Here is a 55,008-nt window from a genome sequence, read left to right as displayed (position 1 = left end):
CCGCCGGGGTAACCCCAGACGTACTTGACGCCTTCGGCCTGCAGGGCCTTGACGAGGATTTCCGCGCCGCGGAGTTCTTGGGGGGCCTCGCCGGCTGTGGATGCGGCGGCGGCCGAGGCCAGTTCGGCCTTGGTGATGTCCATGATCAACCTTTCGAGAATTTCTCTGACGAAAAACCTTGGGTGCCCCTTGGCCCACCCTTGTGGGGCGGCTTCGGGACTTGAGACCAGTGGCCATGAGCGGAACGAATACCCGCCGGACCCTGATCCGTTTGCCTTGTGATGACGGAAGCCAGCGATTATGGCACCGCAGCAAAGAGGCGCTCGCGGCTTTTCGTCGGCCTTGACCGGAATGCGACAATCCCGGCCTTCCCGTCTCAGCCGATATGACCTCCGACGCCCCAGCCGCCGGCGCCGCCGCCCGCCCCGATCTCACCGCCCCCTCGCTGCGCCGGCGCATGGCCTGCTGGCTGTACGAAGGCATGCTCATGTTCGGCGTGGTGTTCATCGCCGGCTACCTGTTCTCCGCCCTCACGCAGCAGCGCCACGCGCTGGAGGGTCGCCACGCCCTGCAGGCCTTCCTGTTCGTGGTGTTCGGCATCTACTTCACCTGGTTCTGGCACAAGGGCCAGACCCTGGCGCAGAAGACCTGGCACATCCGCGTGGTAGACACGGCGGGCCAGCCGATCGGCCAGGCACGGGCCCTGGTGCGCTACGTGCTCTCGTGGCTGTGGCTGCTGCCGCCCCTGGCCCTGAGCTGGGCGCTGGGCGCCCAGGGGGGTGAAACCGCCGTACTGCTGATCGGCTGGGTGCTGGTCTACGCGCTGCTCTCGCGCCTGCACGCGCAGCGCCAGTTCGTGCACGACGCGCTGGCCGGCACCCGGCTGGTGCACCACGCGCCACCGCCCCAACCGAAAAAACCCCGCAAGCCGCGCCAGCCGTGAACACCCCCGAAGTGAACCCACAGAAACACCGACGCGGCCTCAGCCGCGTGTGGCACGCGCTGTTCTACTCGCTCGCCGGCCTGCGCGCCGGCTGGGGCGAGCCCGCCTTCCGCCAGGAGGCCCTCGCCGCGCTCGTGCTGGTGCCGCTGGCGTTCTGGGTGGGGCGGGGCTGGGTCGAGGTGGCGTTGCTCATCGGCACTGTGGTGCTGGTGATGGTGGTGGAACTTCTCAACACCGGCATCGAGACCGCCATCGACCGCATCGGCCCCGAATGGCACGCGCTGTCCAAGCGCGCCAAAGACATGGGCAGCGCCGCCGTGCTCCTGAGCCTGCTGCTGTGCGGCGGCACCTGGCTGGCGGCGCTGTGGGTGCACGCCAAGGATCTGCTGTGAACGAACCCGGTTTTTCTCTCTGCGTCTACTGCGGATCGCGCCCAGGCGCGAGCCCCGCCTTCATGGAGGCCGCCCGGCAGGTGGGCGAGTGGATCGGCGGCCACGGCGGCCAGCTGGTCTATGGCGGCGGCCGCAACGGACTGATGGGCGTGGTGGCCGACAGCACGCTCAAGGCCGGTGGCCGGGTGGTGGGCATCATCCCCAAGGCACTGGTGGAAAAGGAATGGGCCCACAACGGCTGCACCGAGCTTCACGTGGTGGACACCATGCACGAGCGCAAACGCCTCATGGCCGAGCACGCACACGCCTTTCTGGCCCTGCCCGGCGGCATCGGCACCTTCGAGGAGTTCTTCGAGGTCTGGACCTGGCGCCAACTGGGCTACCACGACAAACCCGTCGGCCTGCTCAACGTCGGGGGCTACTACGACGGCCTCACGGCCTTTCTGCGTACCGCCGTGCAGGCGCAGTTCATGGGCGACTGGCAGATGGAGCTGATCCGCGTGGACGCCGACATCGAGCGCCTGCTGCCGGCGCTGATTCAGGCCGCGGGCACCGCGCCGCAGCCCAGGCTCGACGAGATCTGAGCGCGCTCGCGTTCAGACTGCCGTTTCGTCTTCTTCGCCAGTGCGGATCCGCACCACGCGCTCGACCGAGGTGACGAAAATCTTGCCGTCACCGATCTTGCCGGTGCGCGCGGCGCGAACGATGGCCTCAACGCAGCGATCCACGTCGTCGTCCTTCACGACCACCTCGACCTTCACCTTGGGCAGGAAGTCGACCACGTACTCGGCGCCGCGGTAGAGCTCGGTGTGGCCCTTCTGCCGGCCGAAGCCCTTCACCTCCGTCACCGTCAGGCCGGTCACGCCTTGTTCGGCCAGCGCTTCGCGCACCTCTTCGAGCTTGAACGGCTTGATGACGGCGGTGATCTGTTTCATGAGCGGTGACCCTTGTTGATGACGTAGCGTGCCGAAAAATGTATCACGCCAACGTCATCGAAGCGTCCCTCGGACGCCGACGCCCGCTCACTGACAGGTGAATGCAATCCCCCAGGAGCCGGGCGTGGCCATATTGGTGATCGCCTCATTGCCCACCAGTCGGACCTCGATGGCATCGCCAGCACCGAAAGCCACCGCCCTGTCGCCGGTATCGCAATGGCGCGTCGCGCCATCGATCACGCAGCTCAATGCGGTGTCGGTGGTGGCGCCCAAGGCGAGGTCCGGCCCTGGCGTGTGCTGCACCGTGAAGGTGTAGACCCCGCTGGCGGAGGGCTGCCCCAAGGTCACGGCCCGCAGGCGCGCCACGGAGCACGCGCGCGGCAGCAGCACCGGGTTGCGCGCGTTGGCGTTGGGCCCCTGAGGCCAGAGGTAATAAGCGCCATTGCCGAACGTGCTGTTGGATGCAATGCTCCATTGGAGATCGACGCTGGCGGGGCCGGGCGGGCCGGCAGGCCCCTGAGGGCCCGGCGCCCCATCCTGGCCATCCTGGCCATTCGAGCCGGCCGGCCCCGGGAGGCCCACCAGCGACAGACCCACAGGCGGCCAGACGCCCGCCGCCTTGGGACCGTACAGAATGGATGCGCCGAGGTCCAGGTAGTAATCGCCGTCGCGCCCGGCGTCCGAGGGCGGAGCGCCGGTGCCGGCAAGGATGCGAGAACCATCGAGGCCATTCGAGCCATCCTGGCCGTCTTGCCCGTCTTGTCCGTCCTGCCCATCGGCGCCCGGCGCGCCGCCAAGGGCGCGGGGCGGCCGTGGCCATTGGCCTTGCGCGCGTGGTCCGTAGAGCAGCATGGCCTGCGCGTCCAGGTAGAACTGCCCGTCGCTGCCCATCGCGTCATCGGGCTCGCCCGTGCCGCTCAGGACAACGGCCTGCGATGGGTCCTCCACCACGCGCTCGACCACCCGGACGTCGTCGCCACCGCCGCAGGCAACCACGGCCCCGGCTGTCGCCAACAAGACCGCCAGCCAGCGGCCAGTCATCAGCACCGCCTTGCGCATCAGGACCTCGGGGGGTACACACCCACCAGCGCGATGATGTAGTTGAGGCCCAGCGCGGGGTTGCGGATGTTCAGGGGCTGACCCGCCCCCGTGGGCGACACGGTGACCTGCCCTTGCACAGGCAGGGGTGCGAGGCCGGCGTTGGCCTCAGCCGCCGGCGCGAATGCCGGCAGGGCCGCACCACCCTCGCCCACCGGGTTGGCGGGCACGGCACCGGTGGGGTCGGTCACGGAAGCGCCACCGCTGTACGCCACGGGGCGCACGCCACCGCTGGTGAAACTTGCGGCGTGGGTGTGCGCGGGCAGGTTGTTCTGAAGCACCGTGGCGTTTTCGTCCCCCAGGTATTGGGCCAGCTCGACCGGGCGAAAACCCGGACCCGTGCCAGCGCCGATGGCGGCGCGCCCACGCAGATCGGGCAAGGCAAACGTGGTGTGGCCATCGCCTCCGTAGGCCGCGCCGATCAGAGCAAACAGGGCCGCGTTCTGGCTGACGGACAGCAGCCTGCCATCGCACAGCGCCCAACCGACGGGGGCATAGGAAAACGCGACAAGGCTGATTTCACCGATGAAGGGATCGGACGCGGACAAGAGACTCTCCGTGGGGTTGAAAAGAAGCGGATCGCAGTCTAGGAATGCGAGCGGTCTTCACGCGCATCGACACCCCGCCCATCACGCAAACATCAGAGTCATCCGCACGCCGGGTGCGGCGTGCCATACTGGCCGCCCTTCGCGCGCTCTGTTTCCTACCGCTCATGAGCCTCCACTGGCCCCGACACGTGCCCATCGCCGTGAGCGTGCGCGCCGGTCACCCCGAGAACGTGCACCACGGCTCCTTCGCGGTGGTGGACCGCACGGGCCAGGTGCTCGCGACGGCGGGCGATGTGGACACGCCGGTGTTCACGCGCTCCTCGCTCAAGCCTTTCCAGGCCCTGCCCCTGGTCGCCCGCGCAGCCGATCGGCTGGCTCTGGACGATGCGGACCTTGCCCTGCTGTGCGCCAGCCACAACGGTGAGCCCGAACACGTGAGCCGGGCTGCCGCCCTGCTCGCGCGCATCGGCGCCGACGAATCCGCCCTGGCCTGCGGCGCGCACGAGCCCTACCTGTTTCGATTCAACGGCCTGACGCCACCACCCGGCGAGCGTTACGGCCCGCTGCACCACAACTGCTCGGGCAAGCACGCGGGCATGCTGCTGCTGGCCGACGCGCTCGGCGCGCCGCTGCAGGGCTACCTCGCCCCCGACCACCCGGTGCAGCGCGAGATCGCGCGCTGCGTGAGCCACTGGGCCGGCGTGCCCGAGGCCTCACTGGTGCGCGGCATCGACGGCTGCAGCGCGCCGAACTACGCCCTGCCGCTGCGCGCGCTGGCACACGCGTTCGCCCGCCTCACCGTCTCGGAGGCCGATCCGGTCTATGGTTTGGCGCCTCACCGCATCGCGCGGGCGATGAGCCAGCACCCCCACCTGGTCAGCGGCCGGGGCCGCAACGACCTGCACCTGATGCGCGCGGGCCGGGGCGACTGGGTCAGCAAGGTGGGCGCCGACGGCGTGCAGGCGATGGCCAGTTTCAGCCGCGGCATCGCGATCGCAGCCAAGTGCGGCGACGGCCAACTCGCACCGCTGATGGTGGCCCTGGTGGCGGCGCTGGAGCAGCTCGGCTGGACCGACGAGGGCATCGACCGCGACGAACTCGCCCGGCTGCTGCCCCCACCGATGAAGAACGCCGCCGGCGTGGAGGTCGGCGACATGCGCGCCGTGCTACACCTCTCGGCGGCTTGAGCCGCTACGCGCGGTATTTGCTCGTGATCGGGTAGCGCCAGTCCTTGCCGAAGCTGCGGTGTGTCACGCGGATGCCCACCGGCGCCTGGCGGCGCTTGTACTCGTTGATGCGGATCAGGCGCACCACCTTCTCGACGTCGGCGCGCGCGAAGCCCTCGGCGATGAGGGTCTCGGGGCTCTGGTCGTTCTCCATGTAGCGCTCGATGATGGCATCGAGCACGGCGTATGCGGGGAGGCTGTCCTGGTCGGTCTGGTCGGGGCGCAGCTCCGCGCTGGGCGGGCGCGTGATGATGCGCTCGGGGATGGGCTCGGCACCGGTGCCGTAGGGGTCGTGCGCGTTGCGCCAGCGCGCGAGCTTGAACACCGTGGTCTTGGGCACGTCCTTGATGACGGCGAAGCCGCCCGCCATGTCGCCGTAGAGCGTGCAGTAGCCGGTGGCCATCTCGCTCTTGTTGCCCGTGGTGAGCACGATGCTGCCGAACTTGTTGGACAGCGCCATGAGCAGCGTGCCGCGGATGCGCGCCTGCAGGTTTTCCTCGGTGGTGTCTTCGGCGCGTCCTTCGAACAGCGGCGCGAGCGAGGCCTTGAAGGCCTCGAACTCGGGCGCGATGGCCATCTCGTCGTAGCGCACGCCCAGTCGCGCGGCCATGTCGCGCGCGTCGATCCAGGAAATGTCGGCCGTGTAGGGAGAGGGCATCATCACCGCCCGCACGCGGTCCTTGCCCAGGGCGTCGACCGCAATGGCCAGCACCAGGGCCGAGTCGATGCCGCCCGACAGGCCGAGGATGGCCCCCGGGAAGCCGTTCTTGCCGATGTAGTCGCGCACGCCCAGCACCAGCGCGTGCCACAGGTCGGCCTCGGCGCTGTGCTCGCGGTCGATCGATGCCTCGATGCGCCAGGCGCCGCCCGCGCGTTCGAAGCGCGCATCGAATTCGGCCTCTTCGAAGCTGCGCGCCCGCCCCACCAGCTCGCCCGCCGAATCGAGCACGAAGCTGCGGCCTTCGAAGACGATCTCGTCCTGCCCGCCCACCAGGTGCGCGTACACCAGCGGCAGGCCGGTGGCGCGAACGCGCTCGCGCATGGTGGCTTCGCGTTCACCCCCCTTGCCGGCGTGAAAGGGCGAGGCGTTGATCACCGCGAGCACTTCGGCGCCGGCGGCGCGCGCATCGGCGGCCGGCGCGTCGAACCAGGCGTCCTCGCAGATGAGCAGGCCCACGCGCACCGGCTGGCCCTCGGCACCGGGCACGTCGAACACGCAGGCACCCTGGCCAGGCACGAAGTAGCGGCGCTCGTCGAACACCTGGTAGTTGGGCAGTTCGCGCTTGGCGTAAGTGGCGATCACGCGGCCTTCGCACAGCACGCTGGCCGCGTTGTGCAACGAGGCGACGGCCACGCTGCGCCCACGCGCGCCCTTGCCCGTGCGCGCCGGATGACCCACCACGATGTGAAGGCCTTTGAGGTGCGCGGTGGAGGCCGCCACCGACTTGAGGGCATCATCGCAGGCGTCGATGAACGCGGGCCTGAGGTACAGGTCCTCGGCGGCGTAGCCGCAGATCGCGAGTTCGGGCGTGAGCAACAGCCTCACGCCGCGCGAGTGGGCGGCGGTGGCGGCCTCGACGATGCGGCGGGCATTGCCCGCCATGTCGCCCACCACGAAGTCGAGCTGGGCAACCGATACGGAAAACGACATGGGATCTGGTGCGAAAACTGAGGCCGGGCGTGGCTGAAAACGATTATGTCACCCGGGTTCTGAGCGGCTGGGGCGCAGTGGACCCCGCGCAGTGGGCCGAGCTGCTGGCCCTGGAGGACGACGCCAGTCCCTTCATGCGGCACGATTACCTGCGGGCCATGAGCGAGACCGGCTGCGCCGCGCCCGACACCGGCTGGGGGCTGCGCATCCTCACGCTGTGGCGTGGCCGGCAACTGGAGGCCGCGTGCGCGGTCTACCTCAAGTCGCACTCCTACGGCGAATACGTCTTCGACTGGGCCTGGGCCAATGCCTATGCGCAGCACGGCCTGCCCTACTATCCCAAGGCCCTGGTGGCCGTGCCCTTCACGCCCGTGCCGGGTGCACGCTTGCTGGCCCGCGACGACGCGGCCCGCGCCGCGCTGGTGGACGCCCTGGTGAGCTGGTGCGAAGACCAGCGCCTGTCCTCCCTGCACCTGCTGTTCGTTCAAGCGCGCGACGTGGCCGCCTGCGCCGAGGCCGGGCTCATGCTGCGTCACACAGTCCAGTTCCACTGGGAGAACAGGCACTGGCCCGACTTCGACGCCTTCCTCGCCAGCCTGCAGCAGGAAAAGCGCAAGAAGATCCGCCAGGAGCGCCGCAAGGTGGCCGAGGCCGGCGTGGTGTTCCGCCACGCCGAGGGCCGCGCCATCACGAAGGCCGACTGGGACTTCTTCTACCGCTGCTACGAGCGCACCTACCTGGAACACGGCAACCCGCCCTACCTCAGCCGGGACTTCTTCGCCCGCCTGGCCGAGACCATGCCCGAGCACTGGCTGCTCTTCATCGCCGAGCACGGCGGCCGCCCCATCGCCAGCAGCCTCATCGCCATCGACCCCGAACGCCGCGTGGCCTACGGCCGCTACTGGGGCGCGCTGCAGCGCGTGGACTGTCTGCACTTCGAGGCCTGTTACTACCAGCCGCTGCAGTGGTGCATCGCTCACGGCTACCAGCGCTTCGAGGGCGGCGCCCAGGGGGAACACAAGATGGCGCGTGCCCTGCTCCCCGTGAAGACCACGAGCGCCCACTGGCTGGCCCACCCCGCCTTCGCCGAGGCGGTGGACCGCTTCCTCGAACGAGAGGGCGAAGGCGTGGCGCAGTACCTGGAGCACCTCGCCGCGAGAAACCCGCTCAAGGCCGAGCCGTCCTGATCAAACCCTTTCGCTACACTCGACCGCCATGGACGAGCAGGACGCGTTCTTCACCCACGGCATCGTGGGCGCCCCGTTCTCGGTGCTGCTCGGGCGGCGCATGGGCGCGGACGGCCTGAAGGCCCAGGGCCTGCAGCTCGATCCCGACGACGGCACCACCCGCCTGAGCCCGGCCTGGCAGCCCTGGGCACTCGAGCGCCTGGGCGAACAGCGGCCGGGCACGCCGCGCCGCCGCCCCAAGCCCTTGCGCCGCTGGCTGGAGCGCCACGCGCTGGCCATCGCCGCGCTGGGAATGGCTGCCCTGGCCACCGGCCTGGCCTTGACCGCCCATGCCGAGGGCTGGCTGGCCGCACTGATGCAGAGGCTTCCATGGTGAGCAAGGCCGCCCAGGACACCCTCACCATCGACCCCGTGGCCATGGACATCGTCAACCGCGTGGCCGCCGGCTGCGACCTCAGCGGCGACCTCAACTTCGAAGGCGGCCTGCTCGTGCAAGGCCAGCTCGAAGGGCACATCCGCGTCGACGGCCGCCTCATCATCTGGAGCGGCGCCAGCGTGCGCGGACGCATCCGGGTGATGGGCGACCTCTACCTCTTCGGCCAGCTTGGCTCACCCAACGGCGGCCCGCACGACACCAGCCTGGAGTGCGAGGGCATGGTCTACGTGAGCAAGTCCGGCGTCTCCACCGGCACCCTGTTCGCGCGGCGGCTGCAGATGTACGAAGGGGCCCAACTCAAGGGCCCCTTCCATACCTTGCAGGTCAATGACCGCCTGCCGGTGCTGCGCGACGTGCTGGTGCAGCCGCCGGACGCGGCCTGAAGCGATCCGCCTCGTTTCAGGCCTTCTTCTGCGACTTCTCGTAGTTGGCGATCCCGTCCAGGATCTCCTTGTGCGCGGCGGCCTTGTCGGCCCAGCCCAGCACCTTGACCCACTTGCCTTGCTCCAGGTCCTTGTAGTGCTCGAAGAAGTGCTGGATGGTCTTCAGGCGCATCGGGTTCAGGTCTTCGGGCTTCTGCCACTGGGTGTAGATCGACAGGATCTTGTCCACCGGCACGGCCAGCAGCTTGGCGTCCTCGCCGGCCTCGTCTTCCATGCGCAGCATGCCCAGGGCCCGGCAGGTCACCACCACGCCGGGGTGCAGCGGCACGGGCGTGATCACCAGCACGTCCACCGGGTCGCCATCGCCCGAGATGGTCTTGGGGATGTAGCCGTAGTTCGTCGGGTAGTGCATGGACGTGCTCATGAAGCGGTCCACGAAGATGGCGCCGGTTTCCTTGTCGACCTCGTACTTGATCGGGTCGGCGTTCATCGGGATTTCGATGATGACGTTGAACGCGTCGGGAACCTTGCTGCCAGGGGTGACGTTGTCGAGGGACATGGATTGCTCGGGGGGAGTTGAGGGAAAAGGGGTCACGGAGCGTCACGGGCTTGACACGCGCCAGGCCTGGGCGCAATGCCCTGCTCCGTATTTACCCTGATTTTACCGACGCCAGCCTGACAGCCCCGATGGCAAACGCGAGGAATCTGGCTACATTGCACCGGTTGGCCAATCGCCTGCGCCATGCTGCAAGTTCCGCAGCAGAGACGGCAGCGAGGAAGCAACGCAGCGGGGGCATCCCCGGAGGCGTTGCCCCCTCCAAGTCGAACTCATTGGCAGGAGAACTTCATGGTTGGTCAAAGTGCGCTGATCTTCGCGCTCGTCTGTGGCCTGATTGCCGTGGTCTACGGCTTCTGGTCGCGCAGCTGGATCCTCTCGCAGGACGCCGGCAACCCCCGCATGCAGGAAATCGCCGGCGCCATTCAAACCGGCGCCGCCGCGTACCTGGCGCGGCAGTACAAGACCATCGGCATGGTGGGCATCGTGCTCGCGGTGCTCATCGGCATCTTCCTCGACGGGCCCACCGCCATCGGCTTCGTGCTCGGCGCGGTGCTCTCGGGCGCCTGCGGCTTCATCGGCATGAACATCTCGGTGCGCGCCAACGTGCGCACCGCACAGGCCGCCACCAGGGGCATCGGCCCCGCGCTCGACGTCGCGTTCCGCGGAGGCGCCATCACCGGCATGCTGGTGGTGGGCCTGGGCCTGCTGGGCGTCACGGGCTTCTTCTGGTTCCTGGTGGGCAATGGCCAGTTGAACCCGGCGTCCAACCTGGCCGCCATGCTCAACCCGCTCATCGGCCTGGCCTTCGGCGCCTCGCTCATTTCCATCTTCGCGCGCCTGGGCGGCGGCATCTTCACCAAGGGCGCCGACGTGGGCGCCGACCTGGTGGGCAAGGTGGAGGCCGGCATCCCCGAGGACGACCCGCGCAACCCGGCCGTGATCGCCGACAACGTGGGCGACAACGTGGGCGACTGCGCCGGCATGGCGGCCGACCTGTTCGAGACCTACGCGGTCACGCTCATCGCCACCATGGTGCTGGGCGCGCTGATGGTGGCCGCCGCGCCGCTGCAGGCCGTGCTGTACCCGCTGGTGCTGGGCGGCGTGTCCATCATCGCGTCCATCATCGGCTGCTTCTTCGTCAAGGCCCGGCCCGACATGAAGAACGTGATGCCCGCGCTCTACCGGGGCCTGGCCATCGCGGGCGTGCTCTCGCTGATCGCCTTCTGGTTCGTCACCGCCTGGGTGATGCCCGACAACGCCATCACGCAGACCGGCAGCCAGATGCGCCTGTTCGGCGCCTGCACCGTGGGCCTGGTGCTCACCGGGGTGCTGGTGTGGGTCACCGAGTTCTACACGGGCACGCAGTACAGCCCGGTCAAGCACATCGCGCAGGCCTCCACCACCGGCCACGGCACCAACATCATCGCGGGCCTGGGCGTGTCCATGCGCTCCACGGCCTGGCCGGTGCTGTTCGTGTGCGCAGCCATCATCGCCTCGTACATGCTCGCGGGTCTGTACGGCATTGCTGTCGCGGCCACCTCCATGCTGAGCATGGCCGGCATCGTGGTGGCGATCGACGCCTACGGCCCCATCACCGACAACGCCGGCGGCATCGCCGAGATGGCCGAGCTGCCCAGCAGCGTGCGCGACATCACCGACCCGCTGGACGCCGTCGGCAACACCACCAAGGCCGTCACCAAGGGCTACGCCATCGGCTCGGCCGGCCTGGCCGCGCTGGTGCTGTTCGCCGACTACACGCACAAGCTGGAGACCTACGGCGCCAAGGTCAGCTTCGACCTGAGCGACCCGATGGTCATCATCGGCCTCTTCATCGGCGGCATGATCCCCTACCTGTTCGGCGCCATGGCCATGGAGGCGGTGGGCCGCGCGGCCGGCTCGGTGGTGGTGGAGGTGCGCCGCCAGTTCAAGGAGATCGCCGGCATCATGGAAGGCACGGCCAAGCCCGAGTACGGCAAGGCGGTGGACATGCTCACCACGGCCGCCATCAAGGAAATGATCATCCCCAGCCTGCTGCCGGTGATCGTGCCCATCCTGGTCGGCGTGTTCCTCGGGCCCAAGGCCCTGGGCGGCCTGCTGATGGGCACCATCGTCACCGGCCTGTTCGTCGCCATCTCCATGACCACGGGCGGCGGCGCCTGGGACAACGCCAAGAAGTACATCGAGGACGGCCACCACGGCGGCAAGGGCTCCGAGGCGCACAAGGCCGCCGTCACCGGCGACACCGTGGGCGACCCCTACAAGGACACGGCCGGCCCGGCGGTCAACCCGCTGATCAAGATCATCAACATCGTGGCTCTGTTGATCGTGCCGCTGCTGCCGCTGGCGTAGCAGGACACTCCCCCGCCGCGCTGCGCGCGACCCCCTCAAGGGGGCGGCATCAGCGGCCCGGCAAAGCCGGTTCCGCGATGCCTCTGGACAAGAAAAGCCCGCCACGCGGGCTTTTCTACTTCGTGCTCAGGCCTGCGCCAATCGGCGGACGATCTCGCTCGCTGCCGGCGTGAGCAAGGTGAGCCGCGCCTGCTCGCCGCGCTCGATGGCATCGAGCACGAGTTCGGTGATCGCGCCCACCGCCGCCAGGGCCATGGCCTCGCTCAGGGCGTGCGCGGCGTCGCGGTCGCGATTGACGGTGTCGCGCATGAAGTCGGCCAGGGTGCGCATCACTTCGCGGCGCACGGCAGCGCCCGCCGCGCCCAGGTGGTGGATCTCCACGAACAGCGTGCGCAGCAGTTGCGGGCCGCCCGCCAAATGCGCGAAGTAGGCGTGCAAGGCCGCCTCCAGCTGTGCCTGCCAGGGCCGTTCGGGCTGCACCGAGTCGCGCAGCGTGCGCAGGGCCGAGGCACTGGCCTGCCGGTAGAGCGTGAGGAAGCAGGCGTCCTTGTCGCTGAAGTGCTCGTAGAAGGTGCGCTTGGACACGCCGGCCTCGCGCACCACGTCGGACACGGAGGTGGCGGCCAGGCCCTTCTCGGCGGCGACGACGGCCAGGGCCTGCAGCAGGCGGGTGTGGTGCGGTTCGGTGGCGGCGGCCGTGGTGTCCTGGCGGGGCATCGCGCGATCTTAGGCGCTGGGCGCGCCACTGGCCCGCGCGCGCGCCGCCTTCGACCGCCCCTTTGTGGCCCTTGTGCCGACGCCTCAGCCCGCGCAGGCCTTGTCGCGCGCGCGCCCCATCACGCGCTCCAGCGCCTCGCGCGTGAGCGGCTTGATCAGGTAATCCTCGATGAGGGGCAAGGCCTCGGCGGTCTGGCGGTCGTCGCGCCAGGTGGACGAGGTGAGCACGCTCACGAACACCGAGCGGTCCTCGCCCACCAGCGCCTCGAGCTGGCGTGCGCAGTCGAAGCCGCTCATGCCAGGCAGGTTGATGTCCAGCAGCACCAGGGTGGGCGCACCTGCTTTGTCCTGGCGCAGGAATTGCATGAAATCCTCGGCCGACTCGAAGGCCCGGATCTCGCCCGCGAAGCCCGTCTTGCGGATGGTGATCTCGTGGAACAGGTTGTCGTTCTCGCTGTCGTCGACGAGCAGGATGCGTTCGGTATTCATGGCGGACGGGCCAGGGGTGGGCCCGGGAAAAGCGTGACCCTCCGGCCCTTGTGGAGCCAGGACGGACTGAACGGAACGGAAAACGAAAAAACCCGTGGGGCGCGCCGGTCGGGCGCGCTCGCGCGGTGTGGACGCCCAGGGGCGGCGATGTGGCGGTAGGCGTTCGCCCGACCCGGGTACCGCACCCAAAGGGTGCAAGCCGGAACTGGTGGCCTGGGGCAGGCCAGCGGGAAGGTCCCGCAAGGGTGCGAGAACACGCACCCTGGCGAACGAGTGCGCGGAATTTTGCACGAATGTGACCAAAAGAACTAGGGTAAACCCTTAGTTCTCTGCCGGGGAAGCCGGATTTCCGTCCGTCGGCAGGCGGATGGGGGCCTGCCTATGATGCGGCGCACCCCCACCCGCCCGCCCCCCATGAAAGTCGACGTCGCCAAGCTCAAGCTGTTCATCGAGGTGCTCGACGCCGGCTCCATCACGGCCGGCGCGGGGCGCTGCCACCTGTCGGTGGCGGCCGCCAGCAGCCGGCTGCAGGAACTGGAGTCGGCGCTGGGCGTGCGCCTGTTCGAACGCCACGCCGCAGGCGTTCGGCCCACGGACGCCGGCATCGAACTCGCGCGGCACGCGCGTTCGGTGCTGGTGGAACTGGACCGCTTGCAGCGCGAGATGGCGCCATTCGCGCGGGGCGGGCGCGGCCGTGTCAGCCTGCTGGCCACCACCGCCGCGCTCTCGGGCTACCTGCCCGAGCCGCTGTCGCGCTTTCTCAGCGAGCACCCCGAGATCGACGTCGACCTCCAGGAGATGTGGACGGGCGAGATCCTCGAGGCCCTGCACCGCCGCAAGGCCGACCTGGGGGTGATGTCCAACAACATGGACACCAGCGGGCTGCACACCGTGCCGCTGGCCGAGGACCAGCTCGTGGTCGTGGGCACGGCGCACCGCCTGGCCGCGCTCGGCGAGGCGCCGCGCTTCGACGAGTGCCTCGAACACCCCATGGTGGGCCTGCCGCCGGAAAGCGCGCTCTACACCTACCTGCAAGTCAAGGCCACCGACCTCGGCAAGGTCATTCGCTACCGCGTGAGCCTGCGCACCTTCGAGGGTGTGCTCAAGATGGTGGCGCTCGACATCGGTCTGTCCATCGTCTCCAGCCTGGCCACGCAGGATCTGGTGCGCCAGTACCCCGGCCTGCAATGGCGCCCCTTGCACGACCCCTGGGCCAGACGCCGGCTGATCCTGTGCACGCACCACGCGCACGACACGGCACCGGCCCCCGTGAAGGCGCTGATGGGCTTTCTGCGCACGCAATCGTCCCTTTCCTGAGTCCCGCGGTCTTCGGCTTCTTCGAACGCCCCCTCCACTTCTTTGCGATGGTGGCCCGCGCGCCGCGCCGACAGAATCGCGCCGCATGGAACTGCAGCAGTTGTGGGTCGTGGCCGCCGTGTTCGTGATCGCGGGCACGGTGAAGGGTGTCACCGGCCTGGGCCTGCCCACCGTGGCCATCGCCGGCCTGTCCCTGGTCTTGCCGCTGGCGCAGGCCGCGGCGCTGCTGGTGCTGCCCTCGCTGCTCACCAACGTGTGGCAGTACCTGCGCTGCGGGGCGGTGCTGGCCGTGTGGCGCCGCACGCGCGGGTTGTGTCTGGGCATCGTGGCGGGTGCATGCCTGTCGCCCCTGCCCGACGTGGCGTCCGCCGGCCCCTGGGCGCAAGTGCTCACCGGCGGCCTGCTCGCGTTCTATGGGCTGGCCGGTCTGTTCGGCCTGCGCCTGCCCGCGCCCGGGCGGCACGACACCTGGATCGGCCCCGCCATGGGCCTGGCCACCGGCGCGCTCACGGTGGCCAGCGGCGTGTTCGTCATGCCCAGCGTGCCCTACCTGCAATCGCTGAGCCTCAACAAGGAGACGCTGGTTGGCGCGCTGGGCCTCACCTTCACCGTGTGCACCGTGTGCCTGTGGATCAGCCTGGGCGCCGGTGGCGTGCGCACGGAAGCGCTCGCAGCCTCGGCCGGCATGCTGCTGCCCGCGCTGATCGGCCTGGGCCTGGGCGCCTTCGCGCGCCAGCGCCTCAGCGAGGCCGCCTTCAAACGCTGGTTCCAGATCGCCATCAGCGCGCTGGGGCTCTACATGGTGCTGCGCGCACTGTCGTCGATGGGGGTCACATGAACACCTTGCAAGACCTGTCCGCCCAACTGGAGGCACTGCACGCCTCGGCACTCGCGCTCTGTTCGCTGATGGAGGACCTGCCGCCACGCGCCGCACCGACCGAGCAGCGCTGGCTCGATGGCCTGCACCTTGCGCGCGAACTCGCCGACGCCAGCGATGAAGCGCGCGCGCACCTGGTGCGCTGCTCGAACGCGGGCCTCGCATACACTGCCGCGCCATGGCTTCCCGCGCGACACCCACCCCACGTCCCCGCCGCGGCGGCCGTGCCCAGGCCGCGAAGCGCGCGCTGATCTCCACCGAGCACTCGCCGTACTACCGCATCTGGGTGCTCACCAACGTCACGGGCAAGCCCTTCGGCTTGCGCTTCGGCGAACGCTTCGACCTCAACCTCACCGAATGGCGCGTGCTGCTCACCGTGGCCGACAAGCCGGGCATCACGGCGCAGACGCTGTCGGACTTCACCGGGCTGGACAAGATGAGTGTCTCGCGCGTGGTGCGCAAGCTCGAATCGCAAGGCCGCCTGGTGCGCGAGAACAGCGAAGCCGATCGCCGCAGCTTCCACCTCGAGCTCACCCCCGAGGGCTGGGCCGTCTATGGCGAGATCGCGCAGGCCGCGATCGAGCGCGAGGCCCACGTCTATGCCGGCCTGAGTGACAGGGAACTCGAGACCTTGCATAAGCTGCTGGGCAAGCTGCTGCTGCAGGCGCGCAACGACCCTGTCGCCGACGATCCGATCGAATGAACGCGGTGCGCGCCCACCGCGTCCCTCAGAAGCCGTAAGGCTCCCGCGCCGGATCGCCGCCCGCGTGCGCGGGTGCTTCAGCCCAGGCCAGCACCGAGCAGCCGAAGGTGGACGACACGTCCACGCGCGAGCCCGGCTCGATCACCACCACCGACGGCCCCGCCACGCGCGTGTCGCCGATGCGCAGATCCCCCGCCATCACGAACCAGTCGGTCAAGCCCTGGTGCTGCAGATCGGGCAGGTGCGCGCCGGGCCACAACTGCAGCATGCACAGGCGCCGGCTGTGGCCGGTGCCGGCGTAGTCGAACAGCGCACGGCGCGACACCCGCGCGAACGGCGAAGCCACGGGCACCACCTCGTCCACCACCACCGTGATGTCCGGCGGCGTGAACGGCGATTCGTTCACCACCGTGGTCTTCTTCGCGTGCGGGTGGATCGCCGCGCCATCGGGCTCGATGATCACCGGCGCCTCCAGGCGAGAGAACAGCGTGCAGCCGCCGTAGGTGACGGCGTCGTGCGTCGCGCCGGCGAGGTTGATGCCCACCGCGCCCGCGCGCGTGGTGCACTGGAAATCGACCAGCTCACCCGACAGGAAGTAGCTGCTGGCCGTGCCCCGGTGCTGGTGCACGCCCGAGCGGCTCATCGGGTCAAAGGCGATGAGGCCGAGAAACAGGCCCGCCGCGTCGTCGCGGCGCACCGCCTTCTCGCGCGCGGTGCCACGCGGCGTGGTGCGCCAGGGCAGGCTTTCCAGGTCGTAGGCGTACACGCCGGGCAGCACCTGGTGGCCGGGCATCCAGCCGGCGCTGCGGCCCTTTTGTGATTCGACGGCGGCGTTCATTCGGGCTCCTTAGGGAAAACGAGAGGGTTCGCGATTTGGTAACGATCGTTACTATATGGCCGAACCGAGGAAGTTGTCATGTCTTTTGTTTCGACCACCGACAACCCGCCCGACGCCGCGCCGGTGACCGTCGTCACGGGCGGCGCGAGCGGCATCGGCGCGGCCACCGCGGCCCTGCTCGCGCAACGCGGCCATCACGTGGTCACGCTCGACCGCGCCGCCGTGCCTGACGCCTCGCTCGCCAGAGCGGTGGCCGATGGCCGTCTCACACACATCGCCGCCGACCTGGCGCAGGAAGACGCGGTGTGCGCCGCTTTCGCCGCCATCGCGCAGCGCTTCGGCCGCGTCGACGGGCTGGTCAACAGCGCGGGTATCGAGTCGCGCCACCTGCTCGAGGACATGAACGCGCGCGACTGGGACCGCGTGCTCGACGTGAACCTGCGCGGCACCATGCTCTGCCTGCGCGAGGCCGCGCCCCTGATGCGCGACGGAGGCTCGGTGGTGAACGTGGCCTCCATCGCGGGCAAGCGCATGTCCTACTCGGGCGACGCGGCCTACACCGCCTCCAAGGGCGCGGTGCTCGCGTTCACGCGCCACATGGCCTTCGAGCTGTCGGGCCGGCGCATCCGCGTCAACGCCGTGTGCCCCGGCCCCACGCTCACGCCCATGATCCACCGCAGCCTCAGCGCCGAGCGCATCGCCGCGGTGGCCGAGACCGTGCCCCTGGGCCGCTGGGTCGAGGCCGCCGACGTGGCCGAGGCCATCGCCTTCCTGCTTTCCCCCGCCGCCGCCATGATCACCGGCAGCACCATCGACGTCGATGGCGGCATGCTGGTGTCCAACGGCACCCCCCACCGGGACTACGTGGCCGCCCGGCAGGCGAAGAGCCCCACGCCACCACCACAGGAGACAAAACCATGACACGCATCCGCCCCCTGCTGGCCGGGCTCGCGCTCGCCAGCCTCGCCTTCGCTGCAAGCGCGCAACCCGCGCTGCGCATGGCCTACGTCGCGCCGCCGCCGGTGTGGGGCCCCATCGCCGACCGCTACGCGAAAGAGGTGGCCGACCGCACGAATGGCGAGGTGAAGGTGCAGTCCTTCGGCGCCGGCCAGTTGGGCAGCCTGCCGCAGAACTACGCCGGCCTGCGCACGGGCCAGATCGACATGATGCTGGCCGATACCGGCACGCTGGCATTGGCCAAAGGCGGCAAGGACTTCAACGCGCTCTTCGCGCCCTACGTGTTCCGCGACCACGCGCACTTCAAGGCCTTCATGCAGTCCGACACCTTCCGCCAGATGCTCGCACCGGTGGAGCAGGAGGCCGGCTTCAAGTACGTGGGCTACGTGTCCGACCGCTCGCCGCGCCAGCTCACCACATCCAACCGCAAGGTGATGAAGCCCGACGACATGAAGGGCCTGAAGGTGCGTGTGCCCGAGACGCCCGCCATCCTGGAGGTGATGAAGGGCTGGGGCGCCGCGCCCACGCCCGTGCCCGCGGCCGAGCTCTACCTTGCCATGAAGCAGGGCCTGGTGGACGGGCAGGACAACGGCTTCGACGCCATCGCCGGCGCCAAGTACTACGAGGTCCAGAAGTACGCCATGCGCATCGACTACATCCAGTCGGGCCTGATGGTGCTGATGGCCGCGGACAAGTGGTCGCGGCTGTCGCCCGCCCACCAGAAGGCCATGACGGAGGCCGTGGCCGCCACCGAGAAGTGGGCCAGCCAGATGACCTGGGACGTGGCCACGAAGTCCATCGACACCCTCAAGGCCAATGGCATGGAGATCGTCGAGCCCGACCTGGCGGCCTTCAAGCAGGCGGCCGACAAGGTGACCACCGGCTTCGACGGCCAGCTCTGGGCCAAGGGCACGGTCGAGAAGATCCGGGCCGTCAAATGAGTGGTCTGCTCGGTTGGCTCGACCGCGCGGTCACCGCGCTGCTGGGACTGGCGCTGCTGGTCCTCGTGCTGGTGGGCGGTGGGCAGATCCTGCTGCGCGAACTCGCCGGCGTCCCCCTGCCCTGGGCCACCGAGTTCAGCGTGGTGCTGATGATCTGGGCCACCATGCTCACCGGCTACGTGGGCGTGCGCCGAGACAGCCACCTCTCGGCCGATTTCCTGGGCCTGAACATGTCGCAGCGCAAGCGCGCCCTGCTGCGCACGCTGGCGCTGCTGCTGTCGCTGGTCTTCGTGGTGGTCTACGGTTGGGAAAGCCGCCTCGTCATCGACGCGATGGAAGGCATTCCCTTCACCTCCATGCCGGCCACGCAGCCGCTGCTGTACTGGTCGCTGCCGGTGGGCGCAGGGCTGATGGCCCTGGCCCTGCTGCACAAGCTGTGGCAGCAGTGGGCCGGCGTTCGCGGAGCGGCCTGATGCAGCAGATCCTTCTCTTCGGCGTGCTGATGGCCGCCTTCATGGCCTTCGCGGTCATCGGTGTGCCGGTGTTTTTCGCCATGGGTCTGGCGGCCCTGGTCTTCATCGCCTTCAGCGGCGGGGCCGTGCCCGTCAACATCGTGGCCTCGTCCATGGTGCAGGGCATGGACTCGTTCGCCTTCCTCGCCATTCCCTTCTTCTTCCTCGCGGGCGAGCTCATGAACACCGGGGGCATCACGCGCCGCCTGCTCAACTTCGCCTCGGCCGCGGTGGGCCATATCCGCGGTGGCCTGTCGCACGTGGCCATCCTCGCGAGCATGGTGTTCTCGGGCGTGTCGGGCTCGGCCGTGGCCGACGCCTCGGCCATCGGCTCCTCCATGATCCCGGCCATGAAGGACAAAGGCTACCCCGGCGCCTACGCAGCCGCGGTGGTGGCCGCCGCCTCCACCATGGGGCCCATCATCCCGCCCTCCATCGCCTTCGTGGTTTACGCGCTGGTCAGCGACGTGTCGGTGGGGCAACTCTTCCTGGCCGGCGCCATTCCCGGCCTGCTGATGGGCGTGTACCTGCTGGCCGCGGCGAGCTGGGTGGCGCACCGGCGCAACCTCCCCTACTCCGAACGCACCTCGCTGCGCGCCGTGGGCCGCGCCGCGTGGGACGCGCTGCCCGCGCTGGCCATGCCGGTCATCATCATCGGCGGCATCGTGGGCGGCGTGGTCACGCCCACCGAGGCCGGCATCATCGCCGTGCTCTACGCCATCGCCATCAGCGTGCTGTTCTACCGCGAGCTGACGTGGCGCCAGACCTGGCACATCTTCCGCGAGTGCATGGTCAGCTCCGGCATCATCCTGCTCACCATCGCGGCCTCGGGCATCTTCTCCTGGCTGGTGGCCAACCTGGCCATCGGCGAGACGCTGGCCACCACGCTCAAGACGCTGACCGACAGCCCCTGGGTGATGCTCGCGCTTATCAACATCGTGCTGCTGCTGTGGGGCCTGGCGCTGGAGCCGGCCGTGGCGCTGGTGACGTTGGTGCCGGTGCTGGTGCCCATCGCCAACGCCTATGGCATCGACCTCGTGCACCTGGGCGTGATCGTGGTGCTCAACCTCATGATCGGCCAGCTCACGCCGCCCTCGGGCGTGATCACCTTCCTCACCGCGCAGATCGCGGGCTCGCCGCTGCACGCGGTGTTCAAGGAGGCGGTGCCGTTCACGCTGGCGCTGATCGCGGTGCTGCTGATCGTGACCTACGTGCCGCTGGTGTCGATGTGGCTGCCGGGGGTGTGGATCGGCGGCTGAGCGAGCGCCTCACGGGCGCACTGCACAAATGCACTGAAGCACCACGCACCCTCCTGCGACCATCACGCTGCCAACGACCAGCTGCAGCACACCGGCGGATGGCGCCGGGGGCTGCGCCACCTCCAGTTGCCTGCAGCGCCAATCGCTCACCCACAGCAGGGTCACCGACAGCAGAACGCACAGCACACCACCGGCGAGCAACGCGGCGCTCTCGAAAGCCACTGCGCTGCGGAACATCAACGCTGCGGTCACCACTGCCACGCCACCCGTCCGAGCCCAAGCGAGTCGCGTGCGTTCGGGTTGCAATCCCGGGTCACGGTCTTTCACGACAAAACCGTGGCGACCATTCCCGCCATGCCCAAGACCGTCGCGCAGGCAGCCAGCAAAGGAACGAGCCGGGATCGAGGCAGCGGTCCGGCATGTCGCATCGCTTTCTGGTATTGAAGCCACTGCCGATAGGAGCCGCCCACAAGCAGAACCGCCAGAACAGCCAAACTGCACGCAAACCCCATTGCGATCCATCGGGGCTCATTTCGCATCAGTTGCTGCATCACCATCGCTCCAGCCAGTATCGCCAGCGCCGTGCGCACCCATGCAAGAAAGGTTCGCTCGTTCGCCAACGTGAAGCGATAGTCTGGCTCGCTCTCCTGCTCCTGGCCCACGTCCGTCAGTCCAGGCGCAAATCCGCGAGCTTCACAACCTTGGTCCACTTGACGGACTCCGCGTTCACATAGGCGCCGAAGTCAGACGGAGTGCTGTAGGCAACCTCGTCACCCTGCGCCTCGAGCCCCGCAATCACCGATGGGTCCTTGAGCGCCGTGGCAAGCGCCTCATTGAGCGTTTGCACAATGCCGGCGGACGTACCCGCGGGCGCAAACAGACCCCACCAGGCATTCGCTTCGAAGCCCTTCATGCCGACCTCGTCCAATGTGGGCAGGTTCGGGAATGCAACCGACCGCGCCTTCCCGGTCGTCGCCAACGCACGAACCCGCCCGGCCTTGACCATGCCTTGCACGACCGGAATGTGGTTGATCGAGAAGGCGATATCGCCCGTGATCAGCGCGGTGAGCGCCGCAGGGCCACCACCGTACGGGATGTGGGCCGATGGCAGTCGATTGGCCTGTTTGAAGAGTTCCGCGGCCAAGTGTGGAAAGGTGCCGTTCCCATTGCTGCCGTAGAACGCCCGAACACCTTCGTCCTTGAGATAGGCCGTCAACTGCGCGACATCTCCCGCAGGAACCTTCGACCCCGTCACGAGCACGAGAGGGCCAGAGCTGATTTGCCCGATCGGCACAAAGTCCTTCTTCGCGTCGTATCTCAGGCTCTTGTACAACGCCGGCCCGAAGACCTGCGTCGCCGATCCGCCCAGGAGAATGGTGTACCCGTCAGGCTTGGCTCTTGCAACGTAGGCGGCACCAATCGTGCCTCCGGCGCCGGGTTTGTTCTCTATGACGACGGGCGTGCCGAGCGTGGCAGACATTTTCTGCCCCACCATGCGAGCAACCACGTCGACCACACCCCCGGCGGGGAACGGCACAACGATCGACACCGGACGGGAAGGGAATTTGTCCTGAGCCCAGACGGGCACTGCACAAGCGATGGCTGCGGCCAGGAACACCTGGCGACGAAGGATGTTCATGTATGTCTCCATTTATGGGGGGTCAGATAAGCATCGGCTGCTGCGGTTTCGGCGTAGGCGCCTGTCGACTCGAGATGGCACCTCGCAACTGCCACACCAGCACTTCGTGTACGAGCCGGTTCTTCAGCTCGACATGTTCCGGCGATGCCCAGAGGTTGTGCAGCTCACCGGGATCCTTCAACAGGTCGTACAGCTCTCCGTGCTCTTCGCCGAGGTAGTAGACGACCTTCCAGCGCTCGTCACGGCGCATGACCATGTACTCGGCGCCGGTCTGGATGTGATCTCGCGCGAGCTCGGACCAAGCTTCCGTTCGAATGGCGTTGGTGTCGCCATTGAGGATCGGCCACAGCGACTTCGCCTCGAAGGCCTTCGGCGGCTCAATACCCGCCGCTTCCAGGATCGTCGGCGCGATGTCCATCCATTGGACGAGTGAGTCGTTGCGACGTGGCATCACCCCGTCCTTCGACCAGACGATGAGCGGCACCTTCACTGCCCCCTCGTACATCGTCCACTTCTGGATGTGCCCGTGATCACCGAGCGCGTCACCATGGTCCGATGTGAAGATGACGATCGCGTTGTCCAGGTATCCCTTCTCGTCCAGCACCCGGATGATTTCACCGACCTTGTCGTCGATCATCGACACATTGGCCGCGTAGTGGCGACGGATCCGCAATAGCTCCTCACGACTCGGCCTGTCTTTCCATGACACCGAGTCGTAGTTGTTGCGGATCATGTTGTCGCGCAGCCTGGCCTGCGACGGGGGCTGCGCGGCGAGTTCCTCGTCGCTCGTTTCCGGCACGGGGATGTCCACGTCCTTGTACATGTCCAGGTAACGCGGCAGAGGGTCGTACGGCGGGTGCGGCCCAGGGAATCCGATCTGCAGAAACAGCGGCGCCTCGGACCTGCGCTCCTTCAGCCACCAAACCGCATGGTCCCCAATGAACATGTCGGAGTGCATGTCTTCGTCCAGGTGCCAGGGAAAGGCGCCAAGTGCGTCGCGGTACCCCTCGGGGTCCGCCCGGTGTCGCGTGTAGCGGCTGGGCTTCTCGATCTTGCGGGCGTGGAGCGCCTTGTCCCACTCGTCGTACAGCGCCCGCGGGTGTTCGTCGAGGAAGAGCGGCCGATCCTTGTTCTCGACGAAGAACCGCTGGTGGAAGCCACCCTTCGCGTCGTACGGATTGATGTGCATCTTGCCGATGTTCACGCAGTGATAGCCAGCGTCCGCCAGCCACTTCACCCACGTCGGCTCCCACGGGTGGAAGTTGGTGAATACACCCGTGGCGTGGGGATACATGCCGGTGAACAGGCTCGCGCGCGAACCCACGCACACGGGAGATGTCACGTAGCAGTTGGTGAAGGCGGCGCCTTCTCGCGCGAGTTTGTCGAGCATCGGCGTCTTCATCCAGGAAGCCCCCAGCGCGTTGATCGTGTCGTGGCGCTGCTGGTCCGTGATGATGAGGATGATGTTTGGCTTGTCTTTCATGTCTTTTGTCCTGCAGAAGACGTCGGGCTCGTCACCGTGCGCTCGAACGTGCGGTACGGGGCCAAGGAGGAAAACTCGGGCCGGGCGCCGAGGCCGGGGAGCGGCGGCAGCGTGATTGCACCGTCACTCACGGCCAGCGGTTCGCCTGCCAGCAGCTCCCGCAGCGGATTCGGGTTGGCATCGATCTCTGTGAAGCCCTCGCCCCCGATAGCCGCCTTCAAGTGCAGCGTGGCGAGCAAGCCGATGCCGCCGCCGAGCCAATGCGGGCACAGCCAGGTCGAAGCCCGGGCCGCGGCCTCTCCCAGCGGCAGGCAACCTGTGAAGCCGCCCCACTTGGCGACATCCGGCTGCAACACCGCCAGACAGCGTGCATCGAGGAATCGCGCAAAGTCGTCGGCGCGCAGGTTCTCGCCTGCCGCCAACGGGATTGGGGACCGCTGCGCCAGCGTCTGCCACGATTCAATGGGAGCGTCGGCGGCAATCGGCTCTTCGAGCCACCGCAGATTGAACGGCGCCATACGCTCGGCCATCCGCAGGGCCTCGTCAGCGGCCCAGGCCTGGTTCGCATCCACCATCATCGTGGCCGAGGCACCCACGGCGGCCCGCAGGTTCGCCAGGTTCTCCAAGTCGCGCTCCACACCAAAGCCGACCTTCAGCTTGAAGGCGGTGTAGCCCTGCGCCGCCTTCGCCGCCGCCAACCGCTCAGGCTGCGTCGGGTTCAATCCGGACGCATAGACGCTCACCCGGCCTGAATGGCCCCCGAGCAGGTGCCACAGCGGCACTTGCTCACGGCGCGCCGCCAGATCCCACATGGCAATGTCGACACCAGCCAGCACCTGAGCAAGTGGTCCAGGCTCGCCCGACTGAATGGCGAGGACGCGCACGGCAGCCACGAGTTCGTCATGGCATTGCGCGGGAGACGCCCACGTGTGGTCCAGGGCGAGCGGAGCCACCGTTTCGGCCAGCAGCCTCGCGCGATGCTCCGCGCCCACGGTGGGGAAGTTGCACCAGATCTCACCCCAGCCTTCGCAGCCACCCTCGTCCATGAGATGGACAACCACCGCAGCACGGTCACGAAGCAGGCCAAAGGACGTTTGCACCGGCGTTTCAATGGGCACCCGGTACACCGAGACGCCAACGGATCGCAGTCGAATCGGTTCCATCACACCCCCAGGTAGACGGAGTGCTCCGTCGTGTAGAACGCCGCGGCGCTGGGCCCCACGGAGTACGCGCCGACCCCCGACGCCTTGACGCCACCGAAGGGCATGTGACTGTCAGGCACCGTTCCATGGTTCACGTGCAACATCCCCGTCTGGCATTCGTCCATGAAACGGGCAATCGCCTTCGCGTCGTTCGAAAAGAAGGCTGCGGTCAGGCCGAACTCGACGCTATTGAGGATGTCGATGGCTTCGTCCAGAGTGTCGTACTCGAGAACGCTGACAACGGGACCGAAGATCTCCTCCCGGGCTGCGGCACTGTCGGCTCGGACCTTGTCGATCACCGTTGGCGCGAAGAAGTACCCACCCTCGCACCCGTCCACCTGAACCTCTTCACCGCCCACAAGCACCTCGGCACCGTCGTCGCGAGCTTGAAGCACNNCGCTGCACGCCGGGACAGCCCCGCTGCGACCTCGGCATGCAGTCCGCGACGCACTAGCACCCGGCTGACGGCCGTGCAGCGCTGGCCAGAGCACATGAGCGCCGCGTTGGCGACCTGGTCCAAACACCCCTCCAGATCAGTCACGTCATGAACCACCGCGGCGTTCTTTCCGCCGAGTTCAAGCGACACTTCCGCCAGATTCGCCGAGGTCGCCGCGACGATTCTTTTGCCCGTTGAAACGGAACCGGTGAACGTAACCCCCTGCACATCGGGATGCGACACCAGGGCATTGCCCACTTCCGCATGGCCGTGGACGATCTGCAGCAGCCCATCGGGCAAAACGCCCGATGCGATTTCGCCCAGTAGGCAAGCCGCCGACGGTGTGAATTCGGACGCTTTCACGATGACCGCATTGCCAAAACCCAGGGCGGGCGCGATCTTTCGCATCGGCGTCATCACGGGAAAGTTCCAGGGCGTGATGGCCACGATGACGCCTCTCGGCCGACGCAAGACCATGTTTCTCACCCCCGTACGCAGAGGAGGTACATGACGTGCCCCTTCACCCGACATCACGTGCTGAAGCATGAAGCGACTCTCCGCACAAGCCTTGGCCACCTCGCCACGGCTCTCCGCGATTGCCTTGCCCTGCTCGGCAGTGATCGCTTGCGCCAGGTCTTCTTTGCGCGCCTCCAGGCGGTCGATGAAGCGTGCCAGCGCCTCGCAGCGTTGCGCAGCCGGCAATCTGCCCCACTGCCGTTGAGCGGCCCCTGCGGCTGCGACCGCGTCGGATACAAGCGAGGCATCCGCAAGCGAATAGCGACCGACCAGCTGCGCGGGCCGCGCGGGATTGAACGTTTCGAATGTCGCCGACGTGTCGCGCCACGATCCGCCAACGAGATTTCCATAGGTGTAGGTCATGCAAGTGCCTCGGTGCGCGCCTGTTCTGCGCTGGAATGGGATTTCAGTACGAGTGCGGCACCCCTTTCTCCGATCATGATCGTGGGGGCATTGATGTTGGCGGACGTCATGCGCGGCATCACCGATGCATCGATCACGCGCAACCTGGAAACGCCATTCACCCTGAGTTGGGGGTCGACCACCGCCGTTGCGTCGCTACCCATCCGACAGGTGCCGCTCGGGTGGAACACTGTGCTGCCATGCCCGCACGCAAACCGCAACAGGTCTTCCTCCTTGGGATCCTCGGCTGGCGGAAGTACATGCGATTCGACCAATTCGCGAAAGGCGGGCTGACGATAGATGTCACGCAGCATGCGCAGCCCGTCCGCGAGAGTCTTTCGATCCAACTCCATCGCGAGGTAGTTCGCCTGTATACGGGGCGCCATGAAGGGATCCGAGGACACGATGCCAACGGTGCCGCGCGATTCGGGGCGGCACTGACATGCGGTCGCGGTGAACCCCGCGAACTGATGGAGCGGCTCGCCGGGCTTGTCGACCGACAAGGGCATGACCGCAAACTGAATGTCGGCGCGGTCATCCTGCGCGTAGCGCGTCCGGGCAAATCCGCCAACCTGGCCAGCGCCGACGGTTAGCGGTCCCTTGTTGAACAACATCCACTGGAGACCCATGGACGCCAGCTTGAGAGGATTTCGCACGTCATTGTTCAGCGAGTGCGGTTTGCGCAGCCTGATGATCGTCCGCGCCTGGTAGTGGTCTTGCAGGTTCGCACCGACCTCGGGTGCGTCGACCACGACCGGAATGCCGAGATCACCAAGAAGATGCGCCGGTCCCACACCTGAAAGCTGCAACAACTGGGGCGACTGAATGGCACCTGCGGACAGGATGACTTCCACATCTGCCGTGGCGGCCTCGACCTTGCCGTTGCGAACCCACTGCACACCGGCAGCACGCGTGCCTTCGAACAGCACGCGCGTGACTTGCGCCCCCGTCACGACAGTCAGGTTGCGGCGCTTGAACGCCGGCCGCAGAAATGCCACCGACGCACTTGAGCGCCAACCGCCCGAAAGGGTGAGATGGAAACGCCCCACGCCATAGTCCGTCTCCGCATTGAAATCGTCATTGGCAGGTAGACCGTATTCCCGCGCCGCGTCCAGCCAGTAGCCGCAATAGGGATGGTCGTTTCGCAGCGCCGAGACCCCAAGCTCCCCCGAAGTGCCGTGGTACTTCGACTCGGGCCCATCGAATGCCTCGCCCTTCCTGAAGTACGGCAGGACCGATTCATAGTCCCAGCCAGACGCACCTTCGCTGGCCCAGGTGTCGAAGTCCTGCCGCTGTCCGCGCAGATAGATCAGTCCGTTGATGGAGCTTGAACCACCGAGAACTCGCCCACGCGGCCAGGCAATGGAGCGCTGCCCGACCCCCTCTCCGCCTTCGGCTTGGAATACCCGGGAGAACTTCTCGTTGTAGATGGTCTTGAAATAGCCGACCGGCAAGCGCAACCAGAAGTTGCGGTCATGCCCCCCCGCTTCCAGCAGCAGCACGCGCACGCCCGGATCAGCAGACAACCGGTTCGCCAGCACACAGCCTGCCGATCCCGCGCCCACAATGACGAAGTCGTAGCCGCGTTGAGGAACATCGCCCTCGGAGAGATGCCGCATAATGGGTTTAAATGACTAAAGTCTAAAAGAATGGTTAATAGTACTTTAGAGACTTCAGGCTCGTCAAGCCCGTTGGCGGACAACCCCATACCGCTCTATTTGCAGGTCGCCGACATCCTGCGTGGCCGCATCAACAAGCGGGAGTGGCCGGCGGGAACCCTGATACCGACGCTCGAAGCCCTCGCCGAGGAGTTCAAGGTGGCTCGGGTGACGGCGCGGCAGGCGGTCCAGTTGCTCACCCGCGAGGGCCTTCTCACACCACGGCGCGGCCATGGCACGGTGGTCACCAAAGCAGACGACGTGCCGAACACTGTTGTGATGAGCACCTCGCTCGAATCACTCGCATCGATGTACGAGTCGACGAGCGCCAAGATGCTCACCTTTGATGAGTCCCATGCGATGCCGACGGTGGAGCCGGGCACCGGACAGCTAGGCAGCAACTATGTCTACATGCGCCGCTTGCACTTCACCGAAAACAAGCCGTACGCCGTCATCGCGCTTTATCTGTTGCAAGAGGTCTTCCAGCGCGCGCCGGACGAGTTCCGGACCCGGGCGGTCATTCCCCAGCTTCTGCGGATGAAGCGCACGGTACGCATCGAGCGGGCCCAGCAGACCATGTCGATCGGAACCGCCGACACCGATTCAGCAAAGCTGCTCCAAGTGAGGGTCGGCACGCCTGTGGCGCACGTCACGCGTGTATTCCTCGACCGCAACGACCGCATCCTTTACTTCGCCGAGGTGATTTACCGGGGAGACTGGGTCAAATGGGAAATCGAACTGCAGACGTAGACCGCGACTCCGTCGGCACCGCTTCATTCCTGTTCACGCCACCTTCCCCAGTGCCCGCAACAGCTTCTCCGGCGTGATCGGCTGCGAGTGCACCACCGCGCCGAAAGGCGCGATGGCGTCGTTGATGGCGTTCATCACCGCCGCCGGTGCGCCCGCCGTGCCCGCCTCGCCCGCGCCCTTGGCACCCAGCTTCGAGCTGCGCGTGGGCGTCATCACGTGCGCCACCTCGATGTCGGGCATCTCGGCCGACATGGGCACCAGGTAGTCGGCCATGTTGGCGTTGAGCATCAGGCCGGCCTCGTCGTAGAGGCACTCCTCGAACAGCGCTCCGCCAATGCCCTGCACGATGGCGCCGCGCATCTGCTCGTCCACCAGCATGGGGTTGAGCACGCGGCCGCAGTCCTCCACCGCCCAGTGCTTCAGCAGCTTCACGAAGCCGGTGTCGGGATCGACCTCCACGTAGGAGGCCTGCACACCGTTGGTGAAGATGAAGGGGTAGTCGCGCTGCGCGTAGTGGCGCGTGACCATGAGCTCGGGCGTGAAGTCCGGCGGCAGCGTGTCGGAGCGGTAGTAGGCGATGCGGCCCAGTTCCTTCAATGGCAACAGTTCCTCGCCGCTGCCGGCGTCCACGATGCGGTCGCGGCGCAGCGCGAGCGTGGCCCCGTCGCGCTTGAGGATGGCCGCCGCCACCTTGAGGATGTTCTCGCGCAGCGCCTGGCCCGCCAGCAGCACGGCCTCGCCGCCGATGCCGGCGCCGCGCGAGGCCCAGGTGCCGCCGCCGTAGGGCGTCACGTCCGTGTCGCCGGTGATGACCTTGACCTTGTGAATGTCCACGCCCACCGCGTCGGCCGCGATCTGGCGGTAGATGCCCTCGGTGCCCTGCCCCTGCTCGCCCACGCTCACCAGCACGGTGATGTCGCCCTCCGGGTCGAGGCGCACGGTGGCGCCGTCCTGCGACGCAATGCGCGCGCCACCCACGCCATAGAACGCGGCGCTGGGGTTGGTGAGTTCGATGACCACCGCGAAGCCGATGCCGCGGTGGATGCCTTGCTTGCGCAGCGCCACCTGCTCGGCGCGCAGCGCGTCGTAGTTCATCAGTTCGCGCAACTGCTTCAGGCTGGCCTCGTGCGACAGCACCTCCAGCTTGATGCCCGACGCACCGGTGGTCGGGTAGGCGTCGTCCGGGATCACGTTCTTCGCGCGGATCTCGAGCGGGTCCATGCCGATCTTCCGCGCGGCCAGGTCCACCAGGGCCTCGGTCACCGCGCAGGCGATGGGGTGGCCCACGCCGCGGTACTGGCAGGTCGGCGTCTTGTTCTGGAACACCACGTCCAGCTTCGCGCGGTAGTGCCGGTGCTTGTACGGCCCGCCAACCAGGTTGACGACCTGGTTGCCCTCGATCGCGCTGGTGCGCGGAAACATGGAGTACGGGCCGATGCCGGTGAGGTCGTCCATGTCGAAGCCGAGGATCTCGCCGTCCCGCTTGACGGCGATGCGCGCCTTGACGCGGTGGTGGCGCGCGTGGATGTCGCTGGTGAAGCTCTCGAGCCGGTCGGCCACGAACTTCACCGGGCGGCCCAGCAGCATGGACAGCGCCACGGTCGCGAAGTCGTCGGGGTAGGCGTGCACCTTGATGCCGAAGGAGCCGCCCACGTCCTTGCAGACCACGCGAATGGCGCTGGCGGGCAGGTCGAACTGGCGGCCGTACAGGTCCTGCATCATGTGCGGGGCCTGGCAGGCGTGGTAGACGGTGAGGCGCTGCTCGGCCGGGTTCCAGTGCGCGATCTGCCCGCGCGGCTCCAGCGTCACGCCGGTGTGGCGACCGAACTCGAACGTGGCCTCGGCGACCGCGTCGGCCTCGGCGAACACCTTGTCGACGTCGCCCACATCGAGGCTGCGCGTGAAGCACAGGTTGTCGCCCAGCTCGGCGTGGATGAGGGGCGTGTCTTCGTGGAGCGCGGCTTCCATGTCGGTGGCCAGGGGCAGTTCCTCCCAGTCCACCACCACGTGCTGCAGCGCGTCCTCGGCCTGCGCGCGCGTTTCCGCCACCACCGCCACCACGGGCTCGCCCTGCCAGCAGGCACGTTCCACGGCCAGCGCGTGTTGCGGCGCCGACTTCATGCCCGCCAGGTGGCCCAGCACCGCGACCCAGGGCTTGCAGACCTTGGCCAGGTCCTGGCCGTCGGCCACCATCAGCACGCCCGGCATGGCGCGCGCGGCGTCGGCGTGCACGGCTTTGATGCGCATGTGCGCCACCGGGCTGCGCCAGAACACCACGTGCGCCAGGCGCGGCAACTCGATGTCGTCGATGAACTGGCCCAGGCCCTGCGTGAGCCGTTCGATGCCGCCGCGCGGCACGCTCGCGCCGATGTAGCGCTGGTCCTCGGTGACGGGAGCGATCGGCGCGGGCTGTTCGACCCCGGGCTCCAGGTTGACGATGTCGCGTTTCATCGGGCGGCCTCCTGGCGCTGGCGCAGCACGTCGCAGATGGCGTCGACGATGGCGTGGTAGCCGGTGCAGCGGCAGTAGTTGCCCGAGATCCAGTCGCGCACCTCGGCGCGCGTGGCCTGCGGGCGCGTCTCCACCAGCTCCTTCGCCGCCATCAGCATGCCCGAGGTGCAGAACCCGCACTGCAGCGCGTTGCGCAACACGAAGGCCTGCTGCAGGTCGCGGATCGCGCCGCTCTGGCTCAGGCCTTCGATGGTGTTCACTTCACCGCCGTCGGCCTGTGCGGCCAGGGTGAGGCAGCCACGCACGATCTGGCCGTTGAGTTCGACGGTGCACGCGCCGCACACGCCGTGCTCGCAGCCGAGGTGGGTGCCCGTGAGGCCGAGGTCCTCGCGCAGGAAATCGACGAGGTGGGCGCGCGGTTCGACGGCGCAGCGGCGCGCCTGGCCGTTGACGGTGACGTTGAGGGGAAACAGGTCTGGCATGGAAGGGCTCTCGTGTCGGAGGTGGCTCAGGGGCGGGCCGAGGCCAGCAGGCGCTGCAGCAACACGCCGGCCAGGTGGCGCTTGGTCTCAGGGGTGTTGGTGAGGTCGGGCAGGGGATCGATTTCGCCGCGCAGGCAATCCACCGCCCGCGCCAGCGTTCCCTCATCGGGCACCTGGCCGTCGAGCACCGCTTCGGTCCGGCGAGCGCGCCAGGGTGTGGTGGCCACGCCCATGAAGGCCAGGCGCACCGACGAGAGCACCCCACCCTGGCGCCGCGCGGAAGCCGCCAGGCCGACGATGGCGTAGTCGCCGTGGCGGCGCGCCAGTTGCGACATGCCACTCCACGCATCGGGCGTGGCCACCGGGATCTCGCCCGCCACCACGATCTCGTCGGGCCGCAGGGCCGTGGCGTACAGGCCGGTGAAGAAGTCATCGCCCGCGATTCGGCGCTCGCCCGCCGGGCCCTGCACGACCACCGTGCCACCCAAGGCCAGCAGGCAGGCGGGCCACTCGGCCGCCGGGTCGGCGTAGGCAATGGAGCCGCCCCAGGTGCCGCTGTTGCGGATGGCGCGGTGCGCGATGTGGGGCGCAGCCTCGGTCAGCAGCGGCGCGTGCCGCGCCACCAGCGGGCTCTGTTCGATCTGCGTGTGTGTGCTCAGCGCGCCGATGCGCAACACCTCGCCGCGCAGCTCGATGCCGCGCAGCGCGGCCAGACCGGTGATGTCGATCACCAGCGCGGGCTCGGACAAGCGCATGTTCAGCGTCGCCATCAGCGTCTGGCCGCCGGCCAGCACGCGCGCGTCATCGCCGTGGCGGCCCAGCAGATCGATGGCCTGCTCGATCGAGCCGGCCCGGACGTAGTCGAATGCAGCGGCTTTCAAGCGGCCCTCCTCACGCGGACAACAGGGAGGCGATCCACACGCCGAAGCCCGTGGACAGTGCACCGAGCGCGAACCACAGGACGCGCACGCCCTCGCCGGGCACCGGCGAGGCGTGGGCGGGCATGGGGCGCGCGATGGGCGTGGGGGGCGCGGTGCGGGCCGGCGCGCCGGCCTCGTCCGGTGGCACCGGGGCCACCGATGGCGTCGGCGCGGCGATCGGTGCCGCCGCTTCACCGGCCGCGGCGGGTGCGAGCTCGGCCTGGAACGCCTCGAAGAACTGGTCGGCCATCTGCTTGGCCGCGGCGTCGATCATGCGGCCACCCACCTGCCCGAGCTTGCCGCCCACCGAGGCCTGCGCCGTGTAGCGCAGGCGCGTGCCCTCGCCCTCTTCGCTCAGCGACACACTCGACTGCCCCTTGGCCATGCCGGCCGCGCCGCCCGAGCCTTCGAACTGCAGCGTGCAGCCCTCGCCGGGCCGCACGTCCTGCAGCCGCAGGTGCCCGGTGAAGCGCGCGCGCACCGGCCCCACCTTGACGGCCACGCGCGCGGTGCGCTCGGTGTCGCTGGTGGCTTCCATGCTTTCGCAGCCAGGGATGCAGCGCGCCAGCACCTGCGGGTCATTGAGCGCGGCCCAGACCTTGTCGCGAGGAGCCGCGACGAGGATGTCTCCGTTGAGTTCCATTCGTTTTCTCCGCCCCCGGGTTTTCACGGGTGCGCTTGTTTACCAACCGTTCAACAATGCTATGACTCATTGACCGTACGGTAAATAGCGTGCGCATACAGAAAAACCCTGAGCGAAGAAAAAAAGCCGACGATCCGGTGGCGGATGGCGCGCCCACGCGCCGTCGCCTGAGCGTGTCAGAGCGCGAGCGCCAGATCGTCGACGGCGCCATCCAGTTCTTCGCGTCCAACGGCTTCGGCGGGCAACTGCGCGACCTGGCCAGCAGCATCGGTGTCACGCACGCCCTGCTTTACCACTACTTCCCCACCAAGCAGGCGCTCATCGACCGCGTGTACCTCGACGTGTTCGAAGGCCGCTGGCGTGAGAGCTGGGACGAGCTGCTGGACAACCAGACGATCGAGGTCGAGGACAAGTTCACCGCGTTCTACGCGGACTACGTGAACAACGCGCTCTCGCGCGAGTTCGTGCGCATCCTCATGTTCTCGGGCCTGATGGACCACGCCATCTCCGACCGCTTCTTCGCCATGCTGCGCGAGCGCCTCTTCCCGCGCCTGATCCGCGAGACGCGGCGCTTCCGAGGCTCCACGTCCCGCGCCAAACCCAGCGAGCGCGAGCTCGAACTGCTCATGGGCCTGCACGGCGGCATGTACTACATCTCGATCCGCCGCTGGATCTACGGCCAGGACGTGCACAGCGAGGCCGTGCACGAGACCTGCGACGAGGCCCTGGTGCGCGACCGCGTGCGCGGCTATCTGCAGAGCAGCCGCGAACTGCTCGCCGACGCACCTGCACAGACAAGGAAGCAGAAGACCCCGGCTCGATGAGCCGCCACCCCAAGAGCAACAGAAGGAGACAAGACAGATGAAGCTTTCGACACTCGCCGTGGCCAGCGCGCTGGCACTGGCCAGCCTGCCCCTTGCCGCGCAGCAGCGCATCACCGTCAACATCGGCTCCAGCCACCCCACCACCAACATCTGGGCCTATGCCATGAAGGAGGTGTTCCAGCCCGAGGTGGACCGCATCCTCAAGGCCGGCGGCGGCAAGTACGAGATCCGCTGGCGCGAAAACTACGGCGGCACGCTCTACAAGTTCACCGACACGCGCACCGCCGTTCGCGACGGCATCGTCGACGTGGGCATGGTCGGCACGGTGTGGGAGAACTCCGCCATGCCGCTGCAGAACGTCACCTACTTCACGCCCTTCGCCACCACCAACCACGAGCTGCTGATCGAGATCTTCGACAAACTCAACACCAGCGTGCCCGCCCTGCGCGAGAGCTGGGCGGCGCAGAACATGGTCCCGCTGTCCTCGCTCATCACCGACAGCTACGACATCTACGCCAACTTCCCCATCCGCACCATGGCCGATCTTCAGAACAAGAAGATCAACGCGCCCGGCACCTCTGCCAACTGGCTGCGCGAGACCGGCGCCACGCCGGTGGACGGCGCGCTCACCACCTACTACACCAACATCCAGACCGGCGTGACGCAGGGCGCGCTGTCCTTTGCCAGTGGCATCGGCCCGGCGCGCGTGTACGAGGTGGCCAAGTACCTCACGCGCGTGGACGTGGGCTCCATGTACTTCGGCAGCGTGGCCGCGAACAAGAAGTTCCACGACGCCCTGCCCAAGGACGTGCAGGACGCCTTCGCGCAGGCCGGCAAGGCCACGTCCAAGGCGCACGGCCAGCACGTCACCAAGACCGCCAACGCCGCGCTGGAGACCATGAAGGCCGCGGGCCTGCAGATCGCCGATCTGCCGCCGGCCGAGAAAACCCGGTGGGTCAACGGACTGCCCAACATCGTGCAGCCCTGGCTGCAGGCCACGGGCGACAACGGCAAGGCCGTGCTCAAGGCCTACTTCGACGAATTGCGCGCGCGCGGCGTGAAGCCGCTGCGCGACTGGGACGGCCAGAACCGCTGAACCGTGCACAAGGAACCCGAACTCGCCGCCGAGGGCGGCGCCGCCGCGCCCGGCGATCCACACCCGTTGCAGGGCATCGCGCGGGTACTGGCTGCCGCTGGCACCGTGTGGATCTTCCTCATGATGATGATGGTGGTGGCCGATGTGGTCGGCCGCAATTTCCTGGACACGCCCATCACGGGCGTGGCCGAATTCGCGGCGCGCTCCGTGGCCTCCATCGTGTTCCTGCAGCTCGCGGCGGCCATCTGCTCGGGCCGAATGACGCGCAGCGACTTCCTGCTGCGCCTGGTCGGCGCGCGTTCGCTGACGGCCCTGCGCCTGCTGGAGGTGGGCAACGCGGTGCTCGGCACGGCGCTCTTCGTGGCGCTGGCCCTCATCGCCTGGCCCGAACTCACCGAGGCCTGGCGCAGCAGCGAGTTCTTCGGCGTGCAAGGCGTGTACACCGTGCCCACCTGGCCGTTTCGCGCGCTGATCGTCGCCGGCTCGCTGGTGGCCGCTGGCGCCTACCTGCTGCAGATCCCTTCGCTGTGGCGCCATGCGGGCGAATTCGGGAGCCCACATGAGTGAACTCGCTTTCGGCGGCCTGCTCATCGGCGCCCTCGTGGTCTTCGTCCTGCTGGGCGTGCACATCGCGGTGGCGCTGATCGGCATCGGCTTCGCCGGCATCTGGCTCATGCGCGAGGACGTGGAGATGGCCATGCGCCTGCTCTACCTCTCGGCCTACAACGGCGTGGCCGACTACATCTTCGCCACCATCCCGCTGTTCGTGCTGATGGGCTTGCTGGTGTCCATATCGAACGTGGGCAAGGACACCTTCGAGGTGGCCGAGGCCTTGCTGCGCCGCGTGCGCGGCGGTCTGGGCGTGGCCACGGTGGCGGCCAACACGGTGTTCGCGGCGGTCACGGGCGTGTCCATCGCCTCGGCCGCGGTGTTCACGCGCGTGGCCGTGCCCGAGATGGCGCGCCACGGCTACCGCACCGCCTTCGCGGCCGGCACGGTGGCCGGCAGCTCGGTGCTGGGCATGATGATCCCGCCCAGCCTGCTGATGATCATCTATGGCGTGCTGGCCGAGCAGTCCATCGGCACGCTGTTCATCGCCGGCATCATCCCGGGCTTCCTGCTGGCGGCCGCCTTCGTGGTGCTGATCGTGCTGATGGCGAGCTTCGCGCCCGGCATGGTGTACGACCTGCAGCGCCAGCGCGACATGGCCTTGCAGCGCGCCACCGGCCCCTTGCTCGGCGGCGCGCAGATGGCGGGCAAGCTGCTGCCCATCGTGGCGCTGGTGGTGCTGGTGCTGGGCGGGCTCTACAGCGGCTTCTTCACGCCCACCGAGGCCGGTGGCATCGGCGCCTTCGGCGCGCTGTTGGTGGCGCTGGCGCGGCGCAGCCTGGGCCAGGGCCGCTTCTGGCGCGTGCTGCACGAAACAGGCAGCGTCTCCGTCACCATCCTGATCCTGCTGATCGCCGCGAGCTTCTACAGCCGCATGCTGTCGGTGGCCGGCGTGCCGGTGGCCATCAGCGACCTGGTGCAGGACGCGGGCCTCGGCCCCTACGGCTTCCTGCTGATCTACGTGCTGATCGTGCTCTTCCTGGGGATGATCCTGGACTCCAGTTCCATCCTGCTGATCATGACGCCGGTGGCCGTGCCGATCGCCAGCGACCTGGGCTTCAACCTGATCCAGTTCGGCGTGCTCACCGTGCTCGCGGTCGAGATCGGCCTGCTCACGCCGCCCTTCGGCATCTCGGTCTTCACCGTGAAATCCACCCTGAACGATCCCAAGGTCTCGGTGGAGGCCATCTTCGGCGGCACCCTGCCCTACGTGGGCGCGATGCTGTTCGTGCTGCTGCTGGTGGCGGTGTTTCCGGCGCTGTCGCTGGCACTGACCTGAGGGAGCCGGCCACCCGAACGGGTGCGCCGGTGGCGGCCCGCGGCGCTTCGCGGCGTGGGTATAGTCGCCGGCCTTTCGCCCGTTTCCGCCGACCCCATGCAGATCACCATTCTTCCGGAGCTCAAAGCCTACATCGACCCCCTCACACCCGACGAGCACGACGCACTGGAGCGCAGCCTCCTCGCGGAAGGCTGCCGCGATGCCCTGGTGCTGTGGGGCGAGGTGCTCGTGGACGGACACAACCGCTACGGCATCTGCCAGAAGCACGGCCTGCCCTTCCAGACGGTGCAGAACCCGCGCTTTCAGTCGATGGAAGACGTGCACCTGTGGATGATCGACCAGCACCTCGGTCGCCGCAGCGTGTCCGACTTCCAGCGCGGCGTGCTCGCCCTGCGCAAGCGCGAGATCATCAGCGCCCGGCGCGCGCGCCTGCTCGCCGCCAGCCCCCCGCCCGAATCGCTGCCGCCCGAAGATGAAGTGGCGCCCATGCCGCAAGCGCACACGCCCGGCGCTCCCGACGCCCCTGAAATCCGCGCGCTCAACAGCCGCGAAGACATTGCCCGCGCCGCCCGCCTGAGCAGCAACCAGGTGGTGATGATCGAGAAGATCCAGAAGCACGCCACGCCGGAAGTGGTGGAGGCGCTCAAGGCGGGTGACATCTCCCTGAACGCCGCCGCGGCCGTGGCCAGCCTGCCCGAGCAGGAGCAGAAGGACGCCGCGCTCGCGGGCAAGGAAGAACTCCGGCAGGCAGCCCGGCGCGTGCGCGAAGCGCGCCGCAAACCGCCGGTGGCCAGCGAGCCGGCGCCAGCGTCCGACGCAGACTCCGCGGCCAGCGCCACGCCCGGCGACGAACTCGAGGCCTTGCGCCAACGCGTGCGCGTGCTTGAACAGGAGAACGCCGCGCTGCGCGAGCGCTTGGCGCGCTGGCAGGCGCAGGCCGCGCCTTCACCCTGACCGGACCCCAGGCGGTTTCCCTCGCCGACGGCTACCCCGCGGCGGGCTTGTGGCGTCCGCGCCTGGCGCCACATTCGTCGCACAGGCCATAGAGCGTGAGCTCGTGCCGCTCCACGCTGAAGCCCGGGGGCGCGATGCGGTCCAGATCGCCCGGGCAAGCGTGGATGTCGAACACACGCTGGCACTGCCTGCACTGGAAGTGGTGGTGGTGGTGCAGCCCCGACAGCTCGTACCGCGGGTTCTCGCCGGGCAGCAGCACGGGCTGAATCAGTTGCGCGTCCTGCAAGGCCTTGATCTGCCGATAGACCGTGGCGATGCCCAGGCCGGGCGCGCCCTGCTGGGCGGCCTCGAGGATTTCCTGAGGCGACAGGGGCCGGCCGGCGGCGTAGAGCACGGCCTCGATGGCGCTGCGTTGGCGGGTGTTTCTTTCCATGGTCGGTGTCGTGGCTGCGCGCATTCTAGGAGGCCGGTGCGAACGCGCAGGTGCGGATCGATCGGCACGGATGGCCTCTTTATTGATATACACTTCTCAATATCAATAAAGAAAGGATTCCGACATGCGACACCTGTTCATCGGCGCCGCCGCCCTGCTGGCCGCCGCGGCCCAGGCACAGACCGATGCCCCCACCGAGCGGTGGCAGTTCGGCGCCGTGCTGGACGCCACCGCCACTTCCCGCGCGCTCGAACTCGGCGCGCGCGACCAGGGCCTGCAACTGGGCCACTCGGACCTCACCGCCAGCGGCCCCGTCGGCCGGCACCTGCAGGCGCAGATCACCGGCGTGCTCGAAACGCACGACGGCGAGCTGGAGTCGGCCTTCGAGGAGGCCTGGCTGGAGACGCGCACGCTGCCGCTGGGTCTGACGGCGCGCGTCGGGCGTTTCGCCTCGCAGATCGGCTACCTGAACCAGCAGCACCCGCACGCGGACGACTTCGTCGAGCGCCCCCTGCTCTACCGCGCGTTTCTTGGCGGGCACTGGAACGACGATGGCGTGCGACTGAACCTCACGCTGCCCACGCGCCTGTACTGGATGGTGGGCGCCGAAGCCTTCCGGGGCCGCCGCCTGATCGCCGACACCGATGAACCGGTGAACGGTGCCGGCGCATTCACGCTGACCACCAAGCTGGGCGGCGACTTCAATCGCTCCAACAGCTGGCAGCTGGGACTGTCCTACCTCAAGAGCCGGCGCATCGCGGCGCTGGAGGAACATGAAGGACACGAGGAGGAAGGGCACGAGGAGGAAGGGCACGACGACCACGCCCACCACCACCACGGCGCCGCTTTCGGTGGCCGCCACACCTGGATGGTGGACGCCACCTGGAAGTGGGCGCCCCTGGGCAACAACAGCGACCAGCAGGTGCGTGTGACGGTCGAGGCCGCGCAGGTTTCGGGCATCAACCGCTTCGCCAGCTCGCAGGACCGGCACAAGGCCTACGCGCTGTCCACCGTCTGGCGCTTTCACCCCCATTGGGAAACCGGCGTGCGCTTCGATCAGCTGCGCGTGGCCATGCCGCATGGCGATCACTTCCACGATGGCCGCCTGAACGAAACGGCCCTGATGCTGGCCTGGAAGCCCAGCCATGGCCAAAGCCTTCGCTTGCAATACACGACGCAAGACAGGGCCATCGGCTTCGAGCACCCGGCCAGGCGCGCCATCCAGCTGCAGTACGTCGTCGCGTTCGGAGCCCACGGTGCGCACAGCTATTGAGCGCTGGCTGAGCGGCGGCTTGCTGCTGCTGGCTTTCACGCCGCTGCAGGCGCAGACCATCTTCGCCTGCGAACCCGAGTGGGCCGCGCTGACGCGCGCCTTGCTGCCCCAGGCCACGGTGCACGTCGCCACGCATTCCCGACAGGACCCGCACCACATCGAGGCCCGGCCTGCGCTGATCGCCCAGTTGCGATCGGCCGATGCCGCGATCTGCACCGGCGCTTCGCTGGAGGCGGGTTGGCTGCCCATGCTGCGGCAGCGCGCGGGCAATGCCGCGGTGCAGGAAGGCGCGCCCGGCATGTTCCACGCCGCCTCGGCCGTTGCGCTCATCGACGCGCGGCCCGGCGAGGGCGGCAACCCGTTCGCCGGCGACGTGCACGCCGAAGGCAACCCGCACCTGCACGCCGACCCGCACCGTCTGCTGCAGGTGGCTCGCGCCTGGGGCGCACGCCTTCAGCAACTGTTTCCGTCCCAGCAGGCCGGTATCGCCGAGCGCCAGGCCGCGTTCGACGCGCACTGGAGCGCGCGCATCCGCGCCTGGGAGCTCAAGGCCGCGCCGCTGCGCGACAAAGGCGTGGCGGCCCAACACGCCAGCTTCGCCTACCTGTGGCGGTGGCTCGGCATGCGGCAGGTGGCCGACCTCGAACCCAAGCCAGGCCTGGCGCCGACGCCCGGGCACCTGCAGGCGCTGTTGACCGGACTGCGGGCCCATCCGCCACACGCCGTGGTCGTGACCGGCCACCAGAACCCGCGCGCCGGGCGATGGCTCGTGCAACAAATGGGCGGCGGCGTGCCGCTGCTGCAACTGCCGGCCACCGTCGACGACCCCGAAGCGCCCGACGCCCTGGGCCGCTGGATGGACGGCCTCGTGGATGCCTTGCTGAACCCGCGCTGATGGACGCCTGGTTCCTCGCGCCCGCGCTGGCACTGGTGGCCGGCGTGCTGGCGTTGGCACCCCTGGGCCAGCGCGTGCTGGAGCGCGGCGTGGTCTTCATCGACCTCGCGGTGGCGCAGGCCGCCGCCGCCGCTGCCCTTGCCGCCACGGTGCTGGGCGGACACCCGCCCTGGCCCGTGGTGCAGGCCTGCGCCATCGCGGGCGCCTTTCTGGTGGTGGCGCTGGTGGCCGCGTTGGCGCGCTGGTGGCCGGCGCAACGAGAAGCCCTCATCGGTCTGGCCTACGTGGCCAGTGCCTGCGCTGCGCTGCTCACCGCGCAGATCGACGCGCACGGTGGCGAACACCTGCACGCCCTGCTGGCGGCCGACGTGCTCTGGTCGGGCTGGCCGCAAGTGGCCTTGCTGGTGGCGTGTGCCGCGCTGGTGGGCCTGGTGCGTCGCCGCCTCGGCGGCGACGTCTGGTTCTACGCCACGTTCGCCCTGGTCAGCAGCCTGGCCGTGCAGGTGCTGGGCCTCTTCGTGGTCTTCGCGGCGCTGATCGCACCGGGCTTGTGGCGGCGCGCCGGGCTGCGATTCGCCGCCGTGTTCGGGCTGGTCATCAGCGCCGCCCTGCTGGGCCTGGGGGCCTCCTGGGTCATGAACGCCCCGAGTGGCCCTCTGGTCGCCTTCGCACTGGCACTGTGCGGGCTGGGCAGCATCGCAAGCCCGGCCCGGCACGGGCGGCGGGACCGACGCGCCTGATGCACCAGGCGCACAAAGAAAAAGCCCGGCGGTTGCCGGGCTTTTTCATGGGGTTCTGCTGGGGTGGCTGATGGGACTCGAACCCACGACGACAGGAATCACAATCCTGGACTCTACCAACTGAGCTACAGCCACCGCAAGCCGCGCATTATAGCCTCAGCCAGCGCGCGCCTTCAGCGCGTGCTCAGCGCGCCGCCACCGTGGCCGCACCGGGCCGCGGTACCTTGATGCTGGCCTTGTAGCGGGCCTTGAGCGTCTCGTAGTAGGCCTGGCTCTCCGCGCCCGACCACCACTGCGACACCTGCTGCACCTCTTGCGCCAGGCGCTGGGCGTCCACGTCGCCGCGCGCAAGCACCTGAGTGACCTGCACCACCGCATAGCCCTGCTCGCCCAGGTCCACGCCCACCCAGGCCGGCAGGGCCTTGGGGTCGGCACTGAGGGCCGCGTCGAGCACGCGTGGGTCCAGGTCGCGCGGCGCGTCGCGTGACGCCGTGACGGGCGCGCCCAGCGCGGCGGCATCGGCGCCGCCCTTCCAGGCCGCGAGCTGCTTTTCGCCTTCTTCCCTGGCCAGCTCGGCGGCGCGCTGCGCGACCAGGCGGGCACGCACCTGGTCGCGCACCTCGTCCAGGCTCAGCGTGCGCGCCGGGTGGTAGGCCACCACGCGCGCCGAGACGAGGCGGTTGCCGCCCACGTCGACAGCCTCGGTGTTGCGCTTGCCGGACGTGGACTCGGGCGCGAACAGGGCCTCGAGCAGGCGGCGGTTGGCCAGCACGCCGTCGTCGCCCGGCGCGGGCGTGCGCTGAAGGCCCTTGGCGGTCTGCACCTGCAGCTTCAGGCGCTCGGCCGTGGGCTGCAGGGAGTCGGGCTGTTCGTAGACCATGTTGGTGAAGGTGTCGGCCGACTCGGCGAACTGCCGCTGGGCCTGCTGCTTGCGCAGTGCCTCTTCGATCTGCGGGCGCAGCTCGGCGAAGGAGCGCTGGGGCGGCGCCTTGATGTCGGTGAGCTGGATGATGTGAAAGCCGAAGTCGGACTCCACCAGATTGGAGATCTCGCCCTTCTTGAGTGCAAACACGGCTTGCTCGAACGGCGGCACCATGGCGCCGCGGCCGAAGAAGTCGAGGTCGCCGCCATTGGGCGCCGAGCCCGGGTCCTGCGAATTCGCCTTGGCGAGTTCGGCGAACTTCGACGGATCGGCCTTGACCTGGGCCAGCAGGCCTTCGGCCTTCTGGCGCACCTCGGCCTTCTGTTCGGGCGTGGCGCCCGCGGGCACGCTCAGCAGGATGTGGCTCGCGCGGCGCTCCTCGGCACCGCTGAGCTGGGCGACGTTCTGCTCGTAGTAGCTGCGCAGGTCGGCCTCGTTGAGGGCCACGGACTTTTCGAGCGCGGCAGCGTCGAGCACGAGGTATTCCACATCGGCCTGTTCGGGTGCCTGGAACAGCGCCTGGTTCTGCTGGTAGAAGGCCTCGATGTCGGCGGCGCTGGGGTTCACGCGCGAGGTGAAGTCCTTGGCCGCGAAGGTCTTGCTGCGCAGCTGGCGCTTCTCGAAGAAGGCGTCGAGCGAGACGCGGGCCATCGCGCTGGAGGCGAAGCCGCTGGTCTGCACGCTCTGCAGCACCTGTCGCTGCGACAGGTCGGCGCGCACCGAGGCCTCGAACATCTCGGGCGTCATGCCCTGGCGCGAAAGCAGTTGGCGATAGGCCTCGACGTCGAGGCTGCCGTCGGGGCGGCGCATCGCGGCGATGGTGGGATTGGACTGCAGCTCGCGAGCCAGGCGCTGGTCGCTGGTATAGAGCTTGAGGTTCTGCGCGGCGGCGGCCAGCACGCGGTCACGCACCATGCGCTCCAGCGTGGCGTAGCGGGCCTCGTCGGAGTCGAGCATGGCGGGGTCGACACCGGGCATCGCTTCGCGCAGGCGCTGCGATTCCTCGCGGTGCGCCTGCTCCCATTCGGCGCGCTTGATGTCCTTGCCGTCGACCGTGGCCACCGCTTCACCGCCTTCGCTGAAACGGGTGTAGCCCTCGACCCCGAAGAGCACGAAGGAGGGAATGATCAGGATCAGCAGGAAGCCCATGAGGTACTTCTTGTGATCGCGGATGGAATCGAACATGCGGACGTCCTTGAGGTGGCGGGGTCGAGTGCCGGATTCTGACGGACAACAAAAAAGGCGAACCCTCGTTCGCCTTCTTGTGGTGGGTGCTGACGGGTTCGAACCGCCGACCTACTCCGTGTAAGAGAGCCGCTCTACCAACTGAGCTAAGCACCCGGGTGTTGGTCGATCAGTTGACCGCGTCCTTCAGTGCCTTGCCGGGGCGGAACTTCGGCACTTTGGCGGCCTTGATTTTAATCTCGGCACCGGTGCGGGGGTTGCGGCCCTTGCGGGCGGGGCGTTTGCTCACAGCGAACGAGCCGAAGCCCACCAGAGAAACGGTGCCGCCCTTCTTGAGCGTGGTGCGGATGGCAGCGATGGTGGAATCGAGAGCACGCGTCGCAGCGGCCTTGGAGATGTCGGCGTGCTTGGCGATGTGTTCGACGAGTTCGGTCTTGTTCACGAAGGGCCCCTCTTTGGAAATGGATGAGTGAAGCGTGTATTGGGCCGGGCGGGACGGTTGCCGCCAGGGGCCGCCGATGTCCGCTCGGGAGCGCATGCCCGGCGGAAATGCCGAAATCCATGCGCCGAACGATTAGACCCACGTGCCGCAGCGCGTGTCAACAAGACGGTTGGCGCTGAGGCCCGTGGGCCACACGAGCGGCGATTCTAGACGCAGATGCGACCGCAACATCGCTCTGGCGAGGGGCCTTGCCCCACCTGTGGGACCGGCGGTCAAAGAAGGGACGCGATCGCACGCCCGACGTCTGCCGTGCCCGCGCGCCCACCCAGGTCGGCGGTGCGCGGCGCACCACTCTTGGGCTCCAGCGCGGCCTCGATGGCGCGCAGCACGGCGTCGTGCGCGTCGCGGTGTCCCAGGAAGTCGAGCATCATGGCGCCGCACCAGATCTGCCCGATGGGGTTGGCGATGCCCTTGCCCGCGATGTCCGGCGCGGAGCCGTGCACCGGTTCGAACAGCGAGGGGTGCGTGCGGTCGGGGTTGAGGTTGGCACTGGGCGCGATGCCGATGGTGCCGGTGCAGGCCGGGCCGAGGTCGGAAAGGATGTCGCCGAACAGGTTGCTGGCCACGACCACGTCGAAGAAGTCGGGGCGCTGCACGAAATGCGCGGTCAGGATGTCGATGTGGAACTTGTCCACCGTCACATCCGGATACTCTTTTGCCATTTCCGCCACGCGCTCGTCCCAGTACGGCATGGTGATGGCAATGCCGTTGCTCTTGGTGGCGCTGGTCAGGTGCTTCCTGGGGCGCGAGCGCGCCACCTCGAAGGCGTAACGCAAGGCGCGATCGACGCCATGGCGCGACATCACCGTCTCCTGCATCACGATCTCGCGCGGCGTGCCGGGGTACATGCGCCCGCCGATGCTGCAGTACTCGCCCTCGGTGTTCTCGCGCACGATGACCATGTCGATCTCGCCCGGCTGGCGCGCGCTGCCGTCGCGGCGCACCACGGGCGCCACCACGCCGGGCATGAGACGCGCGGGGCGCAGGTTGATGTACTGGTCGAACTCGCGGCGGAACAGCAGCAGCGAGCCCCACAGCGAGATGTGGTCGGGCACCTTGTCGGGCCAGCCCACGGCGCCGAAGTAGATGGCGTCGTGTCCGCCGATGAGGTCCTTCCAGTTGTCGGGCAGCATCTTGCCGTGCTTCTCGAAGTAGTCGCAGCTGCTGAAGTCGAAGTGGTCGAACTGCAGATCGATGCCGAAGCGCGTGGCCGCAGCCTCCATCACCCGCAGGCCCTCGGGCATGACTTCGGTGCCGATGCCGTCGCCGGCGATGACCGCGATGCGGTGCTTGCTCATGAAAGGTCTCCTGGTGGTGTCGTCGAATCGGTGGCGCCACTGTAACGAAACCATTCGCAATAATCCGTGCATCGATTGTTGAGCCAGGAGCAATTCATGGACCGCGCCGATCTCGAGATGGTGCACGCAGTGCGCCAGCACGGCAGCCTGGCGCAGGCGGCGCAGGCCCTGGGGATCACGCCCTCGGCCGTCACCCGGCGGCTGGCTGCGCTGGAAGACGCCTTGGGTGTGCGCCTGTTCCAGCGCACCACGCGCCGCGTCAGTCCCACGGCGGAAGGCGAAACGCTGTCGTTGCGCGCGGCCGAACTGTTGCGCGGCTTCGAGGCGGCGGAGTCCGAACTGCGCGAGCGCCAGGCCGAACCCGCCGGCCCCATCCGCCTGGCGGCCACCTTCGGCTTCGGGCGCCGCTGGCTGGGTCCGGCGCTGGCCGATTTCCAGGCGAAGCACCCGGCGGTGTCCATCCAGTTGCAACTCACCGAGCGGCTGCCCGACCTGTCCGCCGAAGGCCTGGACGGCGCGGTGTGGCTGTGGAGCGCGCCCGATCAGCGGGCGGGCGAATGGGTGTCGCGCCGCCTCGCGCCCAACCGGCGCGTGCTGGTGGCCGCGCCCGCCTACCTCGCGGTGCACGGCGCGCCGCAGACGCTGGACGACCTGTCCATGCACCACTGCCTGGTGGTGCGCGAGAACACCGACGCCGATCCGCGGCGCCACGACCACTGGGCCCTGCAGCACGAGGGCGACCCCGCGCTGCGCCGCGTGGCCATCGCCGGACCGCTGTCGAGCAACTCGGGCGAACTGGTGCGCGACTGGTGTCTGGCGGGCCAGGGCATCATGCTGCGCAGCCTGTGGGACATCGCGCCGCAGATCGCCAGCGGCGAGCTGGTGCACGTGCTGCCGGCCTGGAGCCACCGCGACGCCGACATCCACTGGCTCGCGCCCTGGCAGGCGCAATCGCCCAAGCGCATCCGCCTGCTGGTGGCCGCTCTGGCAGAGGCGTTTCGCGACGAGCCCTGGCGGCCCGCGACAGGCGTCAGCGCGGCGAGCGCACGACCAGGCTCACGCCGAAGGCCGTGACCGCGATGCCCGCCACCGTGAGCGGCGTGATCGGCTCGCGAAAGAGCAACCAGGCGATGACCGCCGTGGTGGGCGGCACCAGGTACATCAGGCTGGCCACACTGGCGGCGGCGCCACGCTGAATCAGCAGGTAGAGCAGCGAACTGCCCCCCAGGGTGAGCCCCAGCACCGACCAGGCCATGGCGCCGATGAATTCGCCGGTGTAGTGCATGGGCTCGGACTCGAGCAAGGCCAGCGGCAAGGTGACGATGAAGGCCGCGATGAGCTGCACGGTGTTGGCGGTGCGCACGTCGCAGGCCTGCACGAAGCGCTTCTGGTACAGCGTGCCGGCCGTGATGGCGAACAGCGCGAACACGGCGTAGGCCAGGTTCTGCGCGTTCGCCTGATCACCGGGTGATCCTTCGACCAGCTTGCGCGACACCACCAGCACCAGCCCCGCGAAACCCAGCAACAGGCCCAGCCACTGCCGGCGCGAGACCTGGCCCTGCGCGCCGCCCACGGCGCTGAGCCAGATGGCCGTGAGGACTGGTTGCAGCCCGACGATGAGCGAAGACAGGCCCGAACCCATGCCCGCCTTCACCGCCGCCCACACGCCGCCCAGGTAGCCCGCGTGCATGAGCACACCCACCACCGAGAGGTGCAGCCACTGCGCGCGGCTGGCCGGCCATTTCACGCCGGCCCAGGCGATCCAGGGCAGGAAGCACAGGATGGACAGCGCGTAGCGCATGGCCAGGAAGGACAGCGGTGGCGCGTGCGGCATGCCGTAGCGCGCGACGATGAAGCCCGTGCTCCAGATGAGCACGAACACCCAGGGCATGGCGCGCAGCCAGGCGTTGTCGGACGCGGGGGTCTGCATGGCGCTCGTTCAGCGGGACCGCGCGCGAATCTCGGGCAGCGCCTTCTGCAGGTAATAGACCATGGACCAGACCGTGAGGATGGCCGAGATCCACAGCAGCCAGGTGCCCCACACGCGGGTGTCGATCAGGCCGAGCAGGCGGCCGTCGAACAGAAGGAAGGGAATCGCGATCATCTGCACCATGGTCTTGAGCTTGCCGATCATGTGAACCGCCACGCTCTTGGTGGCGCCGATGATGGCCATCCACTCGCGCAGCGAGGAGATGGCGATCTCGCGGCCGATGATGATGAGCGCGGCGAACACGTCGGCCCGGCCCATGTGCACCAGCACCAGCAGGCTCGCGCACACCAGGAACTTGTCGGCCACGGGGTCGAGGAAGGCACCGAAAGCCGAGGTCTGGTTGAGCTTGCGCGCGAGGTAGCCATCGGCCCAGTCGGTGAGCGCGAAGACGATGAACATGACGGTGGCCACCAGGTTCTGGTCGGCGCGGCTCACCCCGTCCAGATAGAACACCCCCACGATGAGCGGAATGGCCACGATGCGGGCCCAGGTCAGCAGGGTCGGGAGGTTGAAGAACATGGGGCGGATTATGGGGGCAGCCCTTTGGCGACACCGCGCGAGAGGCCATGGCGAATCGCCACTGCATAATTGACGTTTACGTCAACGTAAACGCCACCCCGGCGCAGCTTTTCACCCTCAGGAGCACAAACATGGAGATTGCAGGCAAGGTTTTCATCGTCACCGGCGGCGCATCGGGCCTCGGCGAAGGCACGGCGCGCATGCTCGCGGCCAACGGTGCCAAGGTCGTCATCGCCGACATGCAGGTGGACAAAGGAAGGGGAGGCCGTGGCCAAGGACATCGGCGGCGTGTTCGTCAAGTGCGACGTGAGCAGCGAGTCCGAGGGCCAGGCCGTGGTGGCCAAGGCGGTGTCGCTGGGCAAGCTGATGGGCCTGGTGAATTGCGCGGGCATTGCGCCGGCCGAGAAAACCGTGGGCAAGAACGGCCCGCACTCGCTCGCCGTCTACACCAAGACCGTCATGGTCAACCTGGTGGGCACCTTCAACATGATCCGCCTGGCCGCCGACGCCATGTGCAAGAACGAGCCCGAGCCCACGGGCGAGCGCGGCGTGCTCATCAGCACGGCCAGCGTGGCGGCCTACGACGGCCAGATCGGCCAGGCCGCCTACAGCGCCTCCAAGGGCGGCGTGGTCGGCATGACGCTGCCGATCGCGCGCGACCTGGCGCGCAACGGCATCCGCAACATGACCATCGCCCCTGGCATCTTCGGCACGCCCATGCTGTTCGGCATGCCGCAGGAGGTGCAGGACGCGCTGGCCGCCAGCGTGCCCTTCCCCAGCCGCCTGGGCACGCCGCAGGACTACGCGAAGCTGGCGAAGCACATCATCGAAAACGACATGCTCAATGGCGAGGTGATCCGGCTGGATGGGGCGATCCGGCTGGCGCCGAGGTGAATTCGGCCGTCAGGCCGAACTCGGTTGGCTGAGGCTCCGGGCGAATCCGGATGAACCCAAAAGGGGCAGGCGGGTACCCACCCCGCTCGCAGTTGCCCGACTGCTCCTTCATTCACCCAACGCCAAGCACCGCTGCATGAGCACAACCACCTTTCGCAACATGGCGCGAGCCACCGCCACCCGTATCGACATCGAGTCCGGAAAGCGCTTGATTCCCGACACCAAGAAGCCCGGCCAATTCAAAGTGCTTCTTCAGAAGCCCAATGTGGTGATGTCCCTTTTCCATTTCAGGGACATCAGACGCATGAACAAGGCTGTGCGGAGCGATGCCTGGGCCTTGGTGAGATGGGCGAGCAAACACGCTCCCGAGCGGGCTCTGGAGATCAACAAGGCCGCCGTATTTCTGGACCGCCATGACTGCAGCAAACTCTCTGCCAAACACAATCGCGAGTTGAGCAAGGAATACCAGCTGCACAGACAAGTGATGCTCGAGGCGGAACGCCTCTGCTACGGCCTGACGAAAACGGAACTGGACGAACTGGACGCGGCCATGGACAAAGAGATCGTCTGATAGTCCCTGAGTCGACAACAAAGGCCCGCACAGCGGGCCTTTCGTTTTGGCTTGGCCCGAACTAGAGTGACCCTATGAAGCGCCCGGTCTGCTCCCTGCTCCCGTCCCTGCTCTTGCTGCTGGCTGCCTGCGCGCAACCGCCGGCCTCGCCTCCCCAACCCGAAGCCGCCTCCGGCCTCACGGCCAAGCCCGGCTGGTCCTTCCAGCGCCAGGCCGTCGCCGCCGCCAACCCGCTCGCCACCGAGGCCGGCGCACAGATCCTGCGCGCCGGTGGCAGCGCGGTCGACGCCGCCATCGCGGTGCAGATGGTGCTCACGCTGGTGGAGCCACAGTCCAGCGGCATCGGCGGTGGCGCCTTTCTGCTGCACTGGGACGGCCGGCGCGTGCAGGCCTACGACGGCCGCGAGACCGCGCCCGCCGCCGTGACCGAGCGCCTGTTCCTCAACGAGCAGGGCCAGCCGATGCCCTTTGTGCAGGCCGTGGCCAGCGGCCGATCGGTCGGCGTGCCGGGCGCCGTGGCCATGCTGGCGCTGGCGCACCGTCAGCACGGCCGCCTGCCCTGGGCGCGGCTGTTCGAACCCGCCATCGACCTCGCCGAGCGCGGCTTCGCCGTGAGCCCGCGGCTGCACACGCTGCTGGCCGCCGAGAAGGCACTGCCCGCCGATCCCGTGGCGCGCGCCTATTTCTACCGCCCCGACGGCACGCCCCACCCCGTGGGCCACACGCTGCGCAACCCGGAACTCGCGGCCGTGTTGCGCGAGCTCGCCGCCACCGGACCGATCGCCCTGGTCGAAGGCCCGATCGCGCGCGCCATGGTCGACAAGGTGCGCCAGCACCCCACCCTGCCTGGCACGCTCACGCAGGAGGACCTGCGCCGCTACCAGCCGCGCGAACGCGAGGCCCTGTGCCACCCATTGCGCACCGGTGGGCGCTGGGTGCGGGTGTGCGGCTTTCCGCCACCCAGTTCGGGCGGCATTGCGGTCGGGCAGATCCTGGGCCTGCTTTCGCGCACGCCGCAGGCTATGGCCTCTCTGCGCCAGGGCCTGCCCGGTGCCGACTGGCTGCACGCCTACACCGAGGCCTCGCGACTGGCCTTCGCAGACCGCGCCCAGTACGTGGCCGACCCCGACTTCGTCCCCGCGCCCGGCGGCGACTGGCGCAGCCTGCTCGAGCCCGACTACCTCAACGCGCGCGCCGCGCTCATCGGCCTGCAGCGCATGCCGAATGCCGAGCCGGGCCGCCCCGCCGGCACGCCACTGGCCTACGCGCCCATGCCGCCGCAGCCCGAGGCCGGCACCAGCCACATCAGCATCGTCGACGGCCAGGGCAAGGTTCTGGCCATGACCACCACCATCGAATCGGCCTTCGGTGCGCGGCTCATGGTCAGCACCAACCCCGCGCGCCCCGGCGGCTTCCTGCTCAACAACGAGCTCACCGACTTCAGCTTCGCGCCCGCCGACGCCCAGGGCCGACCGATCGCCAACCGCGTGCAGCCGGGCAAACGGCCGCGCTCGTCCATGGCCCCCACGCTGGTGTTCGACGCGCAGACGGGTGAGCCGCTCATGAGTGCGGGCAGCCCGGGCGGAGCGTTGATCATTCACTACACCGCCAAGGCCCTGCACGGCACGCTGCACTGGAACCTGCACCCGCAGGCCGCGCTGGACCTGCCCAACTTCGGCACGCTGGGCGGGCCGCTGATGCTGGAGCAGAACCGCTTCCCCGACGCCACCGTGCAGGCGCTGCGCGCCCTGGGCCACACGGTGCAGGCGGTGGAGATGACCAGCGGCGCGCAGGCCCTGGTGCGGCGCGGCGGGCGCTGGCTGGGCGGCGCAGACCCGCGCCGCGAGGGCATCGTCGCCGGCGACTGATCGCCCCCGGTCCCAGAAATGCCACGGAACCGGCTTTGCCGGGCCGTTGGCATTGCCCCCTTGAGGGGGTCGCGCGCAGCGCGGCGGGGGTGCTTCATACTTCCCCCATGGCCATCCCCCAGAGCTTCATTCAGGAACTGCTCAACCGCGTCGACGTGGTCGACGTGGTGGGTCGCTACGTGCAGCTCAAGAAGGGCGGCGCCAACTTCATGGGGCTGTGCCCCTTCCATGGCGAGAAGTCGCCGTCCTTCAGCGTCAGCCCCTCCAAGCAGTTCTATCACTGCTTCGGCTGCGGGGCCAACGGCAACGCCATCGGCTTCCTCATGGAGCACGCGGGCATGGGTTTCGTGGAGGCCGTGAAGGACCTGGCCGCGCAAGTGGGCCTTCAGGTGCCCGACGACGGCGCCTCGCCCCAGGACCGCGAGCGCGCCGCGCAACAGCGCCAGCAGCAGGCCACGCTGAACGACGTGCTGGACAAGGCCGCGCGCGACTACCAGAAGGAACTGAAGGCCTCGCCGCGCGCCATCGACTACCTCAAGGGCCGCGGCCTGTCCGGCCACATCGCCAAGGTCTTCGGCCTGGGCTACGCGCCCGAGGGCTGGCGCCACCTGGCCGGCGTGTTCCCCGACTACCAGTCGCCGCTGCTGGTCGAGTCTGGTCTGGTGATCGAACACGCCGACGAGAAGGGCCAGGACGGACAGGCCAAGCGCTACGACCGCTTCCGCGACCGCGTGATGTTCCCCATCCGCAACGTCAAGGGCGAGTGCATCGGCTTCGGCGGTCGCGTGCTCGACAAGGGCGAGCCCAAGTACCTCAACTCGCCCGAGACCCCGGTCTTCAGCAAGGGGCGGGAGCTCTACGGCCTGTTCGAGGCCCGCACCGCCATCCGCCAGCACGGCTACGCCTTGGTGACAGAGGGTTACATGGACGTGGTCGCGCTGGCCCAACTGGGCTTCGGCAACGCCGTGGCCACCCTGGGCACGGCCTGCACGGCCGACCACGTGCAGAAGCTGGTCCGCTTCACCGATGCCGTGGTCTTCAGCTTCGACGGCGACGCCGCCGGCCGGCGCGCCGCGCGCAAGGCCCTGGACGCCGCCCTGCCCTGGGCCAGCGACACGCGCAGCGTCAAGTTCCTGTTCCTGCCCACCGAGCACGACCCCGACAGCTTCATCCGCGAGCACGGCACCGAGGCCTTCGCCGCGCGCGTGAAGGAGGCCGTGCCGCTGTCGCGCTTCCTGCTGGAAGCCGCCAGCGCCGACTGCGAGCTCGACACCGCCGAGGGCCGCGCCCGCATGGCCAGCCAGGCGCGCCCGCTGTGGAGCGCCCTGCCCGAGGGTGCGCTCAAGAGCCAGCTGCTGGCCGACATCGCCCACACCGCCGCGCTGGACGCGCAAGACCTGTTGCGCCTGTGGGCGCCGGCGGGCGGGCGTGGCCCAGGCGGTGGCGCGCCGCGACCGGCCCGAGCCCGCCAGGAGCCCCGTGAACACGAGCAGGCCTACGAGCGCGACCACGGGCATGAACCCACCGGCGGGTACGAACGGGGCGGCGGATACGAGACCCGCGGCCCGCGCCGCCAGCGCCAGGCCGCCACCCAGCACGCCTGGCAAGGCCGCGCGCGGACCGGGCGACGCGGCCTCATGAGCCGCGAGGACCGCGCCCTGGGCCTGTTGCTGTCGAATACCGCGTCCTGGGACCAGCTCTCGGCCGACGACCACCACCTGCTGGCCGAACTGCCCGCGCCGCACGGGCCGCTGTTCGCCTGGCTGGAAGCCCAGTTGCACGAGCACGGCCACCAGCCCTGGGCCGCCCTGCGCGAGGCCCTGCGTGGGCACGAGCACGAGGCCCTGGCCTGCCAGCAGGTCGAGCACTGCGCTCTGACGCCGGGCGCGGAGGAAGACGCCGAGGAACTGGCAGGCGTCATGCTGCGTCTGCGCATCGAGCACCTGAAGGCGCTGGAGGTGGAGGCCATCGCCCGCGCCGCCAGCGACCCGGCCGAACTGCGGCGTTATGCCGACATTCAGGCCCAACGCAAGGCGCTGGAACACCAGATCGGGGCCGCCCCGGTATAATCCTCGGTTGCACCGCAAGCGCGACAGCAGCACCTCCGGCACCGGCCCGGCCCTCCTGCAAGGGCTACATGGCAACCCAGCCTGGCCACCCCGCCCTCCCCGGGCGCGCGGAACCCCGCAAGGACTGCACACCAAATGATCGCCCGACAGCTTGCCGACCCGCCCGCACCGGCCCGTGGCGGGTTCGTGCTCTTCCAAAACCACCGGTTCGACCCCATGTAGGGTCTTCTGGCGGCTGTTGAGTGTTCTGCCGGTCCCATCGACGTTTTTTTGAGGTGTCCATGCCCACGAAGAAAGCCAGTCCGTCCGCTGCCGCTACCAAGACCGCCGCCAAGAAGGCCGCTCCCGCCAAGGCGAAACCGGTGGCCGCCCCCAAGAAAGCCCCTGCAGTGACGACCAAGACCCCCACCAAAGCCGCCGCCACGGCCGCACCGGCCAAGAAGGCCGCCGCCAAGACGACCGCCAGCAGCACCGCCAAGAAAGCCAGGCCCGAGGCCCTGAGCGAGGAATTGCTCGAAGACGCCCCGGCGAAGAAGAAGCCCGGCCGCCCGGCCAAGGCCGCGGCCGACAAGCCCGCCGCCAAGCGCGGCCGCAAGCCCAAGGCCGATGCCAAGGGCGGCAAGGCCGGGGAAGACCTCGACGACGCCGACCTTTCCGACATCGATGAAGACCTGGGCGGCGAGGATCTGCCCGAGGAAGTCGCGGCCGTTGATGAAGCGCAGCCGGCCGAAAAGGCCAAGCCGCTGCGCATGAAGATCAGCAAGGCGAAGGAACGCGCGCTGATGAAGGAATTCGGCCTGGATGAAACCATCCTGTCCGAAGAGGAAGCCCGCGCCCGCCGAGAGCGCCTCAAGACTCTGATCAAGCTCGGCAAGACCCGCGGCTACCTCACGCACGGCGAAATCAACGACCACCTGCCCGACAAGCTGGTCGAGGCCGAGACCCTGGAGGTCGTGGTCTCGCTGCTCAACGACATGGGCGTGGCCGTCTACGAACAGACGCCCGACGCCGAGACCCTGCTGCTGAACAACACCGGCCCCACCGCCGCCACCGAAGAGGAAGCGGAAGAGGAAGCCGAGGCCGCCCTGGCCACCGTGGACAGCGAATTCGGCCGCACGACCGACCCGGTGCGCATGTACATGCGCGAAATGGGCACGGTGGAGCTGCTCACGCGCGAGGGCGAGATCGAGATCGCCAAGCGCATCGAAGGCGGCCTGCACAGCATGATGGAGGCGATCAGCGAGTCGCCCGCCACCATTGCCGAGATCCTGGCCATGGCCGAGGAGATCCGCGAAGGCAAGGTGGTCATCTCCACCGTGGTGGACGGCTTCGCCGACGCCGACGAGGCCGACGACTACGTGGCCGAGGAAGACTTCGATGACTACGACGAGGCCGACGACGACGACGGCAAGGGCGGCTCCAAGGCGCTCACGCGCAAGCTGGAAGAGCTCAAGCGCGAAGCGCTGGAGCGCTTCGACGCCCTGCGCGGCATGTTCGAGAAGCTGCACAAGACCTACGACAAGGAAGGCTACGGCGGCGCTGTCTACGTGAAGACGCAGCAGGCCATCACCGAGAAGCTGATGACCATTCGCTTCACGGCCAAGGCGATCGAGAAGCTGTGCAGCACGGTGCGCGGCCAGGTCGACGAGATCCGCAAGAAAGAGCGCGAGCTGCGCCGCATCATCGTGGACAAGTGCGGCATGCCGCAGGAAACCTTCATCAAGGACTTCCCGCCCAACCTTCTCAACCTCAAGTGGGTGGAGAAACAGGCCGCCGCGGGCAAGCCCTGGAGCGTCATCATCGAGCGCAACATCCCGCCGGTGCAGGAGCTGCAGCAAGGCCTGATCGACATCCAGAACAGCGTCGTGGTGCCCATCGATCACCTGAAGGACATCCACAAGCGCATGAACAACGGCGAGGCCTCCTCGCGCGACGCCAAGAAGGAAATGATCGAGGCCAACCTGCGCCTGGTGATCTCGATCGCGAAGAAGTACACCAACCGCGGCCTGCAATTCCTCGACCTGATCCAGGAAGGCAACATCGGCCTGATGAAGGCGGTGGACAAATTCGAATACCGCCGCGGCTACAAGTTCTCGACCTACGCCACGTGGTGGATCCGCCAGGCCATCACGCGCGCGATCGCCGACCAGGCGCGCACCATCCGCATCCCGGTGCACATGATCGAGAC

55 protein-coding genes, 2 tRNA genes and 2 pseudogenes (1 of these 59 running past the window's edge) are annotated in these 55,008 nt (G+C 68.3%); 31 read left to right on the top strand and 28 right to left on the bottom strand.

Annotation, left to right across the window (positions count from 1 at the left end):
• On the bottom strand, positions 1-143 hold the 5' portion of the coding sequence (locus GTO19_RS10380; protein ID WP_291021588.1) for an acetolactate synthase 3 catalytic subunit. 1,639 nt of this gene lie to the left of the window's left edge; 143 of the gene's 1,782 nt are visible here — the first part of the coding sequence; it begins with the start codon at positions 141-143; the stop codon falls past the left edge of the window.
• Between the two features lie 242 nt (positions 144-385).
• On the opposite strand from GTO19_RS10380, the gene GTO19_RS10375 reads away from it, so the two are divergent.
• The 3 genes from GTO19_RS10375 to GTO19_RS10365 are packed head-to-tail and all read left to right on the top strand — an operon-like array spanning position 386 to position 1,919.
• Positions 386-943, top strand: coding sequence for an RDD family protein (locus GTO19_RS10375; protein ID WP_291021587.1), 558 nt, complete (start codon positions 386-388; stop codon positions 941-943).
• Complete coding sequence (locus GTO19_RS10370) at positions 940-1,335, top strand: diacylglycerol kinase (RefSeq protein ID WP_291021586.1); 396 nt, start codon at positions 940-942, stop codon at positions 1,333-1,335. The genes GTO19_RS10375 and GTO19_RS10370 overlap by 4 nt, the downstream gene beginning before the upstream one ends.
• A complete protein-coding gene (locus GTO19_RS10365; protein ID WP_291021585.1) occupies positions 1,332-1,919 on the top strand; it encodes a TIGR00730 family Rossman fold protein in 588 nt (195 codons plus the stop codon). The genes GTO19_RS10370 and GTO19_RS10365 overlap by 4 nt, the downstream gene beginning before the upstream one ends.
• Before the next feature lie 12 nt (positions 1,920-1,931).
• Here the strand turns inward: GTO19_RS10365 and GTO19_RS10360 are convergent, their stop codons facing one another.
• The 3 genes from GTO19_RS10360 to GTO19_RS10350 form a co-directional block, all read right to left on the bottom strand.
• Complete coding sequence (locus tag GTO19_RS10360; protein WP_291021584.1) at positions 1,932-2,270, bottom strand: P-II family nitrogen regulator; 339 nt, start codon at positions 2,268-2,270, stop codon at positions 1,932-1,934.
• Positions 2,271-2,357: 87 nt separating this feature from the next.
• Positions 2,358-3,329 (bottom strand): hypothetical protein, encoded by a 972-nt coding sequence (locus GTO19_RS10355; protein ID WP_291021583.1) that lies wholly within the window; start codon positions 3,327-3,329, stop codon positions 2,358-2,360.
• Entirely contained in the window at positions 3,329-3,916 is a 588-nt protein-coding gene (locus GTO19_RS10350) for a phage tail protein (RefSeq protein ID WP_291021582.1), read from the bottom strand. Before GTO19_RS10350 ends, GTO19_RS10355 begins: the two co-directional genes overlap by 1 nt.
• Before the next feature lie 164 nt (positions 3,917-4,080).
• Here GTO19_RS10350 and GTO19_RS10345 point away from each other — a divergent pair, with 164 nt between their 5' ends.
• The gene (locus GTO19_RS10345) at positions 4,081-5,103 is read left to right on the top strand and encodes an asparaginase (RefSeq protein ID WP_291021581.1); all 1,023 of its coding nucleotides are present in this window, start codon (positions 4,081-4,083) and stop codon (positions 5,101-5,103) included.
• A 4-nt stretch (positions 5,104-5,107) separates the two neighbouring features.
• Here the strand turns inward: GTO19_RS10345 and GTO19_RS10340 are convergent, their stop codons facing one another.
• Complete coding sequence (locus GTO19_RS10340) at positions 5,108-6,793, bottom strand: NAD+ synthase (RefSeq protein ID WP_291021580.1); 1,686 nt, start codon at positions 6,791-6,793, stop codon at positions 5,108-5,110.
• A 29-nt stretch (positions 6,794-6,822) separates the two neighbouring features.
• On the opposite strand from GTO19_RS10340, the gene GTO19_RS10335 reads away from it, so the two are divergent.
• From GTO19_RS10335 to GTO19_RS10325, 3 genes are read left to right on the top strand one after another with little or no spacing between them, the layout of a single operon-like run.
• Positions 6,823-7,980, top strand: a complete 1,158-nt coding sequence (locus GTO19_RS10335) for a GNAT family N-acetyltransferase (RefSeq protein ID WP_291021579.1) — start codon at positions 6,823-6,825, stop codon at positions 7,978-7,980.
• Positions 7,981-8,008: 28 nt separating this feature from the next.
• Complete coding sequence (locus tag GTO19_RS10330; protein ID WP_291021578.1) at positions 8,009-8,356, top strand: hypothetical protein; 348 nt, start codon at positions 8,009-8,011, stop codon at positions 8,354-8,356.
• Entirely contained in the window at positions 8,350-8,799 is a 450-nt protein-coding gene (locus GTO19_RS10325) for a polymer-forming cytoskeletal protein (protein WP_291021577.1), read from the top strand. The genes GTO19_RS10330 and GTO19_RS10325 overlap by 7 nt, the downstream gene beginning before the upstream one ends.
• A gap of 16 nt (positions 8,800-8,815) precedes the next feature.
• On the opposite strand, the gene ppa is transcribed toward GTO19_RS10325, so the two are convergent.
• The gene (gene ppa, locus GTO19_RS10320) at positions 8,816-9,358 is read right to left on the bottom strand and encodes an inorganic diphosphatase (protein WP_291021576.1); all 543 of its coding nucleotides are present in this window, start codon (positions 9,356-9,358) and stop codon (positions 8,816-8,818) included.
• A gap of 288 nt (positions 9,359-9,646) precedes the next feature.
• On the opposite strand from ppa, the gene GTO19_RS10315 reads away from it, so the two are divergent.
• The gene (locus tag GTO19_RS10315; protein ID WP_291021575.1) at positions 9,647-11,707 is read left to right on the top strand and encodes a sodium-translocating pyrophosphatase; all 2,061 of its coding nucleotides are present in this window, start codon (positions 9,647-9,649) and stop codon (positions 11,705-11,707) included.
• A gap of 126 nt (positions 11,708-11,833) precedes the next feature.
• Here GTO19_RS10315 and GTO19_RS10310 read toward each other — a convergent pair whose 3' ends face one another.
• On the bottom strand, positions 11,834-12,424 hold the full coding sequence (locus GTO19_RS10310) for a TetR/AcrR family transcriptional regulator (RefSeq protein ID WP_291021574.1): 591 nt from the start codon (positions 12,422-12,424) through the stop codon (positions 11,834-11,836).
• A gap of 84 nt (positions 12,425-12,508) precedes the next feature.
• Positions 12,509-12,913, bottom strand: a complete 405-nt coding sequence (locus GTO19_RS10305; RefSeq protein WP_291021573.1) for a response regulator — start codon at positions 12,911-12,913, stop codon at positions 12,509-12,511.
• 414 nt (positions 12,914-13,327) lie between these two features.
• On the opposite strand from GTO19_RS10305, the gene GTO19_RS10300 reads away from it, so the two are divergent.
• The 4 genes from GTO19_RS10300 to GTO19_RS10285 all read left to right on the top strand — a co-directional run bounded on the left by GTO19_RS10300 (position 13,328) and on the right by GTO19_RS10285 (position 15,810).
• Positions 13,328-14,230, top strand: a complete 903-nt coding sequence (locus tag GTO19_RS10300) for a LysR substrate-binding domain-containing protein (RefSeq protein WP_291021572.1) — start codon at positions 13,328-13,330, stop codon at positions 14,228-14,230.
• An 85-nt stretch (positions 14,231-14,315) separates the two neighbouring features.
• Positions 14,316-15,068, top strand: coding sequence for a sulfite exporter TauE/SafE family protein (locus GTO19_RS10295; RefSeq protein ID WP_291021571.1), 753 nt, complete (start codon positions 14,316-14,318; stop codon positions 15,066-15,068).
• Complete coding sequence (locus GTO19_RS10290; RefSeq protein WP_291021570.1) at positions 15,065-15,358, top strand: hypothetical protein; 294 nt, start codon at positions 15,065-15,067, stop codon at positions 15,356-15,358. The genes GTO19_RS10295 and GTO19_RS10290 overlap by 4 nt, the downstream gene beginning before the upstream one ends.
• The gene (locus GTO19_RS10285) at positions 15,286-15,810 is read left to right on the top strand and encodes a MarR family winged helix-turn-helix transcriptional regulator (RefSeq protein ID WP_291021569.1); all 525 of its coding nucleotides are present in this window, start codon (positions 15,286-15,288) and stop codon (positions 15,808-15,810) included. Before GTO19_RS10290 ends, GTO19_RS10285 begins: the two co-directional genes overlap by 73 nt.
• 25 nt (positions 15,811-15,835) lie before the next feature.
• Here the strand turns inward: GTO19_RS10285 and GTO19_RS10280 are convergent, their stop codons facing one another.
• Positions 15,836-16,648 carry a hypothetical protein gene (locus GTO19_RS10280; protein ID WP_291021568.1) on the bottom strand — a complete coding sequence of 271 codons (813 nt, stop codon included), beginning with the start codon at positions 16,646-16,648 and terminating at the stop codon, positions 15,836-15,838.
• Between the two features lie 78 nt (positions 16,649-16,726).
• Here GTO19_RS10280 and GTO19_RS10275 point away from each other — a divergent pair, with 78 nt between their 5' ends.
• Genes GTO19_RS10275 through GTO19_RS10260 form a run of 4 tightly spaced genes read left to right on the top strand, consistent with a single transcriptional unit; the run spans position 16,727 to position 20,317 of the window.
• The gene (locus GTO19_RS10275) at positions 16,727-17,569 is read left to right on the top strand and encodes an SDR family NAD(P)-dependent oxidoreductase (RefSeq protein WP_291021567.1); all 843 of its coding nucleotides are present in this window, start codon (positions 16,727-16,729) and stop codon (positions 17,567-17,569) included.
• Positions 17,566-18,546 (top strand): TRAP transporter substrate-binding protein, encoded by a 981-nt coding sequence (locus GTO19_RS10270; RefSeq protein WP_291021566.1) that lies wholly within the window; start codon positions 17,566-17,568, stop codon positions 18,544-18,546. The genes GTO19_RS10275 and GTO19_RS10270 overlap by 4 nt, the downstream gene beginning before the upstream one ends.
• Positions 18,543-19,019 (top strand): TRAP transporter small permease, encoded by a 477-nt coding sequence (locus tag GTO19_RS10265; protein ID WP_291021565.1) that lies wholly within the window; start codon positions 18,543-18,545, stop codon positions 19,017-19,019. Before GTO19_RS10270 ends, GTO19_RS10265 begins: the two co-directional genes overlap by 4 nt.
• Positions 19,019-20,317: a TRAP transporter large permease gene (locus GTO19_RS10260; RefSeq protein WP_291021564.1), complete on the top strand. Its 1,299-nt coding sequence runs from the start codon at positions 19,019-19,021 to the stop codon at positions 20,315-20,317. Before GTO19_RS10265 ends, GTO19_RS10260 begins: the two co-directional genes overlap by 1 nt.
• Before the next feature lie 9 nt (positions 20,318-20,326).
• Here the strand turns inward: GTO19_RS10260 and GTO19_RS10255 are convergent, their stop codons facing one another.
• The 7 genes and pseudogenes from GTO19_RS10255 to GTO19_RS10225 all read right to left on the bottom strand — a co-directional run bounded on the left by GTO19_RS10255 (position 20,327) and on the right by GTO19_RS10225 (position 27,614).
• Entirely contained in the window at positions 20,327-20,644 is a 318-nt protein-coding gene (locus GTO19_RS10255; protein WP_291021563.1) for a DUF202 domain-containing protein, read from the bottom strand.
• Entirely contained in the window at positions 20,641-20,979 is a 339-nt protein-coding gene (locus GTO19_RS10250) for a DUF202 domain-containing protein (RefSeq protein ID WP_291021562.1), read from the bottom strand. The genes GTO19_RS10255 and GTO19_RS10250 overlap by 4 nt, the downstream gene beginning before the upstream one ends.
• Before the next feature lie 5 nt (positions 20,980-20,984).
• Positions 20,985-21,956, bottom strand: a complete 972-nt coding sequence (locus GTO19_RS10245; RefSeq protein ID WP_291021561.1) for a tripartite tricarboxylate transporter substrate binding protein — start codon at positions 21,954-21,956, stop codon at positions 20,985-20,987.
• A 22-nt stretch (positions 21,957-21,978) separates the two neighbouring features.
• Complete coding sequence (locus tag GTO19_RS10240; RefSeq protein ID WP_291021560.1) at positions 21,979-23,439, bottom strand: sulfatase-like hydrolase/transferase; 1,461 nt, start codon at positions 23,437-23,439, stop codon at positions 21,979-21,981.
• Positions 23,436-24,602, bottom strand: coding sequence for a mandelate racemase/muconate lactonizing enzyme family protein (locus tag GTO19_RS10235; RefSeq protein WP_291021559.1), 1,167 nt, complete (start codon positions 24,600-24,602; stop codon positions 23,436-23,438). The genes GTO19_RS10240 and GTO19_RS10235 overlap by 4 nt, the downstream gene beginning before the upstream one ends.
• Positions 24,602-25,956: pseudogene (locus GTO19_RS10230) on the bottom strand (aldehyde dehydrogenase). The gene GTO19_RS10235 and the pseudogene GTO19_RS10230 overlap by 1 nt, the downstream one beginning before the upstream one ends.
• The gene (locus GTO19_RS10225) at positions 25,953-27,614 is read right to left on the bottom strand and encodes a GMC family oxidoreductase (RefSeq protein ID WP_291021558.1); all 1,662 of its coding nucleotides are present in this window, start codon (positions 27,612-27,614) and stop codon (positions 25,953-25,955) included. Before GTO19_RS10225 ends, GTO19_RS10230 begins: the two are co-directional and overlap by 4 nt.
• Before the next feature lie 72 nt (positions 27,615-27,686).
• On the opposite strand from GTO19_RS10225, the gene GTO19_RS10220 reads away from it, so the two are divergent.
• Positions 27,687-28,403, top strand: coding sequence for a GntR family transcriptional regulator (locus GTO19_RS10220; RefSeq protein ID WP_291021557.1), 717 nt, complete (start codon positions 27,687-27,689; stop codon positions 28,401-28,403).
• Positions 28,404-28,436: 33 nt separating this feature from the next.
• On the opposite strand, the gene GTO19_RS10215 is transcribed toward GTO19_RS10220, so the two are convergent.
• The 4 genes from GTO19_RS10215 to GTO19_RS10200 are packed head-to-tail and all read right to left on the bottom strand — an operon-like array spanning position 28,437 to position 32,899.
• Positions 28,437-30,854, bottom strand: coding sequence for a xanthine dehydrogenase family protein molybdopterin-binding subunit (locus tag GTO19_RS10215; protein WP_291021556.1), 2,418 nt, complete (start codon positions 30,852-30,854; stop codon positions 28,437-28,439).
• Positions 30,851-31,336, bottom strand: a complete 486-nt coding sequence (locus GTO19_RS10210; protein ID WP_291021555.1) for a (2Fe-2S)-binding protein — start codon at positions 31,334-31,336, stop codon at positions 30,851-30,853. Before GTO19_RS10210 ends, GTO19_RS10215 begins: the two co-directional genes overlap by 4 nt.
• A gap of 26 nt (positions 31,337-31,362) precedes the next feature.
• Positions 31,363-32,217, bottom strand: a complete 855-nt coding sequence (locus tag GTO19_RS10205; RefSeq protein ID WP_291021554.1) for a xanthine dehydrogenase family protein subunit M — start codon at positions 32,215-32,217, stop codon at positions 31,363-31,365.
• Positions 32,218-32,227: 10 nt separating this feature from the next.
• Positions 32,228-32,899: a CoxG family protein gene (locus tag GTO19_RS10200; protein ID WP_291021553.1), complete on the bottom strand. Its 672-nt coding sequence runs from the start codon at positions 32,897-32,899 to the stop codon at positions 32,228-32,230.
• A gap of 89 nt (positions 32,900-32,988) precedes the next feature.
• On the opposite strand from GTO19_RS10200, the gene GTO19_RS10195 reads away from it, so the two are divergent.
• From GTO19_RS10195 to GTO19_RS10175, 5 genes are all read left to right on the top strand, one after another.
• The gene (locus GTO19_RS10195) at positions 32,989-33,723 is read left to right on the top strand and encodes a TetR/AcrR family transcriptional regulator (RefSeq protein WP_291021552.1); all 735 of its coding nucleotides are present in this window, start codon (positions 32,989-32,991) and stop codon (positions 33,721-33,723) included.
• A gap of 37 nt (positions 33,724-33,760) precedes the next feature.
• Positions 33,761-34,819 carry a C4-dicarboxylate TRAP transporter substrate-binding protein gene (locus GTO19_RS10190; protein ID WP_291021551.1) on the top strand — a complete coding sequence of 353 codons (1,059 nt, stop codon included), beginning with the start codon at positions 33,761-33,763 and terminating at the stop codon, positions 34,817-34,819.
• 3 nt (positions 34,820-34,822) lie between these two features.
• Complete coding sequence (locus GTO19_RS10185; protein WP_291021550.1) at positions 34,823-35,386, top strand: TRAP transporter small permease subunit; 564 nt, start codon at positions 34,823-34,825, stop codon at positions 35,384-35,386.
• Positions 35,379-36,707, top strand: a complete 1,329-nt coding sequence (locus GTO19_RS10180; protein WP_291021549.1) for a TRAP transporter large permease — start codon at positions 35,379-35,381, stop codon at positions 36,705-36,707. Before GTO19_RS10185 ends, GTO19_RS10180 begins: the two co-directional genes overlap by 8 nt.
• A 96-nt stretch (positions 36,708-36,803) precedes the next feature.
• Positions 36,804-37,661 carry a plasmid replication/partition related protein gene (locus tag GTO19_RS10175; RefSeq protein ID WP_291021548.1) on the top strand — a complete coding sequence of 286 codons (858 nt, stop codon included), beginning with the start codon at positions 36,804-36,806 and terminating at the stop codon, positions 37,659-37,661.
• 31 nt (positions 37,662-37,692) lie between these two features.
• On the opposite strand, the gene GTO19_RS10170 is transcribed toward GTO19_RS10175, so the two are convergent.
• Complete coding sequence (locus GTO19_RS10170) at positions 37,693-38,094, bottom strand: Fur family transcriptional regulator (RefSeq protein ID WP_291021547.1); 402 nt, start codon at positions 38,092-38,094, stop codon at positions 37,693-37,695.
• Between the two features lie 124 nt (positions 38,095-38,218).
• Here GTO19_RS10170 and GTO19_RS10165 point away from each other — a divergent pair, with 124 nt between their 5' ends.
• Genes GTO19_RS10165 through GTO19_RS10155 form a run of 3 tightly spaced genes read left to right on the top strand, consistent with a single transcriptional unit; the run spans position 38,219 to position 41,002 of the window.
• On the top strand, positions 38,219-39,367 hold the full coding sequence (locus GTO19_RS10165) for a hypothetical protein (protein ID WP_291021546.1): 1,149 nt from the start codon (positions 38,219-38,221) through the stop codon (positions 39,365-39,367).
• Positions 39,351-40,262 carry a zinc ABC transporter substrate-binding protein gene (locus GTO19_RS10160; protein ID WP_291021545.1) on the top strand — a complete coding sequence of 304 codons (912 nt, stop codon included), beginning with the start codon at positions 39,351-39,353 and terminating at the stop codon, positions 40,260-40,262. Before GTO19_RS10165 ends, GTO19_RS10160 begins: the two co-directional genes overlap by 17 nt.
• The gene (locus GTO19_RS10155; RefSeq protein WP_291021544.1) at positions 40,262-41,002 is read left to right on the top strand and encodes a hypothetical protein; all 741 of its coding nucleotides are present in this window, start codon (positions 40,262-40,264) and stop codon (positions 41,000-41,002) included. The genes GTO19_RS10160 and GTO19_RS10155 overlap by 1 nt, the downstream gene beginning before the upstream one ends.
• Before the next feature lie 59 nt (positions 41,003-41,061).
• Here the strand turns inward: GTO19_RS10155 and GTO19_RS10150 are convergent.
• The 5 genes from GTO19_RS10150 to GTO19_RS10130 form a co-directional block, all read right to left on the bottom strand.
• Positions 41,062-41,137, bottom strand: a tRNA-His gene (locus GTO19_RS10150).
• 49 nt (positions 41,138-41,186) lie between these two features.
• Positions 41,187-43,109 carry a SurA N-terminal domain-containing protein gene (locus GTO19_RS10145; RefSeq protein WP_291021543.1) on the bottom strand — a complete coding sequence of 641 codons (1,923 nt, stop codon included), beginning with the start codon at positions 43,107-43,109 and terminating at the stop codon, positions 41,187-41,189.
• Between the two features lie 80 nt (positions 43,110-43,189).
• Positions 43,190-43,265, bottom strand: a tRNA-Val gene (locus GTO19_RS10140).
• A 13-nt stretch (positions 43,266-43,278) separates the two neighbouring features.
• Positions 43,279-43,572, bottom strand: a complete 294-nt coding sequence (locus GTO19_RS10135; RefSeq protein WP_291021595.1) for an HU family DNA-binding protein — start codon at positions 43,570-43,572, stop codon at positions 43,279-43,281.
• Positions 43,573-43,823: 251 nt separating this feature from the next.
• Entirely contained in the window at positions 43,824-44,909 is a 1,086-nt protein-coding gene (locus GTO19_RS10130) for a tartrate dehydrogenase (protein ID WP_291021542.1), read from the bottom strand.
• A 96-nt stretch (positions 44,910-45,005) separates the two neighbouring features.
• On the opposite strand from GTO19_RS10130, the gene GTO19_RS10125 reads away from it, so the two are divergent.
• Entirely contained in the window at positions 45,006-45,983 is a 978-nt protein-coding gene (locus tag GTO19_RS10125) for a LysR family transcriptional regulator (RefSeq protein WP_291021541.1), read from the top strand.
• On the opposite strand, the gene GTO19_RS10120 is transcribed toward GTO19_RS10125, so the two are convergent.
• Complete coding sequence (locus tag GTO19_RS10120; RefSeq protein ID WP_291021540.1) at positions 45,940-46,839, bottom strand: DMT family transporter; 900 nt, start codon at positions 46,837-46,839, stop codon at positions 45,940-45,942. The two genes, GTO19_RS10125 and GTO19_RS10120, sit on opposite strands and share 44 nt — an antisense overlap.
• 9 nt (positions 46,840-46,848) lie before the next feature.
• A complete protein-coding gene (gene pgsA / locus GTO19_RS10115; protein WP_291021539.1) occupies positions 46,849-47,418 on the bottom strand; it encodes a CDP-diacylglycerol--glycerol-3-phosphate 3-phosphatidyltransferase in 570 nt (189 codons plus the stop codon).
• Between the two features lie 131 nt (positions 47,419-47,549).
• Between pgsA and GTO19_RS10110 the strand changes: the two are divergent.
• The 5 genes and pseudogenes from GTO19_RS10110 to rpoD form a co-directional block, all read left to right on the top strand.
• Positions 47,550-48,312 (top strand): annotated as a pseudogene (locus GTO19_RS10110) (3-hydroxyacyl-CoA dehydrogenase).
• A gap of 136 nt (positions 48,313-48,448) precedes the next feature.
• Entirely contained in the window at positions 48,449-48,883 is a 435-nt protein-coding gene (locus tag GTO19_RS10105; protein WP_291021538.1) for a hypothetical protein, read from the top strand.
• A gap of 74 nt (positions 48,884-48,957) precedes the next feature.
• Entirely contained in the window at positions 48,958-50,751 is a 1,794-nt protein-coding gene (locus GTO19_RS10100; RefSeq protein WP_291021537.1) for a gamma-glutamyltransferase family protein, read from the top strand.
• A 107-nt stretch (positions 50,752-50,858) separates the two neighbouring features.
• Positions 50,859-52,820, top strand: a complete 1,962-nt coding sequence (gene dnaG / locus GTO19_RS10095; RefSeq protein ID WP_291021536.1) for a DNA primase — start codon at positions 50,859-50,861, stop codon at positions 52,818-52,820.
• 281 nt (positions 52,821-53,101) lie between these two features.
• A partial coding sequence (rpoD, locus tag GTO19_RS10090; RefSeq protein WP_291021594.1) for an RNA polymerase sigma factor RpoD occupies positions 53,102-55,008 on the top strand: 1,907 nt, incomplete at its 3' end.

The organism is Hydrogenophaga sp. (genome assembly GCF_011772445.1).
Classification (GTDB): Bacteria; Pseudomonadota; Gammaproteobacteria; order Burkholderiales; family Burkholderiaceae_C; genus Hydrogenophaga.
The sequence above is the reverse complement of the archived record's forward strand: the minus strand, read 5'-3'. Positions and strand labels throughout refer to the sequence as shown.

What these genes read in the sequence shown, in the direction of transcription:
- GTO19_RS10155 (WP_291021544.1), top strand. Translation starts at nt 40,262, where the DNA reads ATGGACGCCTGGTTCCTCGCGCCCGCGCTGGCACTGGTGGCCGGCGTG.
- GTO19_RS10245 (WP_291021561.1), bottom strand. Translation starts at nt 21,956, where the DNA reads ATGAACATCCTTCGTCGCCAGGTGTTCCTGGCCGCAGCCATCGCTTGT.
- GTO19_RS10210 (WP_291021555.1), bottom strand. Translation starts at nt 31,336, where the DNA reads ATGCCAGACCTGTTTCCCCTCAACGTCACCGTCAACGGCCAGGCGCGC.
- GTO19_RS10225 (WP_291021558.1), bottom strand. Translation starts at nt 27,614, where the DNA reads ATGCGGCATCTCTCCGAGGGCGATGTTCCTCAACGCGGCTACGACTTC.
- GTO19_RS10265 (WP_291021565.1), top strand. Translation starts at nt 18,543, where the DNA reads ATGAGTGGTCTGCTCGGTTGGCTCGACCGCGCGGTCACCGCGCTGCTG.
- pgsA (WP_291021539.1), bottom strand. Translation starts at nt 47,418, where the DNA reads ATGTTCTTCAACCTCCCGACCCTGCTGACCTGGGCCCGCATCGTGGCC.
- GTO19_RS10325 (WP_291021577.1), top strand. Translation starts at nt 8,350, where the DNA reads ATGGTGAGCAAGGCCGCCCAGGACACCCTCACCATCGACCCCGTGGCC.
- GTO19_RS10100 (WP_291021537.1), top strand. Translation starts at nt 48,958, where the DNA reads ATGAAGCGCCCGGTCTGCTCCCTGCTCCCGTCCCTGCTCTTGCTGCTG.
- GTO19_RS10240 (WP_291021560.1), bottom strand. Translation starts at nt 23,439, where the DNA reads ATGAAAGACAAGCCAAACATCATCCTCATCATCACGGACCAGCAGCGC.
- GTO19_RS10340 (WP_291021580.1), bottom strand. Translation starts at nt 6,793, where the DNA reads ATGTCGTTTTCCGTATCGGTTGCCCAGCTCGACTTCGTGGTGGGCGAC.
- ppa (WP_291021576.1), bottom strand. Translation starts at nt 9,358, where the DNA reads ATGTCCCTCGACAACGTCACCCCTGGCAGCAAGGTTCCCGACGCGTTC.
- GTO19_RS10295 (WP_291021571.1), top strand. Translation starts at nt 14,316, where the DNA reads ATGGAACTGCAGCAGTTGTGGGTCGTGGCCGCCGTGTTCGTGATCGCG.
- GTO19_RS10105 (WP_291021538.1), top strand. Translation starts at nt 48,449, where the DNA reads ATGAGCACAACCACCTTTCGCAACATGGCGCGAGCCACCGCCACCCGT.
- GTO19_RS10300 (WP_291021572.1), top strand. Translation starts at nt 13,328, where the DNA reads ATGAAAGTCGACGTCGCCAAGCTCAAGCTGTTCATCGAGGTGCTCGAC.
- GTO19_RS10170 (WP_291021547.1), bottom strand. Translation starts at nt 38,094, where the DNA reads ATGGAAAGAAACACCCGCCAACGCAGCGCCATCGAGGCCGTGCTCTAC.
- GTO19_RS10165 (WP_291021546.1), top strand. Translation starts at nt 38,219, where the DNA reads ATGCGACACCTGTTCATCGGCGCCGCCGCCCTGCTGGCCGCCGCGGCC.
- dnaG (WP_291021536.1), top strand. Translation starts at nt 50,859, where the DNA reads ATGGCCATCCCCCAGAGCTTCATTCAGGAACTGCTCAACCGCGTCGAC.
- GTO19_RS10200 (WP_291021553.1), bottom strand. Translation starts at nt 32,899, where the DNA reads ATGGAACTCAACGGAGACATCCTCGTCGCGGCTCCTCGCGACAAGGTC.
- GTO19_RS10360 (WP_291021584.1), bottom strand. Translation starts at nt 2,270, where the DNA reads ATGAAACAGATCACCGCCGTCATCAAGCCGTTCAAGCTCGAAGAGGTG.
- GTO19_RS10130 (WP_291021542.1), bottom strand. Translation starts at nt 44,909, where the DNA reads ATGAGCAAGCACCGCATCGCGGTCATCGCCGGCGACGGCATCGGCACC.
- GTO19_RS10375 (WP_291021587.1), top strand. Translation starts at nt 386, where the DNA reads ATGACCTCCGACGCCCCAGCCGCCGGCGCCGCCGCCCGCCCCGATCTC.
- GTO19_RS10355 (WP_291021583.1), bottom strand. Translation starts at nt 3,329, where the DNA reads ATGCGCAAGGCGGTGCTGATGACTGGCCGCTGGCTGGCGGTCTTGTTG.
- GTO19_RS10290 (WP_291021570.1), top strand. Translation starts at nt 15,065, where the DNA reads ATGAACACCTTGCAAGACCTGTCCGCCCAACTGGAGGCACTGCACGCC.
- GTO19_RS10235 (WP_291021559.1), bottom strand. Translation starts at nt 24,602, where the DNA reads ATGGAACCGATTCGACTGCGATCCGTTGGCGTCTCGGTGTACCGGGTG.
- GTO19_RS10310 (WP_291021574.1), bottom strand. Translation starts at nt 12,424, where the DNA reads ATGCCCCGCCAGGACACCACGGCCGCCGCCACCGAACCGCACCACACC.
- GTO19_RS10175 (WP_291021548.1), top strand. Translation starts at nt 36,804, where the DNA reads ATGCAGATCACCATTCTTCCGGAGCTCAAAGCCTACATCGACCCCCTC.
- GTO19_RS10125 (WP_291021541.1), top strand. Translation starts at nt 45,006, where the DNA reads ATGGACCGCGCCGATCTCGAGATGGTGCACGCAGTGCGCCAGCACGGC.
- GTO19_RS10260 (WP_291021564.1), top strand. Translation starts at nt 19,019, where the DNA reads ATGCAGCAGATCCTTCTCTTCGGCGTGCTGATGGCCGCCTTCATGGCC.
- GTO19_RS10270 (WP_291021566.1), top strand. Translation starts at nt 17,566, where the DNA reads ATGACACGCATCCGCCCCCTGCTGGCCGGGCTCGCGCTCGCCAGCCTC.
- GTO19_RS10280 (WP_291021568.1), bottom strand. Translation starts at nt 16,648, where the DNA reads ATGAACGCCGCCGTCGAATCACAAAAGGGCCGCAGCGCCGGCTGGATG.
- GTO19_RS10215 (WP_291021556.1), bottom strand. Translation starts at nt 30,854, where the DNA reads ATGAAACGCGACATCGTCAACCTGGAGCCCGGGGTCGAACAGCCCGCG.
- GTO19_RS10145 (WP_291021543.1), bottom strand. Translation starts at nt 43,109, where the DNA reads ATGTTCGATTCCATCCGCGATCACAAGAAGTACCTCATGGGCTTCCTG.
- GTO19_RS10305 (WP_291021573.1), bottom strand. Translation starts at nt 12,913, where the DNA reads ATGAATACCGAACGCATCCTGCTCGTCGACGACAGCGAGAACGACAAC.
- GTO19_RS10120 (WP_291021540.1), bottom strand. Translation starts at nt 46,839, where the DNA reads ATGCAGACCCCCGCGTCCGACAACGCCTGGCTGCGCGCCATGCCCTGG.
- GTO19_RS10190 (WP_291021551.1), top strand. Translation starts at nt 33,761, where the DNA reads ATGAAGCTTTCGACACTCGCCGTGGCCAGCGCGCTGGCACTGGCCAGC.
- GTO19_RS10330 (WP_291021578.1), top strand. Translation starts at nt 8,009, where the DNA reads ATGGACGAGCAGGACGCGTTCTTCACCCACGGCATCGTGGGCGCCCCG.
- GTO19_RS10180 (WP_291021549.1), top strand. Translation starts at nt 35,379, where the DNA reads ATGAGTGAACTCGCTTTCGGCGGCCTGCTCATCGGCGCCCTCGTGGTC.
- GTO19_RS10315 (WP_291021575.1), top strand. Translation starts at nt 9,647, where the DNA reads ATGGTTGGTCAAAGTGCGCTGATCTTCGCGCTCGTCTGTGGCCTGATT.
- GTO19_RS10275 (WP_291021567.1), top strand. Translation starts at nt 16,727, where the DNA reads ATGTCTTTTGTTTCGACCACCGACAACCCGCCCGACGCCGCGCCGGTG.
- GTO19_RS10285 (WP_291021569.1), top strand. Translation starts at nt 15,286, where the DNA reads ATGGCTTCCCGCGCGACACCCACCCCACGTCCCCGCCGCGGCGGCCGT.
- GTO19_RS10345 (WP_291021581.1), top strand. Translation starts at nt 4,081, where the DNA reads ATGAGCCTCCACTGGCCCCGACACGTGCCCATCGCCGTGAGCGTGCGC.